Below are 57,671 nucleotides of genomic sequence, written 5' to 3' on the forward strand. Positions count from 1 at the left end.
TTGATAAGGCTTACAGTCAAGACTTCAATCAGCTGGGCGGGTTTGGGCGCTTTTTTACCGATCAAAATAGCCTAAAACAGCAAGCAATATTTTTTCATAGCTTGTTTAGTGCACTGGGCCATTTGGCAAAGTCTGATGGCAGTGTAACTGACCATGAAATCCAGGTAGCGACGGCATTAATGGATGAAATGCAATTATCTGGTGAAGCAAGAACTGAGGCGCAAAATGCGTTTAGAGAAGGAAAGGCGAGAGACTTTCCGTTAGAAGAGAGCCTCAAAAGCTTCTACGACGCGACTCATGGGAGACGCGATATATTGCAAGTATTTCTTGAGATACTGATTCAAGCTGCATTTGCTGATGGCAAGCTCTCGCAAGAAGAGTACCGGGTTTTGGAGAAAGTGGCCAAACCGCTAGGATTTAGACGAAGAGATCTGGAGTTCTTAATTTCTGCTTATGAAGCTGAATTGCGTTTTCGACAGCGAAATGGGCAGCGCTATCAAAATTATAGTCAGCATCAGCGCAGCCGAAACGAACAAACCTCTTATTCGGAGCAGGCAAGCGTTGACGATGCTTACCGCATTCTTGGCGTGAGTGCAAAAGACGATGAAAAAACCATAAAGCGGGCATACCGTAAACGAATGTCAGAGCATCACCCTGATAAACTGATATCTAAAGGTCTTCCTGAGCAGGCGATGGAAATTGCCAAAAAGAAATCACAGGATATTCAGGCCGCTTACGAACTTATTAAACAAAAGCGTGGTTTTTAGTGGCTAAACAAGCGCGACAACTCACCTATGTACCCGCTGCAAGCCAGTCACATATTGATGGCTTCATTGAGATGTTGTGGTTAGAAAAGGGGTTGTCGGAGCACACTCAGCAGAGTTACCGAACAGATTTGACTAAGCTAGCGCTTTTTTGCAATAACCAAGGCATTAAAGATATTAGCGTGCTAGCGACTGAACAGTTACAAGATTATTTGGCTTTTAGGTTTGAGCAGGGCCTGTCAACAAGAAGCACGCAGCGTGCGTTGAGCGCTATTCGCGCTTTCTTTGTTTATCTCATTAACCGGCAAGTTAGGGTGGATAGCCCTGTATCAGCGCTGTCTAATCCGAAAACGCCTAAAGCGTTGCCCACATCGCTTAGCGAAAAACAAGTAGAAGAACTTCTTGCAGCACCGAATTCTGAAGACCCCATCGAATGTCGAGATAAAAGCATGCTTGAAGTGCTTTATGCAACGGGCCTTCGGGTAAGTGAATTGATCAGTTTAACGATGGATCAAATCAGTCTGCAGCAAGGTGTGGTAAGGGTGGTTGGAAAAGGCAATAAAGAACGGCTTGTGCCATTAGGTGAAGAGGCCATTGAGTGGTTGCTTACCTATATTAAAACAGCTCGACCAGTGCTTTCATCAAAGCAGTCAGAGTTTGTATTTTTGAGTAGGCGTGGGCAAAAGATGACACGGCAAACATTTTGGCACCGCATTAAATACTATGCCGTAAAAGCCGGTATTGAACAGCATCTGTCACCTCACACATTGCGTCATGCTTTTGCTACGCATTTGTTAAACCACGGTGCAGACTTACGCGTTGTACAAATGCTATTAGGGCACAGCGACCTGTCTACAACGCAGATATACACTCATGTAGCCACAGAACGATTACAAACGCTTATTCATAGTCACCATCCAAGGGGATGACGGTAATATGCACAAGGCTCAAAGAATGGTGAAAGCAGTAAAGGCTGCGATAAGTCACCGTTATTTGTATTTTAAAATTAAGTCGCTGTGTTACGATAAGCCGATAATTAATGAACAAGTTAACAGCTAAGCGTAATGAAAATATCTCATTGAAAAATGAAAGGTATACCACGTGGCAGCGGTCTATTAATTTGTGCAGTAATTTCTTTTCAACAAAGAAATAAGTGAAAGTAAAACCCGCATTAGGGATTGGAGTAGTTTTGTGAAATTTATGAAAAATGTGGTACTTGCAGGCGTACTCGCTGTTTCATCGTTAGCAGCGTTGAGTACCAATGCAGCGGATGAGGCTGCTATTAAAGAAAAGCTTAGCAGTACATTAGGCCTTGAAGTTGACGCTATTGCTGACTCTCCTGTCTCTGGTCTTGTGCAAGTCTCTACTAATAGAGGCTTATTCTACGTTAGCGAAGACGGCGGATACTTGCTACAAGCTCGTGTTTTTAATATTGACGAAAATATGCGAAATGAGACCGAAATAGCACTATCTTCTATGCGCCAGGAAAGCGTGCGTGCAATGGAAGAAGCGTCTATCTCATTTAAAGCGAAAGACGAAAAGTACGTGATAAATGTGTTCACCGACATATCCTGCGGATATTGCCGAAAGCTGCACAATGAGATTGGTCAGCTTAACGATGCAGGGATTACCGTTAATTATCTGGCATTTCCACGTGCAGGCTTAAACAGTCAAAACTACGATGACATGGTGTCAGTATGGTGTGCCGAAAATCCGCAAAAAGCGATTACTGAGGCTAAAGCAGGCGAAAACGTAGCGAGTGCAAGCTGCACGAACAAAGTGGCGGAGCAGTATATGTTAGGGCAAAAACTGGGTGTCAATGGCACGCCGAATATTATACTGCCTGATGGTACGCTTATTCCTGGATATCAGCCAGCAGCGCTAATTGTGAAAGCGTTAGAAGAAGCCGGTTAATAGCCCTACACAAAACAGAGTAATGTTAAAAGCGCACAAGTGTTCTCACTTTGTGCGTTTTTTAATTTTTGTTGCACTGTTTTTTAGTCTATGGCGCCCTCAAACCAATCCGCTTAGAAAATTAGCCTGGCTAGACGGGCAAATTTAAAATGTCTTTATTCTTCTTTGTTTCACCTTGATGTAGAACGAATACACCTGCGATATCACGCAGCAATTACGAACATTTTAAGTCTCGCTGAGTGGGTGATTATCTATGCGGACTGGTATAACATGCGCCCTAATTCTTTTGAAAAAAGTTAATAGCAGTTTCTATGATTTTACCTGTAGTGCGCCGAGTTGTGACCGGCGAAAGTTTAAGTGAAGACTTACACCCCGTTATTGACAGAATTTATCGGGGGCGTGAGGTACGGTCACTCAATGAGCTTGAGAATGGACTGAAAGGCTTAACGCACTTTAATGAACTAAAGGGAATGGCAGAAGCAGTTAGCTTGTTAGCGCAGGCGGTCAAGCGCAACAAACGCATTATTATTGTTGGAGATTTTGATGCTGATGGTGCAACCAGTACGTCAGTATGCATTTTGGCATTGCGCGAAATGGGATTTTCCAACGTCGACTATCTGATACCAAATCGTTTCGATTTTGGCTATGGTTTAAGTGTTCCCATCGTTGATGTGGCTGTTCAACAAGGCGCTGACGTTATTGTAACCGTGGATAACGGTATTTCGTGCATTGACGGCGTAAAACACGCGAAGGCGCAAGGACTTGATGTCATAGTGACCGACCACCACTTACCCGGTGACACACTGCCGCCCGCTGACGCTATAGTCAATCCTAATCAGCCTGCGTGTACCTTTCCATCAAAAAACCTCGCCGGTGTTGGCGTTGCGTTTTACGTCATGTTGGCATTAAAGGCTGCACTTCAAAAAGAAGGGTATTTTGAACAGCGCCGACTTGTGCCGCCAAATTTAGCCACATTACTTGATATCGTGGCAGTCGGAACCGTCGCGGATGTGGTGCCATTAGATAAAAATAATCGGATTTTGGTTCACCAAGGCTTACAGCGTATTCGTGCAGGTAAATGCAGGCCGGGCATAAAAGCATTAGTTGAGGTGGCGAACCGCGAATGCGGATATTTAACGTCAACAGATCTTGGGTTTGTCGTGGGGCCTAGACTCAATGCTGCAGGTCGACTGGATGACATGTCGCAGGGCATTGCCTGCCTATTGGAAGACGATGTAATTCAAGCGCGCATGATGGCCAGTGAGCTTGATGCGTTAAATAAAGAGCGCCGAGAAATAGAGGCTGGAATGAAAGCGCAAGCCGAGCAGGCGCTAGAAAAAATGTCGTTGAATGAAGGCGATATGCCTAGCGCACTGGTGGTATATCGCGAGGATTTCCATCAAGGGGTAATTGGTATTGTTGCAGGAAGATTGAAGGAACAGTATCTGAAACCCGTTATCGCGTTTGCCCATCAAGATGACGAGGTAGTTAAGGGGTCGGCCCGCTCCATTCCTGGCGTTCATATTCGAGATGTACTTGACGAAGTAAATACGCGCTATCCGGGAATAATCGATAAATTCGGTGGGCATGCCATGGCGGCGGGATTGAGCCTTGCTGTGACGAACTTACCGGCATTTGAAAAGGCATTTATTGAAATAGCCGGTGCGTATGTGGCTAAACTTGAGGGAAGTCACGTATTGATGTCCGACGGCGATCTAAATGCCAGTGAACTTTCTCTCTCCTTTGCCCGTTTGCTTCGACAAGCAGGTCCTTTTGGACAAGGTTTTGAATCTCCAATGTTCGACGGTGAATTTTCGTTGGTTGATCAGCGACTTGTTGGGCAAAAGCATCTTAAAATGGTGTTAAAAACAAATGACGGTAGTGAAGTTGACGCTATTGCATTTAATGTGGACTTAGCACAATGGCCAAACGCTTCGATAACGCATATTCACATAGCATACCGACTTGATATCAACGTATTTAGAGGTCAAGAGAATGTACAGCTTATCGTTGAACAGTTAGAAGCGCGGTAGTAACAACAGTGAAAAGTGAACGACAAAAACTCGTTGAAAAACACAAGCAATTGAATCAAACCGACAATGTGAAGGTAGTTTCTCACGTTCAAAGAGAGGAAAAGGACGGCGACTGGATCCGTCATACGTTAATGCTAGAGAACATTGATGTTCCTTTTATCTACCGTAGAAAGCAACAATATCAAAGTTTGAAAGGTGCACGCGTTAACGTGACGTACTATCGTCATATGGAAGAGGTGGCGGGCGTCGCGTTTGAAACGATGAAGGTAGTGCGCATAAAGCGCAGCTAAAAGACCTGAAATATGAACACTGAATGGCTTAATGCTTACGTATTGCACCGACGCCCTTACCGGGAAACCAGTTATATTGTTGACTTTTTTACACTGGAAGAAGGTAAGGTTAGCGCCGTAGCCAAAGGGGTAAAAAACAGTAAGTCAGACAAAAAAAGTCTATTACAGCCATTCCAACAATTGCGCTTGCAGCTTAGCGGCAAATCAGACTTGAAGAACCTTCGCCATGTTGAAAGTGTAAGGCCATCAGTTTCGCTTACTGGTAACGCGCTTTTTTGTGCGATGTACTTAAATGAGCTTACTAATCGAGTTATGCCAGCAGAACTTGCCAGTGATGGTGTATTTTATGCCTACACCGATGCATTGACAGCATTGCGCGATGTTAGTGACGTTGAAGCGACCCTTCGACAGTTCGAATTTGCCCTGCTTGACGAAATGGGGTTGCTCCCTGATTTCACGTTTGACGTAGAGTATGAATTACCCATAGTGGCCAATGAACGCTACAATTTTCAACCTGATGCGGGGTTTATCAAGTTACCCCGAGATTATACCGTCATAAAAGGGATCCCCGGAGAGGCGCTTTTGGCTTTGTCTGAGGGGGCGTTTACGCCCTTGAGTAAAAAAGTAGCGAAGGTGCTGTGTAGGGAACTTTTAAAGCCGCTCATCGGTGATAAACCGCTTAAAAGCCGAGAACTATTTACGCAAAAATAAGCGGCGTAAATTATTTTACTTTAACCCAAGGCAGTACCACGCTTTTCGGCCATAAACTTTGCTACAATTGCGCCAAGATTAGATACTGGCAGTCGATTTAATACTCTGAGGGTTACTATGAGCACAATATTATTAGGCGTTAACATTGATCACATCGCTACCCTGCGTAACGCGAGGGGAACGCACTATCCGGATCCTGTTCATGCTGCCGTTATTGCCGAACGAGCGGGCGCCGATGGCATAACCGTTCATCTACGTGAAGATCGTCGCCATATTAAAGATCGCGACGTGCGTATCTTGGCGCAAACTATTAATACTCGTCTCAATCTAGAAATGGCAGTAACCGAAGAAATGTTGGCTATTGCCGAAGAAGTAAAGCCTGTCTTTTGCTGCTTAGTACCAGAAAAGCGCGAAGAGCTAACTACCGAAGGTGGTCTTGATGTGGCAGGGAATTTTGACAACATCAAAGCGGCGTGTGAGCGACTTGCTAATGCGAACATTTTGGTGTCGCTATTTATTGATGCAGACAAAGCGCAAATTGACGCGGCCGCAGCATGTAACGCTCCTTACATCGAAATTCACACCGGACAATACGCAGAAGCCACCAGCGAAGAAGAACAGAACAAAGAGCTAGCTCGCTTAGTTGAAGGTATTGAATACGCAGATAGCTTAGGACTTAAAGTGAATGCAGGTCATGGCTTGCACTATCACAATGTTAAACCCATTGCGGCCATTCCTCAGCTAATCGAGCTTAATATTGGGCATGCTATTATCGCTCGCGCAGCGTTTGACGGCCTTCATACGGCCGTGGCTGATATGCGCAAGCTTATGCTTGAAGCGCGAGCGGGCATTTAACGTCAGATTCAATAGGGTGTAGATAACGTGGCGATTGCGGGGCTAGGTACTGACATTGTAGAGATAGCGCGACTTGGTAAAGGTGACGGTGCTAATGCGCGTTTAGCCAAGCGGGTACTTACACCTGCCGAGTGGCAGCAGTTTAACGAGCACGGTACGCCAGTTCGCTTCTTGGCCAAGCGTTTTGCCGCCAAGGAAGCGGCGGTAAAAGCCCTTGGCACTGGAATTGGAAACGGGATCAGCTGGCAGCATATAGAAGTGCGCAATAACGATTTAGGTGCGCCAGAGCTTTATTTTTCTGGCGAGTTTGCTGCAATGTGCAAAAGCCGAGGTATCACGCGAAGCGTGGTCAGTATTTCAGATGAGCAGCATTATGCTGTTGCAACCGTTATACTAGAGTCTGAATAGATCAACTGCCTTAGACCCACGTAGGCGACTTCTATGTGGTGAGCACACGAAAAAACCTCTACTCACATCAAACCATGTAAAGCAAGTAATCGGAGTCACACTTGGCAAACCTTTTTAAACAATCTCGCAGCAAGCAAAAAGGCAAAACGTCGCTTACTGAACGTGCAACTTCAAAAAAAGGGAATGCTAGAGCCAACGCACAGGTCGCTGGACTTCGATTTGGGAAAAGCAAAAATGCAGCGGATACCAGTGAAACTCAAAAGCCTAACACGGTCACCATTGAAGATTTAGACTGGATGGGCAATGGCGTAGTGCGCGGCAATCCGATGGTATTTGTTGAAGGTGCCCTTGTAGGAGAAACCTGCGACATAGAGGTGCTATCTAGCAAAAAGAAAGTCATTAACGCTAGGGCGACAAACATTCTTTCGCCAAGTGATGAAAGACAAGCGCCTTTTTGCCCTGTGTTTGATGTATGTGGTGGGTGTCAGCTACAGCACATAAAGCCCGAAGCTGCGCTTGAGCAACGTGACCGTGCTCTTAAAGTGATGATGGAACGTCACCTTGCAATGAAGCCACACGTTTGGCAAGCACCTCTAGTGGGGCCGCGCCCTCAATATCGCAGAAAAGCAAGGTTGGCTATAGATGCCCGCAACCCAAACCACATAAAGTTGGGCTTTCGCGAAGCAAATAGTAACAACGTTATCAATGTAGAAACCTGCCCAATATTGGTCGACCCGCTATCTGCACTTATCGGCCCTTTACGTGATGCGCTTACGGGGTTTGAGTCAGCACGCCATATTGGACATATTAGCCTTATTGCGGGCGACAACATCTCGCACCTTGTTATTAAACACACCAAAGCCCTCGAGGCTGAGCTTATTGATGCAGTGAGCGAATTAGTGAACAACAGTTCATCGATAAATGGCGATGTTATCGAATTAAAGCTTGAAAATAAGCAGGGGCAAATTCGCAGTGTGGGTCGTGGTACTGATATGGTTATGAACACGGTAAATGGCTGCTCAATTTCCCCAAGTGCTAACGACTTTATTCAAATAAATAAAGTGGTTAACGAAAAAATGGTTAATCAGGCAATAGGATGGCTAAACCCAAAGCCCAACGAGCGTATCGCTGATTGGTTTAGCGGGCTGGGCAATTTTACTTTACCTATTGCTAAGTTAGGTGCAAAGGTGCAGGCGGTAGAAGGCGTGGCAGAGATGGTGCGCCGCGCCAAAGACAATGCACAGCAACAGGGCATTGAAAATGTTGAGTGGCTGCATTTAGATTTGGCCGATAAGACCAACGTTGAGGCTTCATTACAGCAAGGCTTTGATAAAGTATTACTCGACCCTTCAAGAGAAGGGGCGTTGACCGTTTGTCATGCGCTTGTAAAAGCACTACCAAAAACGATAGTGTATGTTTCTTGCAACCCAAGTACGTTTTCTAGAGACGCGAAGGTGTTGATAGACGGAGGTTATGAAATGGAAAAAGCGGGCGTAGCAGAAATGTTCCCCTTCACCCATCACATGGAAATGATGGCCTTGTTTACGCGAAAGCAGCAGTAACGAGTAAAGGATATGGTATCAACAAGAAAGGTCCACGAAGCAGACCGGCCCCCCTTTGAAGCCTGGCTAGACAGTCTTGAGCTAAGTGCAGAAACAAAAGATAAGCTAAGTGCAGTGTCAACTATCCCTGAGCGACTGTTGGTTGGGCAGGAAATGGTTGAGATTTTGTGTCAGCTTAATATGGATGATGCAACGCTTCAGGCTGCCCTTGTTTTTCCTTATTGCGAACAGCACGCTTTAAGTGAAGAAGATATACATGAAGAGTTTGGCGGAGAAATACGCGACCTAATCGTTGGCGTGCGCCGAATGGATGCCATCAAGTCGTTACATGCCCGTAAAGTGAATGGCTCTGGCTTTGCCGAAAGGTCAGACGAACAGCATATAGACAGTATTCGCCGCATGCTGTTAGCGATGGTGGAAGACGTGCGTGCCGTTGTGATCAAAATGGCAGAACGTATTTGTGCATTGCAACAGGTTAAGAAAGCCGATGAAGAAACCCGTGTTATGGTGGCCCGAGAGTGTGCCAGCATCTATGCGCCTTTGGCAAACCGCTTGGGCATTGGGCAGTTAAAGTGGGAACTTGAAGATCTCGCGTTTCGTTACTTACACCCTGTTACCTACAAACAAATTGCCAAGCAGTTAGACGGCAAGCGCAGAGAGCGCGCCGAGTACATAGAGACCATAGTAGGCGACTTGCAAGGCTTACTTGATAGCGAAGAAATTCGCGCTGAAGTTTATGGTCGCCCAAAGCACATTTTCAGCATCTGGAAAAAAATGCAGAAAAAGCGCCTTACGTTTGAGCAGCTTTTTGATATTCGTGCGGTGCGTATTATTGCTGAGCGACTTCAAGACTGTTACGCCGCGCTTGGTACGGTTCACGCCAGCTATAAGCACCTACCGAACGAATTCGACGACTACATTGCAACCCCTAAACCTAACGGTTACCAGTCTATTCACACGGTTATCGTGGGGCCTGAAGGGAAGTCGGTAGAGATTCAAATTCGCACGCAGAAAATGCATCAGGATGCAGAGCTGGGTGTGGCTGCTCACTGGAAATATAAAGAGGGTAGCACGGGCAAGCAGTCAGGCTATGACGAACGCATAAACTGGCTTCGCCGCATATTAGCGTGGCAAGAGGAAGTGGCCGAATCTGGCGATTTAGTTGAAGAACTTCGCAGCCAGGTGTTTGACGATAGGGTGTATGTGTTCACACCAAAAGGCGATGTTATTGACCTTCCCCAAGGCGCTACGCCGCTTGATTTTGCTTACTATATTCACAGTAATGTGGGACATCGCTGTATTGGCGCAAAAGTGAATGGGCGAATAGTCCCTTTCACTTATTTACTGCAAAGTGGCGATCAGATAGAAGTACTCACCGGAAAAGAGCCAAATCCAAGTCGCGACTGGATGCACCCAGGCCTTGGCTACGTGCATTCATCGCGGGCCCGTGCAACTATCCATTCCTTCTTTAAAAAGCAGGACAGAGACAAAAACCTTGCTGCCGGTAAAGAGCTGCTAGAACGTGAACTTCAGCGTGCCCACTTGCCTGCCAAAGTACCTAATGAAGCATTTGAGAAGTTTAACTTACAAACCCTCGATGACTTGTACACTGCGGTAGGTGCCGGTGATGTACGCGTTATGCAGGTGATTAACTTTATTCATCACTTGCAGGAGCCCCCAGCCCTAGAACCCGAAATTAGTCCTAAGGTTAAAACGCGCAAAACTGCGGCCGGGACGGGCAAAAAAGATGCAGTGGTGGTGCAGGGCGTGGGTCACTTAATGAGCCAGCTGGCGAACTGCTGTAAGCCGGTTCCCGGCGAAGCGATTTTAGGCTATATCACACAAGGCCGTGGTGTAAGCGTTCATAAAGAAAGCTGCGACCAGCTGCAACACTTGTTGTCACAGCACCCTGAGCGTCAGATAGAAGTGAATTGGTCACAAGAGCTTAAAGTAGGTTTTGAGACGGGTATTGATATATTTTGTCACGATAGAACTGGCCTGTTGCGCGACATTACTACGGTATTGGCGAATGAAAACGTACCGCTTTTAGGCGTGAACAGCCTAAGTGACAAAAATAGACAGACGGCGCTTATCACTATTTCTATAGAGGTTCAGGACCTCGATACGGTGTCTAAAGTGTTAACCCGATTGCGACAGCTTAAAGGCGTGACCGATGCAAAACGCAAACAAAACTAAGCTTAGCGAAATGCAGCGGCTGCTAGACATTATGGCGCAGCTGCGCGACCCGCAATCTGGGTGCCCGTGGGATGTAAAACAAACCATGGAAAGCCTAACTCGCTACATCATAGAAGAAGCCTACGAAGTGGCCGATGCTATTGCCAATGGTGATATGCACGACATCAAAGACGAGTTAGGTGATTTGCTGTTTCAAGTGGTGTTCTACGCACAAATCGCTAGTGAATCGAAGGCATTTTCTTTTGACGATGTGGCGCAAAGCATTAGCGATAAGCTTGTGCGCCGGCACCCTCATGTGTTTGCTAATTCGCATGCTCCTGAGGGCGTTGGTGACACAAATGAAAACGTCATGGTCGAACGTACCCTATTGAGTGACAGTGCTTTAAACGCGCAGTGGGATGCTATTAAAGCCCAGGAAAAGCAGCTTAAAAAGCAGCGTTTAAAGCAAGACAACGAAGCAATAGAAAACAGTATTCTAGATAATGTGCCTAAAGGTATGCCAGCACTTATGTACGCGCAAAAGCTGCAGAAAGCTTGTGCAAAGGTAGGCTTTGATTGGCCTGATGCCGCACCTGTCATAGATAAAGTGCGTGAAGAAGTGGAAGAGATTCAGCAAGAGCTTGATTTCAAACAGCGAGCACGAGGGGCACTGAAGACTGGTGTTGCACCTTTAAACAGCGGCGTGCCCGACAACCAACAAGCTATTGAAGAAGAAATTGGCGATGCACTTTTTGCCATGGTTAATTTGGCAAGGCATTGCACGGTAGATGCGGATGCCGCACTTAGAAACGCCAGTAACAAGTTTGCTAACCGTTTTAAAGGCGTAGAGCGCTTAGCGGCTGAACAGGGCGACAAGCTCGACGCATTGACGCTTGATGAGATGGAAGCGCTGTGGCAGCAGGTTAAGCAGTCGTCTAGTGCTAAGTAAATTGCTCTAGCAGTGCTCTAAAAACACTGTCTCCAATTAGTCCACGACTAATTTGTCTCAAAGGTATTGGGCTACGTTTGTATCAATACACTACTGGTAAACGCAAAAAAATTAGACCAATGTAGATGGAAACTTTACCATTTTGACATATGGTTAATGAGTAGGGTTGATTTACAACAAGGGCATCAAGATCCATTTTGTCTATAATCTGTTTATATAACTAGCACGTTGGAATGGTGCTTAGCCGGTGTTAATTGAGAACACTGACCAAGGAGTTGGACTGAATCGGGCGTAACCATTTTATGAAAAAAGTAGTGTATTTAATACTTGGGCTGTTTTTAACGCTACTTGGCATTGTAGGCGCGTTTTTACCAGTAATGCCAACCACGGTATTTTTGATAGGCGCGCTTTTTTGTTTTACGAAATCCTCACCACGCCTTGAAAACTGGTTACTTCAACACCCTATATATGGCCCCAGTCTTATTGCATGGCGCAAGCATGGAGCAATATCGAAAAAGGTGAAATGCATAGCCTGTTGCAGCATGTTGGTGAGCTTTATTTTGGTTTGCCTGTTCGCATCAATGCCTATTCCAGCTTACATAGGCATAGGTGTATTTATGGGAGTAGGCGCATACTTTGTGGTCACGCGCCCCAATATTCCTGCTGTCTAATAGATTGACTGTTGAGCGCCTTTAACGGTTTCTACCAAGTCGCTCGTGACTGCTCACCCATTCATCTGCTACCACAGCAGAGCCCAGAGACAGATCGCCACATAGCACGGTTGCCGCAACAATTTCCGCAAACTTGTTAACGCTGCCTCTTTCTGTGCAGCCAAGTACACTCAAACATTCGTTTTGTGTAGCCAGACCCGTTCCACCTCCATAGGTAGCAACGATGAGCGATGGAATAGTAACAGAGAAGTAATAGTCACCATTTGGCATAATTTCAGCGTAGGTAAACCCCGCCGACGACTCAGCCACATTAGCGACATCTTGCCCGCAAGCGATGAACATGGCGGTAATCCCGTTAGCGAAATGCGCACCATTGTTAACGCTGCCTGCCATCAATGCGCCCATATTTGAATATTGGCGCTGTTTAAACAAAGCCTCTGGCGGGCAATGCATAATCTCCGTCATAAGTTGTTTTGGCAGGGTGATTTCTGCTACAACGCGCTTTCCGCGGGTATGCAGCGAGTTTAAGTGTGAGTGCTTTTTATCGGTATCAAGGTTTGCTGCCAGTACAAAGTGTTCAATAGGGCCCGAATAGTTTGCCTGTATCCAATCGCAGCCTGCCTTCGTGGCTTTACTTACCATGTTTTGCCCAGCTGCATCACCGCAGGTGAAGTTGAACCTAAGCCAACGAAGCTTAGAGGCAGCATACTGCTCAATATCCTTGAGCTTGCCCACGCTGGTGGTACTATCACAGGCTTGTTTAATGGCTTCAAAGTTTTGCTCGACCCACCTGCCAAATGCGAGTGCTTCACGTGCATCGGAAAACGCAAACATGGGCGCTCGCTGCATAGCATCGTCAATAACGGTGGTCGTTATACCGCCTGCTTCTCTTGTTAGACGCATGCCCCTGCTGTAGCTAGCTGTTAGCGTACCCTCTGTTGTGGCCATTGGAACGTAGAACTCGCCTTTGGCGTGTTCGCCGTTCACTAGCATCGGGCCTGCAAAGCCGATAGGAACCTGTGCAACGCCTGCGAAATTTTCTATGTTTCCCGACAATGTTTCGGGCGGTATAGAATAGTGTCCTAAGTGATTTAGCTGAGTGCCGGTTTCGCGCGCAATAAATTCGCGGCGTGTTCGGCTCATGTCATGGGTATAGTCGTTGTCTGAAGAACGTGGGATTTTAGGCATTGGGCCACTCCTTTTTTCTTTTATAATAGGAGTGCTGATACCGAATGAGAACTGTTTACAATTTATACATGAGGATAAGTGCCACCTATGTATGCGCATTTTATGTAGAAAGGCGTTAAATTCACCTTTCTACACGCAAAAAGCGGGGATATTGCTTATTTCGAACTCATTAGCGACGCGCGATAGCCCCGCATAAAGCAAATGATACTATGCTTTTTTATCTAATTTTTCCTGAAGTATAGCAATCTCTTCTCTGCGTTTTTTATCGGCTAGAGGGCGGTTGGCTTTTTCAGGCGCGTTTTGAGCGCGAGTTAAAAAGGCTTGCGCTTCTTTGTATTCACCTTCATCGAAAAGGTACTCAGCATAAAAGAAGTTTTGATCCATACCTTCTGGGTTAATTTCCAATGCACGCTTAAATAATTGTTTTGCCTTCTTATCGCTTCCAAAGCTAACAGGCCAGCCTGGTACTTTGTGATAAAGGGCAGCTAAAACGGTTAATGCCGTGCCGTCTAGCACCGTTTCTTCTTTATCAATGGCGCGTTCCAAATTTTCCTTCGCACTTTCAGCAAAGTCCAGGGCACCTAAACCGCCTTTGGCACTTGCAGTACTTGATTGAGAGATAGCTAGCCAGGTCAGTGCTTCAGCGCTATTTTCTGATTGCTCGACTAACACTTTCGCCTGCGCAATCAGTGCAGAAAATGCCTCTAATTGGGCTTCACCTTCAAGCTCATAGTTCGTTTTTGCCCACGCGTGTTGTAACGGTAGTAAATCAGGGGTGGTTGCATGAACCGTAGATATCGACAACGTAGTATTAAGGATGAATAGAAAAGGAAAGAAGAAATTCTTTTTCTGCATGAAAAGTCGCCTTTATAAGATAGAGGTAGTTAGGAATAAACGAGATAACTTGACGAAATTGTTAGTAATTTCATAAATTATCGTTGAATCGGCGGCTAATCTAACGGTATTTGCAGCGAAAATCTAATACTTGTTGAAAATAGAAAGGCAATAAGAGCATTGCCTTTCCCTGTATACCTTTGGGGTGACTAACTTTTTCTCGCTATTTTTGCTTCCAATAAAGCGATTTCTTTTTTGCGACCTAAGTCTGCAATAGGGCGATCTGCACGACTTGGAGCGACCTGTGCCTTTTTGGCGAATTTAAGGGCTTCGTCATATTTACCGTTATCGAATAAATACTCCGCGTAGAAATAGTTAGGATCTATTCCGTCAGGGTTTATTTCAAGCGCATGCTTTAGCAATTTTTCAGCTTTTTTGTCGCTACCGAAACTAATAGGCCAGCCCGGAAGCTTATGGTACAGCACGCCTAGACTGGTCATTGCAGAGCCAGAGAGTGCGTTTTCGTCCAATCGCATTGCTTGTTCAAAACTCTTACGAGCATCCTTTGCGTAGTCCAAAGCACCAAGGCCGCCCTTGGCACCAGCTGTACTGGATTGAATTATGCCTTGCCAAATCAATAGCTCAGGGTTGTTGGGTTCTGCCTTTACGAAAGATTTAGCGGTATTAATAAGGGCGACGAATGCTTTTTCCTTTTCTGCATCATCAAGTTCATAGTTAATATGTGCCCATTGATGCTGAAGTTTCTTTAAAGGGCTGGTTGCTGTTTCGCTTAAGGCTGATGTCGGCGCTGTACTTTCTGTGACTTCGTTAGCTTGAGCCATAGCAGTGTGACTTAATGCCAGACCGAGTCCCAGAATTACCGTGGTGCTAAGCATGGTTAATTTCTTCATAATAATGTCCTTGTGTTAAACCAGCTTGTTACCCAGGCGGGTATCGTTTTGAGCGCTGGTCGGTTTGTCTTGTGATTGCGTTTTTTGAAAGGCATAGCGTTTAATTGTTGGAAGTTTCTTTGCCAACGCATTGTCAACAACACTGGGAACTAGCGCGTTAAGCTTGGCAAAAAAGCGTTCAGCACGTCCGAGCGCGACCCTTGGCAAATTGTTTTCTAACTGTTTAATGAATGCTTGCGCTACTGCATCAGGCTCGTCTGTCTGGTTTCCCAATGCCTCATTTAGCGCATTAGCGCGATCGTCATTTATATCGGTACGCGTTGCGCGTGGCGCTAGATAGTGAAATTTGATTTTGCTATCGCTGAATTCTCTGTGCATGGCTTCCGTCCAGCCTTTCAACGCGAATTTAGTAGCGCAGTAGGCTCCGTGCGCAGCAAAACCGATACCTCCAAAAGCAGAGCCTACATTCACAATGTGCGCAGACGGTCTACGTTCTAGTAACGGCAGCAGGCGTTGGGTTAGTAGCATGGGTGCCAGCATATTTGTCGACACAATCGACTCGATAGGGGTGCCCTCAAACTCGCCAACATAGGTAATACCGGCATTGTTAACCAGAATACTTAAAGGAATTCGTTGGCAGGCACTTACTACTCTATCTCTACCTTCATCTGACGTAATGTCAGCCATAACGGCGGTATGATGAAGGGTTAAATTTTGTTGCAGCTGTTCGAGCTTCGCCTTACTTCTGCCAGTTAGGATAATGTGCGCGCCTTTTTCATCAAGCGCCTTGGCTATTGCTTTACCAATACCGCCAGTAGCACCTGTAAGAAGCACCACTTGATTACGCCACTCAATATTCATTGTATTTACCTTAACGTGTTAGCCGTTTACCTCAGGAGATAAGCACCAGAGGTACACCCTTGAATTTAAGCAACCTGTTCCAAGCCGTGTTCAGGTGTTAATTCGCGAAAGATATCTCCGTATAAGCGATAAAACATGTTCGCGCTGTGAATGATCATTTGCTGCTCTTTAGGGTCAGTAATTTTGTTCATAAGCCCTTCAAAGAAAACAATGTGCTCTTGGTCTAGCGCACCGTGAGAGGTAAGGTATTTAAACGCTGATTTAGGCAGAGATAACTTGTCTTTGATTTGTTTTGCAGCGGCGTCGGCAAGCGCGATACTTGTGCCCTCTAAAACGAATACCATGCCGAAGAAATACAGTGGGCTTTTGCGTGCTATTGCATCAAAAGCATAGGCAACCATTAATTCGGTGGCGGGTGCGGGCTGACTTTTCCTCGCCTGTTCTTTATCAACGCCACAGGCTGCAAGGTCGTTAAGGATCCACTCTTGGTGACCCATTTCTTCTTCAATGTATTCACCAATTGCTTCTCTTAGCCATTCCTTATCTTCGTTGAGTTTGGCACCTGTAGCCATAAGCAGGGGAACAGTAAACTTAACGTGATGATAAGCCTGTTGAAGAAAGGCAATATAGTCGTTCAGGTTAAAATCACCGTTAAAGCAGCGTTGTATAATCGGCGCCTGTAAGAATGACTGTCTGGCATGTTCGGTGTTGCTTTGAAGTTGCTGATAGAAATTCATAAATTATTCCTTGATAACAAATTGAAAAGAAAATGGTGTTGTACTTTGAACGCTGTATTGGTGTTGGTCTTGGCCCTGGTAGAGCATGTCTAAGTCAGTCGCGTAGCGGGCAATTATTGCGTCACGCTTCAGTTTTCCCGTTGGGGTAAGCAGTTGGTTTTCTGGCGTACAAAGACCGATGGTGGCGAAATTAACAACTTGCGCATAGTCAGGTAACTGCTTATTGATAAGCGCCACGGTGCTTTGAATCTGTGTATAAGAAATAGTATTGGAAGCGGGTACGAGGAGCGCGACACAGTAGGGTTTAGCTTCGCAATACACCAGAGCCTGCCTAAACAGTCCTGTTCCCAGCAATAAAGATTCAATCCACTCTGGCGATACATTTCTGCCAAAGCTGTTCACCATTATGTTTTTTATACGCCCATTCAGCGTAAGTGTGTTGTCAGAAAAAAAGCCTAAATCGCCGGTTCTGACCTGGGTCGGATAAAATGAGGAAGGTTGATTCAGATAGCCCAGAAAGTGGTTGCCTGTAACTACAATTTCACCCTCTTCGATGTGCAGTTGATTATGACCAAGCGTTTTTCCGGCACTGCCCATCGTATTGCAATTGGGCGTGTTCAATGTTGATACTGATACCGCTTCAGATAAGCCATAACCTTCAAATACTGGTAGTCCCTTCGCTTGAGCTTGCGCCAGCAAAGTGGGCGCTACATGTGCACCGCCAACAGCAATGAACATTAGTGATGAAGGTGGTGTCCAGCCCTGATTACATGCCTGTACTAGCACCATTAGCAAGTCGGGAACCAAGATCACAGACGAAGGTTGAACGCGGTCTATCAGTGACAGCAGTGCGTTTGGATTGACGAGTTTGCTGCCTTGAAATCCTCGCTCAGATGCCGTGGCTAAATAAACCGTGCCGCCGTGGTGCAGAGGGGCGTAAACACCTGCAATATTTTCAAGCAGGGTAGACAATGGCAGTAAACACAGATGGTTCACTATTTCTGGTTGAACAGCACGCTCAATAGAATGGGCAACTTTCCATTGCGATTCAGATGACAGACACACGCCTTTCGGTGTGCCCGTAGAGCCAGAAGTAAAGGTTATTTTGTTAGTACCTACAGGTGTGTATACACGAGAGTCATGTTTGAGTGAATGAGCGACAATGCCATTTTTGCTATCAATAATAGTCGGTGACTCACTCCATTCACTTAGTTCACCACCGCGATTGGTCAATAAAAAGTGACACTGGCTCTCATTTAATACATGTTCTTGTTGGGAAGCGCTAAAAAATAGCGGAACGGGGACGCAGCAAACGTTAGCCTGTTGGCAGGCTAAATCAGCAATCACCCATGCAAAGCTATTGTCAAAGGCAATGCCGACCCTCTCGGCATTGTGGTTTGTTATCCAGCTTGCGAGGTTCTCGACGGCGCTCAAAAGGGCGCGGTAAGTCATTGAACCGTCTTTGCATTTAAGCGCAACGTCATCGTCATGCCCGTTTATATACTGATTAAGCAACATACGCTGTTTCCTTTTTTGTGCAGATATTTTGCGTTAACGCATCCACATTTGCGGAAATAAGCTCAATTGCACGTTGGTAATGAGCATTAAGTTCAGGGCAGCCAATTATGTGTTGGGTTACGTGATGTAGTGACAGGGCAGTAACCTGAGGAGCGGTGTCATAATAGGTGCCCCAATCATCGCTATTCCCTTTAAGTTTTGATACCTCGGCTTTAACAAGGGGGAGGAGTTGAATACCTGCGCCCATGAGTAAAGAGGTAAGCTGTGAGGTCGCACTGAAAACCAGATATTTGCTACCACATCGTTTTAAAACGAAGAACAGGGCAAATAACAAGGGGAGGGTATAGCGCGATGCACTGCTAAAAAGGTTACCAACTTCAGCAATATGTGCTCTGTTTACGGTTATCCCTTGTAAGGTGAGGGCAGTTTCTACCGAAGTGTTAAGGTATTGCTCTATAAAAAGAGAATTATACTGCCCATCATAGGCGGCAAATCTTGCGCCTGCGGCGGCTTTAACTCCCTTAGCTTCAAGAGCAAACAGCATAGGCATAAAGGAAGTCACTCGTGCGTTGTAGCGAGCTTTAAAACCACTCGCTATAAACGCTTCAATACGGCGGCGGGCATTATGTCCATGTTTTGCCGCGATAAAGGTTATAGCGGGCTTTTCCTTAGAGACAATCGCAGATTGCTGACTAGCAATCTGGGTTGGAACTGAAGCTAAAACGTGACTCATAAACATGCTCATTGGTTTTGCGATGTTATGAGTATTTACGCGAGACCTTAAGAGAACCTTAAGTGGGAAAAACTTTTATAAATGTCAGTCCAAAATGTTAAGAACGCCCAAGCTAATTAATCGCTGAGCCGTCATAGCTATTAAAAACTGGGCCGTTAGCCGGTAAATCACAGGTAGCGTTTGCAGCAGTGGCAGGAAGCAATAACCATTCGTCACGGTGGGCTGCGCCCATTGAAGTGGCTTGTGATAAGTCTACACATTGAAATTTGTAGTCACTTGGAACTAACAAAAAGCGTTGACGCATTGGCGGTCTAACCCGCCGGCCTGAAATCTTTGTCTGCTCGCGGGAAGGCTCGGAAGTATCGGTCAACCAAGCCCACGCTGTACCGTTTTCTACTTCTTGAGGGGTATGGTAACCAAAATGAGCCATTTCAAAGGGTGAATAAAGAAAATACTGTTCTTTAAAGCTGACTATCCCTACCTCGAAGGCAGTTGAATCCTTCGTCAACATATTACTTATTTGGCTTTCTGCATTTTGAAGGACTATACGGGGAGTACGGTAGTCATTTAGCAGCCATGCACCGAATGTGGAAGGAATTACAGTTAAAATGAAAAGCCATGCCAGTAATTGGCGGGCGAGTAATTTTCCATCCCCTGCGTTGCGCTTTTTATTGTAAACATAGTAGACAATATGAGTACAAAGCCCAGCGATACCGAGTACAAGTAATACTATGCTTAAACGAACAAGGGTTTCGCTGTCGCTGTCAAAGCGCGTCATCAGCTTAACAGCGGTGGGCTCGTGAAATAGCAGTGCTAAGCCAGCAATCAATAAAACGGCAGAGATTAACGAAGTAACTGCGCGCGCAAAAAGCACCAAGCCTCTTGATAAAGTTGAATTAGCAAGTACCAGACCTGCAACCATACTCAACGCAGGCAGTGCCGGTAAAACATAAACACCACGTTTACCTGGGCTGATGCTAAAGAAAATGACAACCAATATTACCCATATCAACAAGGATGAGTAAGCGGGCTTGTGAATAAGTACATCTTTTAACGACTTAGCTTTTGATACAAGTATGGCAATTGGCGTTATCCAAAATACAGGAATAACTTCAACAATATAATAATACCAAGGCTCTATGTGGTGCCAGGCATTGGCATATCGCTCAGCCGTTTGTTTAAACAAAATATTCGACAAGTATTGTTGTATTTGAGGCTCTTGTTTTATCAAACCAAGATAAAACAGAGGTGCAAGCCACATCGCCACAACTGATAGCATGACTAAGGGGCCAAACAACATGCGCAATGACCACTTGCCGCGATGTGAGCCGCTGGTAAATGCGAAAAATGCAATGGGGATAAATAAAAGAACAGGTAAAAAGCCAACGCCTTTGGTTATGATCCCAAGCCCCATAAAGAACCATGCTGCAAAGTACCACCGCCAATTAACATGCAAGTAAAAGTGCTGAATGAGTCCGTAGACACCAATCCAGATAAAGCAGGCGACAAGGGCATCTATTTGAGCAAATTTGGCTTGAATAAGAAACTGCGGGCTCAGTAGAAGTACGAGCATACTCAACATTGCCGCTTTTTCACTGGCAAGTCTTAGCGATAGCCTGTAGGTTATCCCCAAAGTGACAAGGCTTGCGATAGCGTTAGGCAGGAGCATAGCCACCTTCAGGCTACCTGTAATAAGGTAAAATAAGGCAATACACCACATAAACACAGGGGGCTTGTCTGGATAAATTTCGCCACCGCGCATGGGCACAAGCCACTGTCCGCTGTTCACCATCTCTTTTGCGACCAATGCGAATCGAGGCTCATCGGGGGGCCAAGCATCTCTGAAACCCAGACCGACAAATATCAGAGCACAGGCAAAAAAGAACAGGGTAGATGCATGGCTATTTGAATTAAGCACAAGCCTCACGACGGCTCACTCCTACGAGAAATACCTGATAAGGATAGAAGTAGAAGAAGGCTAATGATTAAACCACCAATTTGTAAAGGCTGTTCGAGGGAGCTGACAAATCGAGAACCGCTTCCAAGCAAGGTAAACAAAAAAGTTTGAGGCGCAAAGCCGATTGCACTTGCAACAATAAACGGGGCAAACGGAACGCTTAGCACACCTGCGACGGCGTTTGTTATTAAGTTAGAGCCAACAGGGAATAAACGAACAATTAGCACATTGCGAAAACTTCGCTTGGCCAGTTTGTTTTCAACAGGCTTTAATTTTGTACCTAAAAGACGGACGGCAAGTGAGCGCAGAGGGCCATTTGCTAATGCGTAGGCTATGCATGCAGACAATACCGTTAGCAACAAGGCAATTAATCCTCCCTGCAATGCACCAAAGCCCACTCCGCAAAAAAAACTGACAGCCTGACGGGGAAAACCCATGGTTAAAAGTACAACACAACCACTCAGTATCATGCACAGCGATTGCCAATTTAAATTTGAAATATAGGCATTCAACCAATCTGTATCATCACCGTGCTTCCATACTTCACCAGTGACCTCAAACGACACATAGCAGATAAGGGCAATGCTTGCTGCCCCGATGAAAAACCGTATGAAGCTTTTGAGGCGGCGAATATTAGTCTTCATGACCCATTCCGCTGGCAATGTGATTAAGCTTATTTCTGTACATTAGCCATCTAACGCCAAGCATATCGATGATCCCTGCCCAGCCACGATTCCACGCTGTGTAATTTGATTTACCTTCTAAACGCGCGCGATGATTGACCGATACACATACCACTTCTCCCCCAAGCCTTTTAGTTAAAGCGGGAATATACCGGTGCATATGGTCGAAGTAGGGTAAAAGTAAAAAGGTACTTCTTGGGAGGAGTTTCAAGCCACAGCCCGTGTCTGGTGTGTCATCTTGTAGGATCCACTGGCGAACACGATTGGCAACTTTAGACTGAAATCGCTTCCACGGGGTATCTTTTCGCTTTTTACGATGTCCGATAACGCAGAAGTGCCCTGCATTAGTCTCTTTAGCTGCGCGAATCAGTCGCGGTATATCAGCAGGATCGTTTTGCCCATCAGCATCAAGGGTGATGATCCACTTTCCTTTTGCCTGTAAAACGCCGTGAAAAACCGAAGTGCTTTGACCGCAGCTAATAGGGTGGACGATGACACGACAACTTACCGGCAAGGTGCTTGAAAGGTTATGCAGCAAGGCTAGGGAGTCGTCGCTGCTACCGTCATCAACAACAATAATTTCTGTTGTTGTACTTGGAACCACTTCTGCAATTTCTCGTAACAAAGCAGAAAGGTTTTTGGCTTCATTTTTAGCAGGTAAAACAACACTGACGTCAAACTGGTGCATAAGAATATTTGGTAAATCATCGAATGACGTGCACTTTAAATGTTGAACCTTAAGGAAAGCTTAAGTTAGGCGCTAAAGTGCAAACTTGCATTAAAATTCGTATTCCAACGACATGCGAAGTGTGTGATCTTTACTGTCACCATTTAGTCCGGCAATAAAGCCCAGTTCCCATTTTAACTGTTTCTGTCGGTCAAAGCGTTTTATGCCCATGAATGCTGGACCAACCCCGATAAAGTCCTCTGCTACATACACTTCTAATCCAGGTTGTACTTCAGGGATCCAGCGATACCTAAACTTGGCTTTAAATTCGCTTTCCCATTCATTCTCAACAGTTTGACCCCACTCGTACACCAAGCTAATGTTAGTTGTTAAACTGAATTGGCCAAATTCTTTTTCTGTTAATAACCCCGCTTTAACTTCCCAGTCATCGGTATTGTGCTGCTTTTCCAGCTCAAACAGCGTTGCCCAGTCAGCCCAGTATCGCCCTTGTTCAGTCATCATCCAGCGTAATTCTACTTCGTAGCTTTCTAAGCCAAAATCTTCATTTTCATCTCGCGCACCGACAAGGTATGTCTCGAGGATCATAAATTCTGAAAGTGCATGGCCGAACGAGAAGCGTTGCATTAAAACATTGCCATCGTCATTTTGTCTTGAGGTAAGTCGCCACTCAAACTCACGTTCAAAGGGTAATACATAAGGGTGATAAACCTTATCTACGGTAAAATTATCTGCATAACCGTTACTTGAAAACACGGCGTATAATGCGATAGCAGTAAGGAGAAAACGTCTCACTGTGCGACCTCCTGAATTTCATCAGAGAATCTCTTTTTTGAAGAAAAGAAAGCAATTAAATTAGGCACGATAAGTGCGAAGAAAAACACCAATAAATAGCTCGTCGAGGGCGTAGCCTCATAGCCAACGAGAGAATTCAGAAGATGACCATATTCGCTATTGTCGCTAATTATTGTGCTGCTATCCCATAGTTGCCTTGGCGATGGGAAGGTGTCAGTTTGTTCCAATAGTAATGCGATATTAGCGGTTTGAGCTGCCACAAATGTGGTTGCAAAAAAGCATGTTGCTCGCTTGCTAACAAAGTGGGTGAGCAAAATATTAAGTAGAATAGCGATGCTAATACTTATACCCAGACCAATGATAGTGCCCAAGAGTAATAACGTACTATCACTATTACGTGATAACTCGGAAACAAAATAAACTAAAAAGTGCAGCGAATTGGGTAAGCCAATACCTATTACTAGTAGGGTGAGGCCTAGACTGAACCAATTTGAGATACGTGACGGCAAAAGTACAACAAGGCACATGCCCAACCACGCAATAAAAAACAGTATTGATTTGAGATACTCAAATCCGGCACCTTCTGATAGCTGCGATACCAGTCCTAGCTGGGGGTAGGTAAATACAGCGAGCAATACCAGCAGCGACACCCGCCACGCAACGGCAAGCGTAGACACACGCGGCAGCGCCAGCAATACACTAATGAGCAGGAATATGGGCAAGGTGTCACGCAAGAAGAGAACGACAGTATTAATTAGCATCCAGCGTGTCCTCTTTGTTTTTAACTATTACCTTTCCTACCGCGCTATTAGGATGAAACTCGCCAAAAAAAGGATACTCACCGGCTTTTAATGGGCCAATAAAGATGGTCCCTCGGCTTTTCGCAAATATCACTTTTTCTCTGTTCAGCGAAAAGCTATCTATTTCTTCGGGGGTATCATCGAAATTAACAAAGGTTAGCTTTACTTTTTGCCCTGCAGGAACAATCACTTCCTGGGGAAAGAATAAATGCTCTTTTATTTCCACCACTACTTCAGGTAAGGCGAACACAAGGGGCGTATAAAAAGCCCAAAGGGCTGAAAAAAAGAATAAAGAAATTTTAGAGTATGCAGTCATTGGAAAATGCCACCCTAACTTCTAATCCCCCGAGCGAACTTTCATGTAAAGAGAGTTCAGCCCCGTGTAATACAACGATTTGCTCTACAATAGCTAGTCCCAAGCCGCTTCCAGAATGAGGGGAGCTGTTAGATGCTCTTTTGAATCGGTTTAGCACGACAGCGCGCTGGTCAGCAGGAATGCCTGGCCCAGAATCGCAGACGCTCAAAATAAGCTCGTCTTTCCGTCGTTCAATATTAATTATTATTTGTGCACCGCTAGGAGAGTATTTACTCGCATTGCTTACTAAGTTTTGAAGCAAGGTGTAAAGGACAAATTGGGAACTGAGCAACCAGGCTTCATCTCCTTCCAGTGCAATTTCTTGGTGCTTATTTTCAATGGCTCCGTATAAGTCACTAATTACCTCTTGCGCGACCACATACACATTTACAGGTTCTCGCTGATCTGCAAACGTTTCTGGACTGGTGCGAGTCAGTAAAAGGAATTGATTTACCGCGTGGATCATTCTGTCGGTGTCTGCTTTGAGGGGAGCCAACACGTGGCCTTTCTCACCTAACTCGCTCGCAATATTGTGAATGTTTATCTTCATCACGCTAAGCGGAGTTCTAAGCTCATGCGCCGCATTTGATGCGAATTGCTGCTCTCGTTCGAATGCTGAATTCAGTCGCGTGAACATGGTGTTTAACGTAGTGACCACGGGACTAAGTTCACTGGGCTCACGGGATAACGCAATGGTAGAAAAATCATTTCCCTGCCGACTGGCAAGGAGTTTTGAAAGGTGTTTTAACGGCGATAGTCCCCAAGTAATGCCAAAAAAGAGAATGAGCGCAAGAATAGGCACACTAATTATAAAAGGGGTGATGGCGGCTACAGTTAGCGAGTCAGTTAAAGTGAAGCGACTACTTACGGGTTGAGCCACCATATACCAGCTATCATTATTCGGGTTAAACCGGGTATGTACCCGCCAACGTGTGCCCAGTGCGTTTACTTCAGAAAAGCCCTCGGAAAAGCTGGTTAACGGCGTACTTAGCGCGTCAGTAGATGAGCTGGCCAGCTTACCTTGTTTCCATACCTGGAAGAAAAGTGTCTGTTGCTGTGTGCGGGTGCCGCTATCTACGTAAGAGATTGCGCGGGATAGCTCAACTAACTCGTTATCTAACAAGGTATTCGATATACCCAGCGTAGCGCGGTAGCCTTTAAGTGCTGCACTAAATATCACTAAAACAAGCGCGCTGATCAGCGTAAGAATTAGAAAGCGGCGAATTGAAGACAATTCACTCCCCCGATTTTGAAATGCAATAACCGACGCCTCGAATAGTCTTAATAAACTCAGGAGGCATTTTTTTACGCAAATTACTCACGTGTACTTCTATTGTGTTGCTTGCCACTTCCTCTCCCCACTCATAAAGTTTACTTTCCAGCTGATCTTTACTCAGTATGCGCCCTGCGTTTTCAATAAGCGCTTTTAGTAGCATGAGTTCACGTCGAGGTAAGTGAATGTTTTGATTGTCGATAGTAAGCGTATGATGGGCAGTATCAAGTCTAACATTCTTAACACAAACAATGGTGTGAGATGCTGTGCTCAGACGACGCTCAAGTACTCTAATCCTAGCTAACAGTTCTTCTATTTCAAACGGTTTAGGTAAGTAGTCGTCGGCGCCGGCATCTAGGCCAGAGATTTTGTCTAGCGTTTTATCCCGTGCAGTTAAGATCAACACAGGAAGCGTTGCGTTTTTCTTTCGAATAGATTTTAGTACGTCGAGGCCATCAGTATCGGGTAAACCCAAATCAAGAATGACAATGTCACTTTGGCCCGCTCTAAGTGTTGCAAGAGCATCTGCGCCTGAATAAACACAGTCTACTGTGAAGTTGGCGTTCTTTAGTGAAATGGCGAGGGCGTCAGACAACGGCCTATCGTCCTCTACAAGCAGTACACGCATAAAAAACTCTTTGATAAAAAACAAATCAAAACACTAAACAAGAAATCTTAAGAAAACCTTAAGCGCTTAGTATTTTACTCTAACATCTCTTTTTGAGCGCGCGTATTGCAAATTCTTTGTATTTATTCTACCGCGCGTAATCTAGTTTGTGAGGTATTGCTGGGTTGCCGAGATTGTGTACTTTTCTATTTTTAGCATCGGCAAGTATTTCTGCTTTTCTGTGCTCTTCGAAATTATTGAAGATGCGTTCGAGTTCTCCATTTTCTAGTATCCTGATAAGACCTAATGTCAACTTATTCGCTAGGGTCGGGTTATCTGGGCTAACAAAGAAGTATTCGTAGTTGGGGTATTTTAATAAATGAAACTGCTCTAAAGTGACATACTTATCTTTGTGGCGCTCCAGATCGCGTTGTACTTCGATGACATTGCAGGGAAAGGCGTCGCCGAGATTGCGAGAGACCATTGAGTACATTGAGTCAAACCACAAACTCCAATCTTCCCCTTCAACGCTGTACCCATTTGCCGTTAATACGTCAATATCGGGCCAATCGCTGCCTTGAACCATCGTAAGGCTTTTTAAGGTTCGGCTATCTGCGCCTTTGGTGAGCTCCTCTCGCCGTGATGGATTAATGACAAGTACTCTGAATCCAGAAAAACCTTTGAGTAAAGGGAGCTTAATAGGAATAAGTTTTTGCTCTCGAGCTTGGTTTGTTACGCTCCACATTATGTCTGCTTCTCCCTTTGATAAGGATAGCATCTGTCGACTTTGCGTCATTGGCTGAGGATGAGGGACAAGGGTTACATCGCCATATTCCTTTGTTGCGTTCAATACGGCATGGAGCACCGCTACATGATAAATGCCATAATCATCATCAGCAAACGCACGTGTGTATACGAATTCCTTAGCATTTACATCTGCGGCAAGCAACGTGTGTAGCATCATCATTGAAGCTACGAAGCAGGGCATTTTCATTTTTTATTAAGAATTCTGAATAAGTCTTTTCGACGTTACCCTAAATCGTTTTTTTATGTCATCGGCAGATGATGGAATTTTATCCATATTTTTTGTTATTGGGGGTTCGCATTTTTATCAATTCCTGTATAATTCGCGCCCTGCCCAGTTACGCCCACCTTTGGGAAGGTGGAAGAATCAGCCGGCTCGAAGGGGTCATTGTGTTGATTTTAAGGTGATTTCTGGTGTTCAGAAATCAGTAACGACGATATTATTCGGGTGAATTTGAAAATGAAAACTTTTGTTGCTAAGCCAGAAACGGTACAACGTGACTGGTATGTGGTAGACGCCACAGACAAAACTCTAGGCCGTTTGGCTTCTGAAATCGCACTACGCCTTCGTGGTAAGCACAAGCCAGAGTACACGCCTCATGTGGACACTGGTGATTACATCGTTGTAATCAATGCTGAGAAAGTTGCGGTAACAGGCCGTAAAGCGCAAGACAAAATGTACTATGCGCACTCTGGTTACCCAGGTGGTCTTAAAGAGACAAACTTTGAAAAACTAATTGCTCACAAGCCAGAAATGGTTATTGAAAAAGCAGTTAAAGGCATGTTGCCAAAAGGCCCTCTAGGTCGCGCAATGTTCCGTAAAATGAAAGTTTACGCAGGTGCAGAGCACAAGCACACCGCACAGCAACCACAAGTTTTGGACATTTAAGGAGCTATTAACATGGCAGATACTCAATACTACGGCACAGGCCGCCGCAAAAGTTCTACTGCTCGTGTGTTCCTACGTCCAGGCACAGGTAGCATAAAAGTAAACCAACGCGCTCTTGACGAGTACTTTGGTCGTGAAACAGAGTGCATGGTTGTTCGTCAGCCACTTGAACTTGTTGAAATGACTGAAAAGTTTGACGTATACATCACTGTTAAAGGTGGTGGTTCTAACGGTCAAGCAGGTGCAATCCGTCACGGTCTTACTCGCGCTCTTATGGAGTACGATGAGGCACTACGTCCAGCACTTCGTAAAGCTGGCTTCGTTACTCGTGACGCACGTCGCGTTGAACGTAAGAAAGTTGGTCTACACAAAGCGCGTAAGCGTCCACAATTCTCAAAGCGTTAATTTTTACGCTTTTTGTATTGCAAAAACCCGGCTTGTGCCGGGTTTTTTATTATCTAAATGTTAATCCAGCCCCGCGTTTACTGGCGCTCGACATTACCTACATGGTGAGGTATTTCATAACAAAGGTTTAATTTGTAGGGGTTATCTTACCAAATATTCTTCAAAACCTTGATTTTAGGCCTTTCCCTCACTAAACCTTAACACACTATTTGAATTAAATTATCGCTTAAATATCAGTAAAACCTTGTGTTTATAAGGGCTTTTCTTTTATCATTTGCGGTCGAAAATTTTGAAAACTTTCGTGACCTCGTAAACCAGTAAATTTTTACTGCTACGATGGTGTCATGACAAGCCATATGATGCATGACACAAGCGTGATAAAACCAGTATAAGCTTGGGTTACACATCATAATTATCCAAACCTGGAGAAATGTGGATGAGCAATGTATCTGTAGATGCAACAGAGTCTGCACAAAACAATAACCAGCCAGAAAACAACAATCGTCGTCGGTTCTTGACCGTTGCCACGTCGGTAGTTGGCGGTGTAGGTGTTGTTGGTGCTGCTGTGCCTTTTATTGCGTCCTGGAATCCAAGCGCCAAAGCGAAAGCCGCCGGTGCTGACGTTGAAGTTGATATCAGCGGGATTGAGCCTGGACAGTTAGTACGTGTAATGTGGCGAAGCAAGCCTGTATGGATTGTACGTCGTACGCCTGAAATTCTTGAAGAACTTGGCACGCACGAAGATAAGCTGAAAGATCCTAACTCTGAAGCTGAGCAGCAACCAACTTTTGCTCAAAACCGTTTCCGTTCAATGAAGGAAGAATACCTAATTCTTGTAGGTATCTGTACTCACCTTGGCTGTTCTCCTCAGCACCTGAAAGACGGTGCCTTTGAAGAGATTGTTGAGGGTGTACCAGACGGTTTCTTCTGCCCTTGTCACGGTTCCAAGTTTGATATGGCAGGACGTGTATTTGAAAACGTACCGGCACCATTGAACCTGGTTGTGCCGCCTTATCAGTTCGTTGATGACACAACGGTTATCATCGGCTCAGAAGCGGAGGTTGCTTAACATGAATGCTTTCCTCGGTTGGATTGAAGAACGCATCCCACTGATGCGCGTTGCAAATATGCACGCTCTTCAATACCCGGCTCCAAAGAACATGAACTTTTGGTATGTGTTCGGATTCCTAGCTACTATCGTTCTGGTAAACCAAATTGTTACTGGTATTTGGTTAACCATGAACTTCGTTCCATCTGCAGAAGGTGCCTTTGCCTCTGTAGAATACATCATGCGTGAAATCGACTACGGTTGGATAATTCGTTATATGCACAGCACTGGCGCTTCGGCGTTCTTTATTGTTGTGTACATGCATATGTTCCGCGGCATGATTTACGGTTCTTATCAGAAGCCTCGTGAGCTTCTATGGGTGTTTGGTATGTTCATTTACCTTGCACTTATGGCAGAAGCATTCATGGGTTATGTATTGCCTTGGGGCCAAATGTCTTATTGGGGTGCACAGGTAATCGTATCGCTATTTGGTGCTATACCTGTTGTAGGTCCAGACCTTGTTGTATGGCTACAAGGTGACTATGTAATCTCTGGAGCAACGCTAAACCGTTTCTTTGCACTGCACGTTATTGCATTGCCATTGGTTATCGTAATTCTTGTGTTCCTGCACATTATTGCGCTTCACGAAGTGGGTTCTAACAACCCAGATGGTATTGCTATTAAGCACAAAAAAGGTTCATTACCTGAGTCTGAAAAGACAAAATATGAAATTCACGAATACTACACAAGCAAATACGACATTGCTGATGACGTGTTGCCGTTCTTCCCACACATTGTTCTTAAAGACCTTGTGGCGTTTTGTGTATTCTTAGCACTGTTTACTTATGTGCTGTTCTTTGCGCCTGAAATGGGCGGTAAATTCCTAGAGCACCCTAACTTTGAAATTGCTAACCCGCTGAAAACACCTGAGCATATCTTCCCAGTGTGGTACTTCACGCCGTTCTATGCGATTTTGAAAGCAGTACCTGATAAGTTATTCGGTGTACTCGCAATGTTTGGTGCAATTGCAGCGCTATTTGCCTTGCCTTGGGTTGACCGCGGTCGCGTTAAATCGTGGCGCTATCGTTGTGGTTTGCACAAAGTAAACCTTATTGTGTTTGCCATTGTGTTTATCTTCCTAGGTTACCTAGGTGGTACACCACAAGAAAACTGGAAAATTATCGCGTCGCAAGTAGCAACGGTAATGTACTTCGGTTTCTTCATTGCACTGTTCTTGTACAGCAAAAATGAAAACACTAAACCTGTGCCAGAGAGGATTTCTAAATGAAAAAAATGATGTGCTTTTTAGCCTTCTTCCTACCTGGCGTAGCGCTTGCGGCAGGCGGAAACGTACACCTTGATAAAGCGCCTATCGATTTAACCGATAAGGCGTCTTTACAGCGCGGTGCACAGTTGTTCATGAACTACTGCTTAGGCTGCCACTCAATGAAGTATCAGCGCTATCAGCGTTCATTCCAAGACTTGGGTATTCCTGACGAACTAGGTCAAGAATACCTGCAGTTTACGGGTGAAAAAGTGTCTGACTACATCACGCGTGCAATGCCTGAAGAAGCCGCTGCTGGCTGGTTTGGTGCTGCTCCACCAGATTTAACGCTAGTGGCGCGTGTTCGTGGTGAAGACTGGATTTACACTTACCTGCGCTCTTTCTATGTTGATGAAAGCCGCCCATTTGGTGTGAACAACACAGTATTCCCAGAAGTAGGTATGCCACACGTACTTCAACCACTTCAAGGTACGCCAACACGTACGTATGAAGAGCAAATGGTTGATGGCGAAATGGTTAAGCGTTATGTAGGCATTAAGTCAGATGGTACTGGCGCAATGTCTCCTGACGAGTACGACCAAGCTGTTGCCGATATCGTGAACTTCCTAGAGTACACAGGTGAGCCTTCAAAGCTTGAATCTCACAAAATCGGTAAGTGGGTACTTATCTTTATCGCAGTATTGTTTGTATTTGTTTACTTACTGAAGAAAGAATACTGGCGAGAAGTGCACTAATCGCACAGATTTATGTATAATATGAAAAGGGGGCTTCTCGCCCCCTTTTTTTGGTATTTACTCGTGCTATCTGAAAATCCTTAAAATAGGGTCTTCAGATAGCACGAGTTAACGTAATAAGCTTACTGTTATGTAAGCGTAAACTTGTTTCTCGACGGAGGAAATTGAATGGCCGTAGCCGCGAATAAACGTTCTATTATGACGTTGTTCTCTGACACAATTGATATTTATAGCCACCAGGTGCGCATTGTGTTGGCAGAAAAAGGTGTGGGTGTTGAAATCAGCTACACAGATCCTAGCAACTTGTCTGAAGATCTGTTGGAGCTAAACCCTTACGGTACTGTTCCAACTCTAGTTGATCGCGAACTTGTACTTTACAAGTCGCACATCATCATGGAATACCTTGATGAGCGCTTCCCTCATCCACCACTTATGCCGGTATACCCAGTATCACGTGGTCAAAGTCGTCTTATGATGCACCGCATCGAGCAAGACTGGTACTCGCTTGCTGCCCGTATTTTTCGTGGTGAAGGTGACGTTGAAGCGTCTCGTAATGAACTGCGCGAAGCGTTGCTATCGCTTGCACCAGTATTTGGTGAAATGCCGTACTTCATGAGCGAAGAATTTAGCTTAGTTGATTGCTACCTTGCTCCGCTATTATGGCGTTTACCTGCATTAGGTATTGAGCTAAATGGTGCTGGCAGCAAAGAAATTAACGCTTACATGAATCGCATTTTCTCTCGCAGTTCATTTAAAGCGTCTTTGACTGACCAAGAGCGTGAGATCCACAACCCACTATGACATCTATGACGTCAAACCAGCCCTATTTGCTTAGGGCTTTTTATGAGTGGATTGTTGATAACGACTTAACGCCGTATATTGTGGTTGATGCCACTAACGAGTTGGTTGAAGTGCCGCAGGAATTCGTTAAAGACGGTCAGATCGTTTTAAACGTCTCGCCAAGCGCGTGTGTTAACTTCTCTCTCGATATTGATGGGTTGTCTTTTCAAGCACGATTTGGTGGTCAACCTCGTCGATTGAGTATGCCCTGCGAGGCTGTAATAGCAATTTATGCTCGCGAGAATGGTGCGGGTACGGTGTTCGCTACCGAAGAAGATGTCGCTAGAGCGCAGCAAGAGCGCAGTGATGATGCCCAAGATGATACATCACCCAGCGGCCCAACGTCTTTGGAAGACGCGGATACTAACGATGTACAAGATGCGCCTGTTCCGCCTAGAAAGGGCAAGCCTACTTTGAAAGTAATTAAATAATCCATTGGGTTAAAGAAATAAAAACGCTGGTTTAGTTGCACTAAGCCAGCGTTTTTTTGTTTTATCTTGTCCTTGTAATTATTATTCGACTTGTTGGGAAGTCAAAGCGATGTTCTTCACCGAGGATAGATGAAGCCAATCCTTCTCTGCTGGGGTCGTTAGCATTAGCATTGGTCACAACACCTTGATGCAGTCTTACCATATCAGACAAGTCATTTCTTACTGGATCATAACCTGCACTTGCGCCTCCGCCTCCTGCGGCTGCAGCGGCCGGTCCAGGTAATGTAGCAGCTGTTTCGCTGTTAGCTTCGGTACCTGCATCCCACGTTACCGTCATAAACGTTCTGTGTTCACCGATTGCCATGTCGCTTACATTTGCTGCATTTAGCCCAGTAAATGCGTCATTTGTGTTTACTAACATCGTCGTTACCGTCAAACGAAGGTCGTCACTGTCCAATTCGGGAACGACCAGGGTAACGCTCTCACCGGTAGTTTTAGGAGGCAAGATGCCCCCAGAGTTCTGAGCATCAAGAAATGTGGTAGATGCCATTGCTTCATCAATTACCATTGAAGGGTCGCCACCCTCAGCCATTATTTCTATACCTGTCGTCGCGGGCTCCCCTTCGTTAAACGCTAGGTAACCTGACTCGTGAAGGATAATTGCTGCAGGTGCAAAAGGTTGAGCAAACGTCAGGTTGGTTATCTGTACTGTGTAGACTGCAGAATTTCCATTGGAGCCGTTTTGTCCGTCGGTACCATTTTGACCGTTAGCGCCGGGCTCTCCAGGAGGACCTGGTGGTCCAGCGGGGCCTTGTGGGCCAGTGTCACCATCATCACCACATGCAGATAGCAATGCAGAGAGTATTAACAGAGCACTTAGCTTTAATTTTGGTGTAGTCATTTTGCGCTCCTTATGGTGCAGGATCAGTAATGACAACACGAGCGACTGGGTTCAACCAACGATGTACAGTTGAATCTAGATCACTTGCTCCGGCTGTATTGTCGGTATCACCCAGCGTATTTCGGTGGATGTGAACAGGGCCATCTTCTCCGTCTTCAACCTCACCATTTGTTACTTGTGCACCAACGCCTGTGCCTCCGGTACCTAAGTCAACAATTCTTGTTGGCGCGCCACCACCTGCCACGCCAGGAACACCATAACCGCCTAAAGCGTTTCCGGTACCGGCTTCAACAATGTCTGTTCTTGCACTATTTAATTCGTCGTTTAACTCTGTACCGGCGTCGTACGCGTTTAAGTAGTAGGTATAGGTACCTGGTACAACAGGAATTTCAATGCTATCCATGCCAACAAAGGCATCATTGGTTGGAATAAGCATAGAGAGTAGCGAGAGCAAAGGCTTGTCCATGGTATCAAATGTGTAACTCAATGACGCTTTCGGGGCCAGTAAGCCGCCGAATCGGTGCCATGTATTAGTGCCGTTATCGGTATCTGCTGGGCCGAGTAACGCTTCAAAGTTTGCTCCCGCAGAATCAGGGTTTTGCTCATCGTCAATAACGCCTGCTTCAGCTAACCAAGCCAGTGCTGATGAAGCGGGTTGGCCTACTTCGAAAGCATCGACACTTGCCTCGTGTGCAATAACCAAACGGGGTGTGAAACTTTGTGCCTGCGTTAAGTTAGTGATTTCTATGTCGAGTGTGATGGCCTGACTGGCAGACATTGTCGCTAGCGATAATAAAGTAGCGCTAGTAAGTGAAGCGAATTTCATTGTTCTTGATCCTTTTTCAATTGTAAGGGCAACGCTTGTAATGCACTTAAAAATTTAGGGCAGTGGAAATGACAATTCATCACAGAAGTATCACAAAATGAGCACAGATTTTTGTCGAAAAATAACGGAAGTAATAAATAAGAAGGTGAACATTAGAGTGTTTTTCTCTCCTTGTTGCGCGTTTATTGTTTAAGCGCTGATTGCAAAAACAACGCACCGGGAGAGTATTTTCGGTCGAAAGATAAACGTAGGTGAAAGAAATTTTTTACGAAAATGGAATAATAAATCAACTTTTCCGGTCATGTTCTTATCGGCGCATAAGGAGAGGACCATGATCTTAGTAATCTACAGAGCGAACGCGTTTCAACAAACCATCACTCAGTGTTTGAGCGAGCAAGCATTTTTGTATGATGCCGTATCAAGTTTTAATACGGCGGCTTCTTTGCTCAGCATAAAGCACTATGCGCTGATCATTGTTGAAGTAGGGGCTTGCGCAGACTGCCTTGCTAGGATTGAGCTACTGGTTAAGCAAAATCCAGATAGCTGGATCATTGCCCTCGAAAGCCAAGATACTCTTTCCTTAGAAGTAAAAGCTGATGAAGTTGATTATTTTGATGCTGGTGTAGATGACTTCCTAAAAGGGGCATTCAACGAGCGTGTGTTTTTAGCACGCGTTCGCTCGCATATGCGGCGTAGCATACCTATTACGGATGCTAAAAATCAATCCAGTAACGTTGTTGACCATATTGAGGTGGGACCGCTACAGATAGACCAGCGCTACCATAGCGTTATGCTAAATGGCCAGACCTTGTCACTCACGGCACGTGAATTTGCTTTGCTCGACTATTTTTGCCGTCATCCAAACCAAGTATTTTCTCGAAACCAGTTGTTGAGCGCCGTGTGGGGGTATAATCACGAAGGTTACGAGCACACTGTTAACACTCATATTAACCGTTTACGAAGTAAGTTAGATAAAGTCACTAGCATGCAAAATGCAGGACAACTTGTACAAACTGTTTGGGGAGTAGGCTATAAGCTCAATGTCTCTGGCTACGTGGCTAAAGCGCTTAGTGCATAAACGTGTCGCGACTAGATCAAAAACAACGTTGCTGTCCCTAGAAAAGCGAAGATACCAACCACATCAGTGATTGTGGTAAGTATAACGCTTCCAGCTAGCGCAGGGTCTATTTTGAGTCGCTTCATGATCATGGGAAGAGTAGCGCCTGCAAGTGCCGCAGCTATCATGTTAACCATCATTGCAAAGGCTATGATTACGCCAAGCATATAGTCTTGTTTCCACAGTGCAATTACAGAAGCAATGAGTACAGCCCATATAGCGCCATTTAAAAATCCGATGGATATCTCTTTACTTATTAGCCACCGCGAGTTACTGGCGTTCACGTGCCCAAGTGCCATACCACGAATGACAAGAGTTAACGTTTGGTTGCCCGCAACGCCACCCATACTAGGCACAATAGTATTGAGAATGGCCAAAACGGCTAGCTGGCTTAGCGTCGCCTCAAATAAATCACTCACCATTGCAGCCATAAGCGCGGTAACTAAATTAACAGCGAGCCAAACGGAACGGCGTTTAGTACTTTGCATTACCGGAGCAAAGGTATCTTCATCATCCTCAAGACCAGCCATACTCATCATAGAGTGCTCTGCATCTTCGCGAATAATATCGACGACGTCGTCGATTGTTATTCTTCCAACCAGCCTATGGTTTTCGTCAACGACAGGGGCAGATAACCAATTATAGCGCTCAAACAGGCTTGCAACTTCGTCGTCTGGCATATTAACGGGTATTGCTTCAGACTCTGTGTCCATTACATCAGATACTTTGTCGTCAGTATCTGCGGTTAATAATCGTGTAACTGGTACTATACCAACTAAGTTGTCGGTACGATTTACTACGTAAAACGTGTCAGTGTTCTCTGGTAAATCACCTTTTAACCGAATATAGCGCAACACTACGTCAACAGTAACGTCAGGTCTAAGCGTTATTGTATCGGTATTCATGATGAAACCGGCAGTTTCTTCACCATACGATAACGCCTGCTCTGCACGCATTCGATCTTGCGCATCCATCGAATCTAATATGTCTGCAAGCACGGTTTCAGGAAGACTGCTGAGTGTCTCCGCTAAGTCATCGGTATCCATTTCCTCTAGTGCATCAACCACATTGGCCGGTAGCATTTTCGAGATAATACCGTTACGCACATCGTCCGACAGTTCTTCTAAAATATCGCCGTGAAAGTCACCATCTATGAGTTCCCACAGTTCATCTCGGGTGCGGCTTGGACTAGATTCTAATATGTGTGCTACATCAGAGGGAGGAAGTTCAAGTAACAGCTTACGTACAGACACGAATTGCCCATTAATCAACGCGGCATTGATTGAACGTAATTGGGTTTGTACGTATTTAGAAACGAGCGCTTCTGCCATAAAGGGATATTTCCGCTAAGTCATCGATATATAGAAATAGGCAATGGGGCCTAAGAACGCGTGCTGTCCACAGTTAGAATATCGCACTTATGATAAAACTGTTATGACAAATCGGCTTATTTTAAGACATCATCCTCCGACTGCTGAATTATTAATCGGCTTTTTGTGCTTCACCTATTCGTCTTCGTTGAACCTGCCTTCTATTAAAGACTCTATGGCTGACATTGCGGCTTCAGCATCGTTGCCGTTAACAATTACGTCAACTTGCTCGCCTTGATGGCTTTCAAGCATCATAAGGCCTAAAACGCTGTTGGCATCGGCTTCTTTTTCACCTTTTTTAAGCACAATTTTCGCATCGAACTGATTGGCCAACTGCACAAGCAGAGTAGCAGCTCTCGCATGTAACCCTAACTTGTTAACGATTGTAAGTGTTTTTTGAATAGTCATTACTGGTTAAGTTCTCGATGGCGAATTTGGACGTCGGGGTGAAGTTCGCCAAATGTTTTAGATAAGCTTTGAGCGATGTAGACAGAACGGTGTTGGCCGCCTGTGCAGCCAATTGCTACCGTTACATAACTGCGATTGTTGCGCTCTAAGTGCGGTAGCCAAGTAGTGATAAGGTTTTGTATCTGCCAAACAAACTTGGTCACAACAGGCTGAGAGCCAAGAAAAACTTCGACGGGCGCATCCAAGCCCGTTAAATGTTTTAAATCGGGTTCCCAGTGTGGGTTAGGTAAGAAGCGCGCATCAAACACATAGTCTGCGTCTTTCGGGATCCCGTGTTTAAAACCGAACGATTCAAACACCAATACGAGCCTAGAACTTTTCTTTCCTAATATTCGTTCACGTATAAGCTCTGCCAATTGATGGATGGTTAGTTTGTCGGTATCGAGGTATAGGTCGGCTCGTTCAACAATAGGCGCCAGTAACGCTGATTCTGCTTTTATCGCCTCAGATAAGGACTTATTGAGTTTCGCCAGGGGGTGTAAACGCCGTGTCTCGCTAAAACGCTTTACAAGCACATCGTCGCTTGCATCTATATATACTATCGTCATTGACCAAGAAGACGGTAAATAATCCAATATCTCAACAAGATCGTTTGGGTTTTTAGGTAGATTGCGCACATCAATACTGACAGCGACTTGGTCGTATTCATCAACAACAGTGTGCGTTAGCGTAGGTAGAAGATTAACCGGAATATTGTCTACGCAGTAGTAACCTAAATCCTCTAACGCACGCAAAGCGACAGATTTGCCAGAGCCTGAGCGGCCACTGATAATTATCAGCTTCAACTGAATTCTCCCTTTAAACGCTACCTTTCCCGAGTTAGCGATTAGAATAGTGGCAAACTGTCTTTGCCCTTCACATTAATTTAAGGCTTTAACAATATCGTCGCTGGTCGTGGCGCGGCGTATGGCTTTAATCGTTTCTTTATCGCTGAGTTTACCTGCCACCGTTGCTAGAGTTTGTAAGTGGCCCTCAGTTTGATCTTCTGGAACTAACAAAGCGAAGAAAATATCAACAGGCTTTTCATCTAGGGCGTCAAAATCAATTGCTGGTGTACTTGTTACTACAATAGCAATCACTCTATCTAGACCGGCAAGACGACCATGTGGAAGGGCTATCCCGTTGCCAATTCCGGTGCTGCCCATACGCTCTCGTGCCAATAAGCTGGTGAGCACGGTAGCTTGTTCAATGTTTTGGTTATTTTTTGCTGCAATTTCAGCGATTATTTCTAAAATTCGCTTTTTACTATTACATTGAACCGCACACTCGGTGCGGTCCAAACTTACGATGGCTTGTATGTCCATACTTGATTAACTACTAGTGTTTTTTAAGTTTTTCCTTATGCTTGATTACCTGCCGGTCGAGTTTATCAACCATGCTGTCAATCGCCGCATACATGTCGGTATTTTCTGAGGATGCAAATACTTCAGCGCCACTTAAATGAACGGTCGCTTCCGCTTTTTGGTTTAATTTTTCAACGTTCAGGATGACATGCACATTAGAAATGTGATCAAAGTGACGTTCAAGTTTGCTGAACTTCGTATCGACATAATTACGCAAAGAGTCGGTGATTTCGACATGATGACCAGTTAGGTTTATTTGCATATTTCGTCTTCCTTATATTATTAAGCCAATTAAATAAGGCTTTTGCGTTGGTTCGACGGCGGGATCGACAAAGACTCCCGATATTTTGCTATTGTTCGCCGGGCAACTTTAATGCCTTGTTCGGCCAACAATGAAGCAATCTTGCTATCACTCAGTGGTTTCGCCGGCTTTTCTGCCGCCACTAGCTTTTTAATTAGTGCACGGATTGCCGTGGAGGAACACTCTCCACCTGATTCTGTTGCTACGTGGCTTGAGAAAAAATACTTTAACTCGAAGATACCGCGTGGCGTATGCATATACTTTTGTGTTGTCACACGTGAAATCGTTGATTCGTGCATGTCTACCATTTCTGCGACATCGTTAAGCACCATTGGTTTCATCATTTCCGGACCGTGCTCAAAAAAGCCCATTTGTTGCTGCACAATGCAGTTCGCAACCTTCATCAATGTTTCATTACGTGACTCAAGGCTCTTGATGAACCATTTGGCCTCTTGCATGTGTGAGCGGATAAATTGCGAGTCGCTACTGTTTTTGGCACGGCGGCTCATGGCTGCGTATTGCTGGTTTACGCTTAGCTTTGGCAGACTGTCGGGGTTCAGCTCAACCACCCAACGGCCATTTTTCTTTGTTACTGAGACATCAGGGATCACGTACTCTGGTTCTTTAGTAACTAAAGCACTACCTGGTCGAGGATTCAAGGTTTGAAGTAAACGCATTGCTTCACGTAGCTGGTCTTCTTTTAAACGACTCTTACGCATTAGCGTGCGATAGTCTTTGCTGCTCAGTAAGTCAGAGTACTCTTCAATCAGTTGTTTCGCTTCAGCTAGCCAGGGCGTGTCTTCAGAAAACTGACGTAACTGCACCATAAGGCATTCTTGAGGTGAGCGAGAACCTGATCCAATAGGGTCGAACATTTGAATGCGTTTAAGTACACACTCTATTTCGTCCATTTCAATTGGCTCTTCCATGTCATCGTCGTTAACCGCTTCTAAGATCTCGTCAAGCGTAACGGTTAAATAACCTGATTCGTCAATAGAGTCGATAATTGCCGTAGCGATAGCGCGGTCTGTATCTGAAAAATGAGTGAGGCGCATTTGCCAAAGAAGATGTTCTTGAATGTCTTCGGTGGTCTCGCCTTGGAAGATTTGTTCGTCGTCGTTAGACGGGCCTGGCGCCGGCGCAGAAGATGCAGAGTAATATTCATCCCACGTGCTGTCGATTGGCAGCTCATCGGGAAGGTCGTTCTTCTCAAGCGCATCGCCTGCTTCTAGGGTATCACTTGAGGCAGAGGCGGTGGCTTCAGGCGTACTATCGTCGTTGTCGATATTGTTTTTTTCTAGCTGAGGCTCGTCTGGGCTTTCTTCCACTTCTAATAGTGGATTAGAGTCGAGCGCTTCTTGTATCTCTTGCTGGAGATCAAGCGTAGAAAGCTGCAGCAGTTTAATCGCCTGCTGTAGCTGAGGTGTCATTGTGAGTTGTTGGCTAAATTTTAGCTGTAAAGATGGTTTCATCTACGTCTTATTTAAATGCTCTAAATTGAATATACCAGAGCTAAACTGAAAAATGACAATTCGGTTACACTAACTATAGCCTGAATTGTTCGCCTAGGTATACATCCCTTACTTTCTGATTACTTAAAACCTGTTCCGCCGTTCCTTGCGCAATAAGCTCGCCATGACTAACAATGTACGCTTTCTCACAAACATCCAATGTTTCGCGTACGTTATGGTCCGTGATAAGAATACCAATACCCCTATCGCGAAGATGTTGTATTATCTTCTTTATATCATTAACTGATATAGGATCAACACCAGCAAATGGTTCATCAAGCAAAATAAATTGAGGTTTCGCTGCAAGTGCTCTCGCTATCTCAACGCGACGACGCTCCCCGCCCGACAAACTCATCCCTGTACTATTACGTATATGGTTAATATTAAATTCATCAAGTAGTGCGTCGGCTTCTTCTTCTTGCTGTTGTGAATTCAAATCTTTACGGGTTTGAAGAATGGCCATGATATTTTCATGTACAGTAAGCTTTCTAAAAATAGAGGCTTCTTGTGGAAGGTAGCCTATACCGCGGCGTGCACGTTCGTGCATAGGTTGATGGGTAAGTTCATTGTCATCAATCTCTATCTTACCTTTATCCAAATTAACCAGACCAACAATCATATAAAATGTAGTGGTCTTACCAGCTCCGTTAGGGCCAAGTAGCCCGACAATCTGCCCGGTAGAAACGGAAAGGCTCACGTCGCGAACGACCTGTCGAGATTTATAAGCTTTAGCAAGGTTTTTAGCGCTCAAAGTTGCCATTGCTATTCATTGTCCTCGTTGTCTTTCTTAGACGATGTTTTACGAATGGTGTCAGGGGTAAATACTGTAGTTACACGACCTTCACCATCCTTACCAGCGCCACCCGTTGCAAGCAATTGTTCAGTAACCATATCGAACGTAATTTTATCGCCTTGCACCTTACTGGTATCTTGCTGTAGCTCAGCATTACCCGCCAGAGAAATAGTGCGATTAATTACTTCATAGCGAATTTCATTGGCTTTCGCTGATACTGGTGTACCATCTTCTAGTGATTGAGAATAGCTTGCAGGGTTGCCACGGGCGATAAATATTTCACGGCCGCTGCCATCTGTAGCTATTACTTCTACTTCATCAGCTTCTATTAGGAGTGAACCTTGAGTAATGAGCACGTCTTCCTTGTACAAAGCCGTTTTGTTTTTACCATCAATAAACTGGGTATTTGACCCTATTTTTATGGGTTGTGAAAAATCTTCTTCACTGGCTTGTACCGCACCGCTAGCGATGGCAAGTAGAAGGCTAGTTGCTAGGGGAATAAGTGGTTTGTACATGATCTAAAAGCTCGTATTCTTGTTTGCGTAAGTCTGCATTGAATCCATTACTTAAAATAACATACTGCGTGCCCAGTATTTTAACCGGTTGATCAGATGTCATTTGCTTGTTCTCTAAGTTTATTTGAATATATTCGGTAGTGATATTTTTAACAAAGTCATTGTCAGTTTTGTTTTCAATCGTTACCGCTTTTTCGAGTTGAATCAACTCGTTGTTATACAGCGTACCTTCCTTAGCGGTAACAACCCACGGAGCATTCGCATTATCCGTATAAAGTGTATATCGGGGTTGTTGAAAGAAAACAAAGCCTAACTGGTCGTAGTGCTCCATAGATTCTGCAAACACTTTGTGGTTAAGCATACCGTCTTGGTTGTACAAGGTTGTTGCTAAATTTTTCGCTTTGTAGGATGGTTTTAACGCATCGCTTTGTTGCTGACGCACATCTTTCTCTGGCTCTTCCATCCACGTAGGGAGATACATGAGCACGGCTAAACTGAATAAGGCAGAGATACTCACGCCCAAGCGGTTAAAGCCGAACCGGCTCATACGCTTGCTCCAAATATGGCGTTTTCTATGTTTTTGGCTTGTAAAATCGTATCTGAAATTTCGCGCACAGCACCAAAGCCACCGGGCAACGTTGTTATCCAGTTTGCTTGTTGCGCCACTAAAGGATGAGCATCGTGCACGGCTATTTTCACTGTCGCATGCTGAAACATTCCAGTATCAGGCATGTCGTCGCCTACGGTGGCAACGTGATCCGCAGTTAGATTCAAGTGTTTTAACAAATTACACAGAGCGTCCGCTTTGTTCTCTTCGCCCTGAATAATGTGTTCTACATTTAATGACTTCATTCGATTTTCGACAATAGTAGAACGTCGTCCCGTAATAACGGCAACACTTACACCGTGCTTAACCAATGCTTTCACGCCGTAGCCATCTCGAGTATGAAATGCTTTCAACTCTTCGCCATCGTTACCAAGGTAAATGCGGCCATCTGAGAACACACCATCCACATCACATACAAGCAACTTGATATTCTCTAGTTTAGAAAATAATGCATCATCGAGTTCAGTATAGAGTGTTTGTACCACTTAAAGGACTCCTGCTTTCAACAACATATGCATGTTAAATGCACCTACGGGTTTTTGTTCACTATCGATGACCATTAACGCGTTAATCTTATGGGCTTCCATGAGATTTAACGCCTCAACAGCCAATTGGTCTTGTTGTGTTGTTTTTCCGCCTTGGGTCATTACATCGTCTACGCGTGCTGAGTGTAGATCAATACGAGCGTCTAAAATGCGCCGCAAATCACCGTCGGTAAAAACGCCGCAAAGGGTTCCTTGTTCGTTGACGATGCCTGTCATGCCCAGCCCTTTTTTGCTAATCTCAAGGAGCGCGGCGGCTACCGTATCACCAGATTTAACTAGCGGTATATCTTCGCCAACTAACATAATATCATGTACTTTAAGCAGCAGCTTTCTGCCTAAGCTTCCACCTGGATGGGAGAGGGCAAAATCATCTGATGTAAACCCTTTATGGTCGAGCAAAGCTATCGCTAATGCGTCACCCATAACCAGTGTTGCTGTCGTGCTCGATGTAGGAGCAAGGCCCAGAGAACACGCCTCTTTGTCAACACTGATATCAATGAAGACATCTGCATGCTGACCCAGTGCACTATTGGCGCTATTGGTCATGGCAACAACTTTAATCCCTAGTCTTTTTACGACGGGGAGAAGGTTTATTAGCTCAGCGGTTTCACCAGAGTTTGAAATAGCAAGCAGAACGTCGCCTTTACCCAGCATGCCTAAGTCTCCGTGATTCGCCTCGCCAGGGTGCATGAAAAAAGCAGGTGTTCCGGTGCTTGCTAGCGTTGCTGCTATCTTGTTACCAATATGGCCTGATTTTCCCATACCACACACAACCACTTTGCCCTCACAAGATAGTAGGATGTTGCATGCTTTAACAAAATTATCATCAAGACGGTCTGCTAAATTTGCTATCGCTTGTGTTTCAATGTCGATCACACGTCTAGCCGACGAAATATAATGTATTTCTTGGTTTTTATTTATCATTATCCAAATAACCAGAACTGATAGCCGATGAAACAGCTTAAAAGTATAAGCCCATTAGCACGAGAAATAGTACGCTTGCCAATTAAATCAAAGCTAAACAAAAACAGCAGCAGCGTTAGCCCTAACATTACGTACATATCACGATTATAAACGTCTGGGTCGAGCAGACCTGGGGCAATTAGTCCGGGCATGCCCAAAACTGCTAACAAGTTAAAAATGTTAGACCCTATAATATTCCCCAGCGCAAGGTCGTCTTCGCCTTTTAGCACACCTGCTACGCTCGCTGCTAGTTCGGGAAGACTGGTACCAAGGGCAATAACGGTGAGACCAATAATGAGGTCAGAAATTCCCATGTAGCGCGCAATTTCTACCGCAGAGTTTACCAAAAAGTGGGCGCTTAGCGGCAGGATAACAAGCCCAACCCCAATCCATATAAGCGCTGCAGTGTTAGATACGCCTTTGGGGATTTCGTCAGCAGTTTCAGCAACGAGAGGGTCTTCTTTATCTACTTGTAAAGAAAGCCAAGCCATCATTGCTAACACGAAGATAAAAAGCCCTAACAGAATAATACCCTCGTACGATTTCAACTCACCATCAAATAGAAACCCAATGGCAATTAATGAAATAATAAGGAGTGCGGGAAGTTCGCGCTTCAATGTTGTAGACGAAACGATTAATGGCTTTACCAGTGCGGTTATTCCAAGAACTAAGGCCACATTAGTGATGTTTGAACCCAATGCATTACCAACAGCAGTGTTCATGTTGCCATTGACCGAAGCGATTGCAGAGACCACTATTTCGGGCGCAGAAGAACCCATAGCAACGATGGTTAAACCAATCATCATGGGGGAAATACCAATGTTCTTCGCTAATGCAGAGGCGCCGTATACGAATCGGTCCGCGCTCCAACTTAGCACGACAAGGCCGACAATGAAGATAACGATGTTTAGAAGCACAACAACCTTTGATAAACAAAATTTTGCAAGATTGTCGCAAAAACAGTGCCATTTGCCTATGGGGCTAACGCTTTATTTTGTATTAAACACTATTTTCTATGCTCAAACCTTTTATTCAGGTTCGATTAATAAAGCACGCTGTACATTTTAAATTAATCACACGCCTTATAGAACGTACTTTTGTGGTTACTTTTGAGAGCAGCGCTGCATTTAATGAAAGTTCATTCGTTTAATTCGAACATACCTTGTAACTTTTTGCTTTTGGCTGCGCCCTTGAAAACGCGTAGAATGACAATAAATTACACACCCCAGTAAACTTTTCGTATTTTGTTTTCACTAAAAAGTATACTGTTTAGTGTACTTTTTGTATTATGTTCGCCAGTATACGATACAGGCACGAAAGTTGAATATTGAACTTCAATAATTGTGCTTAGTGTCCAATGAAAGCACGCACATTTGCTTAAATGAACGAGGTTTTTGCGCTCATTTGTTAGCGAGTAAGAACGTCAGAGGTCGACAATTTATAAGTTATGGATCATTTAGTCGAGATAGATAACCTTACCTTCAAACGCGCCGAGCGCGTTATTTACGATGGTATTTCGCTGAAAGTGCCTAAAGGGAAAATTACGGCAGTAATGGGGCCTAGCGGTATTGGTAAAACGACCTTGCTACGTCTTATTGGTGGGCAGTTGATGCCAAATGAAGGCGACGTGAAATTCGATGGCAATTCAATCGTGTCTATGTCGAGGAAGTCCCTTTATCAAACACGCCGAAGAATGAGCATGCTGTTTCAAAGCGGCGCATTGTTTACGGATATGAGTGTATTCGACAACGTTGCGTTTCCATTAAGAGAGCATACATCACTTAGTGAAGACCTTATCGCAACGATTGTCGCATTAAAGCTACAGGCTGTTGGTTTACGTGGAGCAGCACATCTTATGCCCAGCGAACTGTCTGGCGGCATGGCCAGAAGGGCGGCGTTGGCAAGAGCGATAGCCTTAGATCCTGATTTGATTATGTATGACGAGCCCTTTGCCGGGCAAGACCCTATCTCGATGGGCGTGCTGGTAAAGCTTATACGTGAGTTAAATGATGCATTAGGATTAACAAGTATTGTGGTAACACACGATGTAACCGAAGTACTTACCATCGCTGATTACATCTACATACTGGCCGATAAACGCATTATCGGCGAGGGTACGGCTCAGCAAATTAAAGAGAGCGAATCGGAGCTCGTTCAACAGTTTTTAAAAGGGAAAGCTGATGGACCTGTGCCGTTTCACTATCCTGCCTCTAGTTTGGAAGAGAGTTTTTTAGGAGCAGGTAAATGAAACTACTGCAAACTATCGGCGCTAAGACCATTTCGCGAGTTACCGCTATCGGCAGAGCGGCGTTAATGTTATTTGGGGCATTAATTGCTGTGCCTCGCTTAAAGAACATTCCTTTAGTCATCAAGCAGCTTTATGTTGTGGGTGTACAATCGCTGCTTATCATTATGGTTTCTGGTTTATTTATTGGCATGGTAATGGCGCTCCAAGGCTATACTATTTTGGTCGATTATGGCGCTGAAGGTAGCCTGGGACCAATGGTTGCGCTATCGCTGCTGAGAGAGTTAGGGCCCGTGGTAACGGCGCTTCTTTTCGCTGGTCGGGCGGGGTCGGCACTGACTGCTGAAATTGGACTTATGAAAGCCACTGAACAGCTTAGCAGCTTAGAAATGATGGCGGTTGACCCGCTGAGAAGAATTGTTGCGCCTCGTTTTTGGGCTGGCATGCTAGCGATGCCTATGCTTGCAGTTATATTTAGCGCGATAGGTATCTTAGGAGGACACTTAGTTGGTGTAGACTGGCTAGGAGTAGACGCAGGTAGCTATTGGTCAATCATGCAATCGACGGTCGATTGGAATCAAGACGTGGTAAATGGCGTAATAAAAAGCCTGGTTTTTGCCTTGGTTGTGACCTGGATTGCCATATTTAAGGGTTATGATTCAATTCCTACATCGGAAGGGATCAGCAAAGCGACTACTGAGACAGTGGTCTATTCATCATTAGCAGTATTGGGGCTGGATTTTGTACTGACCGCCCTCATGTTTGGCATCGAGTAGGGGTGGCAATGAATAAGTATAAAACGGAAGTAATGGTTGGTGTGTTTGTCTTGCTCACGTTTGGCGCCTTGTTGCTGTTAGCGCTCAAAGTGGCAAACCAAACAGTGGCGACTGAAGGTGACACTTACACATTGTATGCAAAATTTGACAATATTGGCGGCTTGAAACCGCGCTCTGCTGTAAAGGTTGGTGGCGTGACCGTTGGGCGAGTATCTTCGATATCGCTCGATCAGGAAGATTTTACTCCTGTAGTCACGTTGTCTATTTCAAAGGAATATAAAGACTTTCCTGAGACGAGTTCTGTGTCGATATTAACATCAGGTTTGCTAGGCGAGCAGTACGTAGGTTTTCAACCCGGCTTTTCTTTTGATGGTGTCGCTAATCTGAAAGATGGTGATTATTTACAAGACACTAAATCTGCGTTGGTGTTGGAAGACTTGATAGGGCAGTTCCTCTTTAACCGTGGTAACGACGACGATTAGGTAACGAAATTTCAGCGACCTGTGAAACTTAATAGGGTTTTAACGGGTCTGCTTTGTGTTGATGTTTTTTAGGAGAGTAACATTGAAAAAGTTTATGGTAGCAGTTGGGCTGTTCATGATGTCTGTGGTAGGCGTTGCCGAGGCACAAGACGTTAATGAGCAAAACCCTTATGAATTGGTACAAGATGTAGCAAACAGAACGTTTGACCGTATTAAAGCTAACCAAGATGCGATCAAAGCAGACCCTGAAATGTTACGAACCATTATGGAAGAAGAGCTCGTTCCGCATATTGACTATAAGTTTGCTGCTTTTATGGTGCTGGGAAAGCACTTTAAATCGGTGCCACAGGAAAAAATGGGCGAGTACATCAGCGTCTTTCGTCAGTACTTAGTGACAACCTACGCTGTTGCAATGGGATATTACGACAATCAAGAAGTGGTTTTTGAGCCCGAGTCGAGTTTTGACGATAAGAAGTCGGTGACCGTACGCGCGGTAGTTCAGGATCCAAACAGACCTGAAATAAAGATTGCATTTAAGGTTCGTAAAGACAGCAAGACAAATGAGTGGAAAGCGTATGATATGGTGGCTGAAGGTATCAGCATGCTAAACAGTAAACGCAGCGAGTTTGAGTCTATTCTTCGTCAAGATGGTATTGATGCGGTTATTGCGTTAATGCGCGATAAAATTGGTAAGCCTGTAGAGCTAAAACAAGGCGAGCCAATTGAAATTAACGGAGAGGCTGAGTGAGCCTTTTTGAAGTAACTGAACAAGGAAATGTCGTTGTTCACGGTCACCTTGATCGTGACACACTGTCTTCGAATTTTTGGACAGAACTGTCTTCACAGCAACGGGAAAAGCTACGCAGCCGTAAGGCTTCAACAATTGATCTCAGTGATGTGGAGCGAGCAGACAGTGCTGGTTTAGCATGGTTAATCAATGCCGTTAGGGACTCAAGGCAAAACGGTGTTAGCATTACACTGTATAAAATGCCTGAAAAGCTTCATAAGCTTGCCAAAATTAGCGATGCTGATAGCTTTTTACCCTTAGAATAAGTAGATGACACTGAGTTAAGAAGTGAATTATGGAATTGTCTGAAATCGAGAGAATATTGAAAGAAGCGCTTGACCTTCACGAGGTACACGTGAAAGGCGAAGGTTCGCACTTCAACATCATTGCTGTGAGCGATGCATTCAACGAGATGAGCCGCGTGAAGCGCCAACAAGCGGTTTATGCGCCCCTTGCCGACAAAATTGCAGACGGCAGTATGCATGCCATTACAATTAAAACATTTTCGGTGAAAGACTGGGAGCGCGAGCGCCAGTTCAATATCCCACAATAAAGGTTTTTCGTGGACAAACTAGTAATTAAAAAGAGCCCTGCGCTCTCTGGCACCGTAAGGATTTCTGGTGCAAAAAACGCAGCGTTACCGCTGCTAATGACAAGCCTTCTTACTGACGAGACTTGTCGTTACACTAATGTCCCGCGCCTGCGTGATATCAATACCACAGTGGCTCTGCTTCGTGAATTGGGTGTAGAGGTTGCGCTTCCCGCCGCTAACGATGTTGTTATTGATGCAAGTACGCTAGCAAGCGTAACCGCTTCCTACGAACTGGTGAGGACAATGCGCGCGTCAATTCTGGTTCTTGGCCCTTTGTTAGCCAAACAAGGCAAGGCGAATGTGTCTTTGCCTGGTGGCTGCGCGATTGGCGCTCGACCGGTGAATCTTCATTTAACTGGCCTGGAAAAAATGGGCGCTAAAATTGAAGTAGATGAAGGGTATATTCGCGCAGAAGTTGACGGCCGTCTTAAAGGTGCCCGCATTTTCATGGATATGGTAAGCGTTGGTGCAACTGAAAACTTGTTAATGGCAGCAGCGCTTGCCGATGGTGTTACGGTACTGGAGAACGCCGCTCGAGAACCTGAAATTGTTGATCTTGCAAACTGCCTCACGCAAATGGGCGCTAAAATTTCAGGTGCCGGTAGCGACAAAATCACCATTGAAGGGGTTGAAAAGCTAGGTGGCTGTGATTACAGCGTGCTGCCCGATCGCATTGAAACAGGCACATTCTTAGTGGCCGCAGCAGTCACTGGTGGTAAAGTACGATGCACGCATGCGGCGCCTGATACTCTAGATGCCGTGCTGGATAAACTAGAGCAAGCGGGAGCTAAGATCACTACCGGTGAAGACTGGGTTGAACTTGATATGGAGGGGAAAAAGCCGCAAGCTGTGAGAGTAAAAACAGCGCCGCATCCTGCTTTTCCAACCGATATGCAGGCTCAATTCGTGACACTTAATTGCGTTGCACAAGGTACGGGCGTTATTACAGAAACTATTTTCGAAAACCGCTTTATGCATGTGCCTGAGCTCCAGAGAATGGGCGCGGAAATCGCTTTAGAGGCTAATTCTGCCGTGTCTAAAGGTAGCTCAAAATTAAAGGGCGCGCCTGTAATGGCGACCGACTTAAGGGCTTCGGCGAGTTTAGTTATTGCAGGTCTAATTGCAGACGGTGAAACTCATGTAAATCGTATTTATCACCTTGATAGAGGGTATGAATCGATTGAAGAAAAATTGAGTGGGCTTGGCGCTGTAATTAGTCGCGTAAAAGAATAGTTCAGCGAGCAAACGCGGTTGGGATAAGCGTTAACGTCAGACTTTGTTACTGAATCAATAAAGAGCTACTATTTTCTAAATGGTAGCTCTTTTTTTGTCCTGAACTTTATATTGTTCAAACATATAACCGTCAAGTCGCCTGTAAAAGCAGCGGCCTTAGTTTTTGTTGTAGAGAGCTGCTGCTATACAAAGCGGCGTGAATTGAATCTGAACGTTTCTCAAACCTAATTGGTACGTAGTTCAGTAACGGTTGCTGAAAGTGAAAGTGGAGTACCGTCTCGGCTAACGTCGATTGTAATCGTGGTTCCGGGTTCAGTTTCAGCAATCATATCTTGTGTTTTAGAAGCGTTTTCTACACTAACACCATCAATTGCTAGAATTATGTCACCAGGGCGAATACCTGCTTTATCGGCTGGCCCCCCCTTGGCAATGGCCGAAACGTAGATGCCTATTTGATTACGGTTTACTCCCCCAGTAAATCCGAGCTGGCCACGGACTACTCTTCCGTTGCTGATAATCTCATCCATAACGCGCTTGGCGAGCTCATAAGGTACTGCGAAGTTTATGCCGTCTATATTGTGAACGCGATTTTTTGAATCTCTCACTTGAAAGTTAGCGTTAGTGATCCCGAGTAAGATCCCGTTACTATCAACAAGTGCGCCACCGGAGTTACCTTGATTCAATACCGCGTCGGTCTGGATGAAATCAAAATACTGCGATAAACCGTTTCTACCTGCACGACTAACAATCCCTTGAGTAATAGTCTGGCCTAAGTCAAAGGGGTTGCCGATAGCCATAACAACATCGCCCACATGCGTGTTGGGCTCGGGTACTTGAGGAATAATATGCAAGTTATCGGCAGTAACTTTCAATACCGCTAAATCAGTAAGGGGGTCTGTGCCCACTATCTGCGCCTCTAATACACGACCGTCTTGAACGGCAACCCAGATACTATCAGCATCCTTAACGACATGATGACAGGTAAGTATATACCCGTTTTCAGTCATAATTACCCCGGAACCAAGATTCGTTCTCTCTCTGACTTGGTTTCTGAAAAAGCCGGCATCGTTTTCTATACTAAAACTATAAATATTGACAACAGCGGGCGCTGAACGACTTAAAGCCGTAAAATAGCTTTCTCTACTGGCGCTTACGGAAGGTTCTGAAAAAAAGCCCTCTGTGAAGCGATTTCCCTGGCGTAGGTCGGGTAAGAAAAACAACAGCAGTGCAGCAACCGCGAGCCCTAAAAATACGGATTTTAGTAAAAAGCTAAGCATTGAACGACCAGTCACAAATTACACTTCACAGTTAGGTATCACGTACATCAATGGCTGATACAACAGTACTGCTTGTTTGTATCGCCTTAACGCATGTAGATAGTTAATGATGCTTTGTTTAAAGTAATGTTAAATTCTACCTAAAGCATATCACTTTATTCAATAAACTACCGTAGAGAAAAGCATTTTTTGTGATTGCGTTTAGTGCGTCAGTAAACGTGTTGATTAGGTTATGAAAATTGAGTTAAAAAAACAGCGCCGCGAAGGCGCTGTTTCTAATATTACTTTTATCACTACGTTCTCGTAATGTTTTCAGGGGAAGGCTACTGTCTTATCACCAGATAAAGCGTTGAATTATTGCGTTTCACGTTCAATGCAATAACACCTTTTGCCTCATCAAGTGCATTTCTAAACTCTGCTACGCTTGACGTGCGAACGCGGTTAACGCCTATAATCACGTCGTCAGCTTGCAGACCAATTCGCGCAGCCGGTGCACCTCGCTCAATGTCTGATACCACAACGCCTGCGTTACCCGCGTTGTCGGTACCGTTGACGAGCGTAGCCCCTTCAAGTGCAGGGTGAATTTGGGCTGCGGTAACGGTGGTGTCAGCAGCATCATCAAGAACAACATCAACATTCATTTTCTTGCCTTTTCGCATGATGCTAATTTCAACTTCAGCACCGGCGCCCATGCTAGCGATACGTGCGCGCAGTTCTTGGAAGCTATTCAACTGCCTTCCATTAATGGCCGTGATGATATCACCTGCTTGAAGGCCGCCTTTTTCTGCTGCAGAGTCAGGTTGAACTTCGCTGACAAATGCACCTGTATTGACTTCTGCGTTCATTGCTTCGGCGAGTCCCGCATCAATATCACTACCCAGTATACCTAATAGCCCGCGACGCACTTCACCGAATTCAGCTATTTGGTCAACAAGGTTTTTCATCATATTAGCGGGAATGGCGAAGCCTATGCCCACATTACCTCCGTTTGGCCCGAATATAGCGGTGTTGATACCCACTAATTCACCGTGAAGGTTCACCAACGCGCCACCAGAGTTTCCTCGGTTAATTGCAGCATCTGTTTGAATGAAGTCTTCATACCCGCCTATGTTCAAACCAGAACGGCCCAGCGCACTGACAATGCCGGATGTTACCGTCTGAGATAATCCAAATGGATTTCCGATAGCGACAACAAAGTCGCCAACACGCAGTGCGTCTGAATCGGCAAGGGGCAACGCTTTCAAGTCATCAGGTTCAATTTTAAGCAAAGCAATATCGCTTTGTTCATCTGAACCCAATTTTTTTGCTTTGAACTCTCGGCCGTCAGTTAGTTTAACCGTAATTTCATCGGCATTATCTACAACGTGGTTGTTGGTGACGACGTACCCTTTGTCGGCATCGATAATTACACCTGAACCCAAACCTCTAAAGGGTCGTTCCTGAACTTGTTCTTGTGGTGCGCCAAAGAAATAACGAAACATTTCTGGGACGCGCTGACGAGACGTTTGCGTACCTTCAACAGCAATGCTTACTACCGCAGGGGTCGCTTCTTCAAGCATTGGCGCTAAAGAGGGCACCTCATCTTTTTTATCGGAAAAGAAAGGCAACGCCGCCTGAGTACTCGCAGTAAAGCCCAATGAACTTATAACAACGGCAGACGCCAATAAACAGTGGCGGAAAGACATTTTCATGTTCGCTTACACTCCTTCATGTTAAATGCGACATAGCATGGTTTCACTAAAGAGTCTCAGACAAAAATAAAGTTCCTTATATTACTGTTTTTCTGCGTTATTCTGACCAGAACCGCCGACGAACAACCCAGAGCCTGAGTTTGCAAAGTCTTTTGGTTGTGTGTCTGAAACGCGCTTAACTTTAGCTTTGTCAGACCCTTTTAAGTTATTACGTAAATAGGTCGTGGCTTGATCCCCATAAAAAGGAACCTTGCTTTGTTCTTCTTCAGCGCCTTGTTCGAGAAGGTTTTCGTATTCCTCGACGTGTTGCTTTAATACTTCACATTGATTTTCAATAGCCTCTAGACTTTGTCTAGTTTGATGAATGTGATGTTGGGCTTGCTGAGCAAGGATTTCTTTCACTTGCTTTTCAGTCTGTGCTGCGTTCCCAGCGCCCTGCTTTTGTTGAAAGAAACGACCTACAAAAAAGCCGATAATTAAACCAACAGCCAACAAAGCAAGAGATACTAACAATTCCATTAAATTCTCCGAATCAATCTATATCTAACAGCCAACCGCATAGATACGGTTTTTAAACTGCTTTCGACCATAATCTGAATATAGCAAGGTCGACCTTGAAAAGCGCATACCAGATAGTATTTATTCAGTGTATGTCGAATTTCAATGTGAGATTCTACCGTGATTTCCATTAAAATTAAGGTCATAATTGAGAAATTCAAGCAGGTCGGTGCAGCAAGCGCCGCTATTGACTTTTGTACGGAGTAGTTAAGGCGATGACGCCATGGGAAAAATATCAGTTAGATCTTCAGTCGTCTGACTTCCATTACGATGCGGCGCAGGAAAATGCAGTAAAAGAATTGCAGCGTTTATTCGACGAGCTAACCCAGCCTAAAAAGAAAATGACTTGGCGAGTAAAGCTTAAGGCGGCGTTTGGCAAAGGCCATGCGAAGCCGGGCATTCAGGGTATTTATTTTTACGGCGGCGTAGGGCGCGGTAAAACTTATCTTGTCGATACATTCTATGAGTGCTTACCTTTTGACAGAAAAATGCGCGTGCATTTTCATCGATTTATGTACCGAGTACATGACGAGTTAAAGCAACTGAAAAACGCGCAAGACCCACTTAAACTGGTAGCTACTAAGCTGGCTCAAGAAGCGCGAGTAATATGCTTTGACGAGTTTTTTGTATCTGACATTACCGATGCCATGATTTTAGGTACATTGATGGAAGAACTCTTTAGCCATGGCATTGTGCTGGTGGCTACCTCTAACATAGTACCTGACGATTTGTACAAAAATGGCTTGCAGCGTGCGAGATTCTTACCAGCTATCGACTTACTCAATCAGAATACTCGTGTGGTGAATGTAGATAGTGGTATTGACTATCGTCTTCGTACTTTAGAGCAAGCGGAAATTTATCACTATCCACTAGATAATGAAGCTTTAGAAAATTTGCATGGCTATTTTGCTCAGTTAGCGCCAGAAGAAGGCTCGCAAAACGAAGAAATTGAGGTTAACAACCGAAAGATAAGTACGCTTAGAAATGCCGATGGGGTATTGATGATCGACTTTCAATCACTGTGTGGCGGACCGCGTAGCCAGAGTGACTATATCGAATTAAGTCGCTGTTATCATTCGGTGCTTTTAGCCAATGTTAGGGAAATGGGGCAACACAATGACGACGTGGCACGCCGTTTTATTGCTATGGTGGATGAGTTTTATGAGCGCAACGTTAAGCTTATTATCTCTGCCGAGGTAGCCTTAGAAAATTTGTATAGCGAAGGATTACTTAATTTTGAATTTAGGCGTTGTTTAAGTCGGTTAAAGGAGATGCAGTCGCACGATTATTTAGCGACAGAGCATTTGCCTTAAACCTAATCGCGCGTTATTGCTAGCGCAATAGCAACTAAAACGCCATAAGGGCTGTATTGTTGGGGGGGAAATAGGGTAGAATTTTGCCACTTTTTTCTGTGTACCTGCGACAATGTCGTTATCCGTTGTGATAAACGGGTTTCTACAAGTATGTAGAAAAGCTTAGGTGATAGCACAGTAGCCTTATAAAACCCAACGCAGCGTTTCTAATTGCGAGAAAGAGAATTTTAAGATGGGAAGAGCATTCGAAGTACGTAAAAACGCCATGGCAAAAACTGCCGGCCAAAAGACTAAAGTTTATTCTAAGTACGGTAAAGAGATTTACGTGTGCGCAAAAAATGGTGGTACCGACCCAGACACTAACCTTTCACTTCGCCGCCTCATGGAGAAAGCAAAGAAAGATCAGGTGCCAAGCCACGTTATTGAAAAAGCTATTGATAAAGCGGCCGGTGGCGCTGGCGAAGACTTTCAACCAATGCGTTATGAGGGCTTTGGACCAGGTAACTGCATGGTAATTGTTGACTGCTTGTCTGACAATGCCAATCGCACCATTACCGAAGTACGTAACTGCTTTACTAAAACCAACGCGAAACTTGGTGCACAGGGTGCGGTATCGCATATGTTTGACCACCAAGCCGTTTTCCAGTTCGAAGGTGACGACGAAGATGCCATCTTAGAAGTACTAATGGAGGCAGACGTTGACGTGACTGACGTTGAAGTAGAAGACGGTAAAGTGACGGTGTATGCACCACACACAGAATTCTATCAAGTAAAGACAGCGCTAACTGAAGCCTACCCAGACATTAGCTTTATTGCCGAAGAAATGAGCTGGATGCCGCAGACTGAGACAGAAATTAGCGAAGAAGACATGCCTATGTTTGAAAAATTCATGGACATGCTTAACGACTGTGACGATGTACAAGACGTTTATCACAACGCGATTACGCCTAGTTAAAATAAGAATACAGCTCGATTTTTTAATGTGAAAGCCCCTCAATAGAGGGGCTTTTCGTTATAAACAGGATGTTATCTTAGTTTTGCTTTTATCCAGCTAGGCGCTTAAGTAAATCATCCCAAAACAACGGTCTCGATAAAAAATACCCTTGTGCCCAGTCACAGCCATGTCTTTTCAAATAATTTAACTGCTCTTCAGTTTCAACCCCTTCCGCGATAACGCGTAAACCGTAAAGCTCGGCAAGGTTTTGTATGATTAACACCATTTTGCTTCGGGGCTCTTTTTCAGAAAATAAATCACTAACAAAAGAGCGATCAATTTTAAGGCAGTGGGCAGGGTAGTGGATAAGTTGGCTAAATGCGGTATAGCCCGTTCCAAAGTCGTCGAGTGCTAAGGAAACGCCTAATTCATTTAACGCATTAAGCGTTTCTAAGCAGGCTTTATCTCCAGCAACCAATGCGGTTTCAGTCACTTCTAATTCTACGCTGCACGGATTTACCTTGTGCGTCTCAAGTAAACGTTTAACCAAAGGTGGAAAATTTTCGTTGTGTAACTCAACGCCAGATATATTGATGCACATTTTTCCTGTAAAGTTGTGTTGCTGCTGCAGTACTACAAGTCTTTCTAAAGCGTGTTCTAATACCCACAAATCAATCGCTTTGATAAGTCCCGTTGATTCGGCAACCGGAATAAATTGATCAGGCCCTACACCCTCTAACTCTGGGGCTTTACATCTAAGCAGTGCTTCTATGGCAACAATATCATCGTTGTCACAGTTGAAAATGGGCATGAATGCCAGTGTGAATTGGTCGTTTTCCAACGACGTCCTCAATCCATTCTCTATTTTTTGGCGCTGTTTTATGGTTTCCGCAATTTCTTGGGTAAAAAATCTATAACAATTTCTACCGTTTTGTTTCGCGTCATACATTGCTGTATCAGCGTAATGAAGTAGTTCACTAGGCTCAACTGTGTCATCGGGGAAAACCGCAATACCAATACTGGCGTAAGTTAAGTGAGTAATGCCATCCACCTCGAAGCCACCATCGAAAATGTTCAGAATACGTGCTGCCACACTACCCGCATCGAACGTATTTTTAATATTTGGTAGCAGTACTACGAATTCGTCACCCGCGAGCCTGGCAATACTTTCTTCTTGAGGTTTCAGTAGTTGGTCTGATGGACGGATTTCTCTCCATAATTGTTCACTAAACTTGAGCAAGAGTTTGTCACCCATCTCATGACCATATTGATCATTGACCTGTTTGAAGTTATCGAGGTCTATATAAAGTAGCCCTACCTTCTGTTTATCTTTGGTTGCTCTATTGATAACTCGTTGCAGGTTTGTTTTGAAATTCCATCTGTTCGGAAGACCGGTCAACGTGTCGTAAAACGCCATTTGCCTGATGTCATCATCGTGCAGTTTAATGATCGTTTCGTAAGACTGTTCTTCAGAACGTAGTGCGGCTAGACATATGAGGTTTAGAGCCAACGTTGTGAGAATAAAACGTATGGCTTCGACAAGGGTGTAGCTCGTCATCAATAAGCTAGAAAGTGGCGTGAATAAAATAACGATGCTGGTAATACTAAAAATGCAGAAAACGACAACCGCAGGCCAAAACCGATTAATAAATAAGTTAATTGCCGCAATGGGATATATCCACAGCATTCCGGTGTTGTCTTTTCCCCCTGTAATAAGCAAGCTCATACATAAAACAAACAAGATGCCGCTTAATACTATGGCGGCTCTCTCAACATTGCCGGTGCGCTTTAAAAGATAAAGGTTGGCTAAACCAACTA

Annotated in this window: 63 protein-coding genes (2 of these 63 cut by a window edge); 29 read left to right on the forward strand and 34 right to left on the reverse strand. The window is 44.8% G+C overall.

Annotated features, from left to right (window positions below; genetic code table 11):
- From djlA to BK026_RS18115, 12 genes are all read left to right on the forward strand, one after another.
- On the forward strand, positions 1-767 hold the 3' portion of the coding sequence (gene djlA, locus BK026_RS18060; protein ID WP_083575121.1) for a co-chaperone DjlA. It extends 94 nt beyond the left edge of the window; only the last 767 of its 861 coding nucleotides appear in the window; its start codon lies beyond the left edge, outside the window; the stop codon is at positions 765-767.
- Positions 767-1,693, forward strand: a complete 927-nt coding sequence (gene xerD / locus BK026_RS18065) for a site-specific tyrosine recombinase XerD (protein ID WP_071817141.1) — start codon at positions 767-769, stop codon at positions 1,691-1,693. Before djlA ends, xerD begins: the two co-directional genes overlap by 1 nt.
- Positions 1,694-1,964: 271 nt before the next feature.
- Positions 1,965-2,678: a bifunctional protein-disulfide isomerase/oxidoreductase DsbC gene (gene dsbC / locus BK026_RS18070; RefSeq protein WP_083575122.1), complete on the forward strand. Its 714-nt coding sequence runs from the start codon at positions 1,965-1,967 to the stop codon at positions 2,676-2,678.
- Positions 2,679-2,989: 311 nt separating this feature from the next.
- Positions 2,990-4,711: a single-stranded-DNA-specific exonuclease RecJ gene (recJ, locus tag BK026_RS18075; protein WP_071817145.1), complete on the forward strand. Its 1,722-nt coding sequence runs from the start codon at positions 2,990-2,992 to the stop codon at positions 4,709-4,711.
- An 8-nt stretch (positions 4,712-4,719) separates the two neighbouring features.
- Positions 4,720-5,001: a hypothetical protein gene (locus BK026_RS18080; protein WP_071817147.1), complete on the forward strand. Its 282-nt coding sequence runs from the start codon at positions 4,720-4,722 to the stop codon at positions 4,999-5,001.
- 12 nt (positions 5,002-5,013) lie between these two features.
- Positions 5,014-5,712, forward strand: a complete 699-nt coding sequence (recO, locus tag BK026_RS18085) for a DNA repair protein RecO (RefSeq protein WP_071817149.1) — start codon at positions 5,014-5,016, stop codon at positions 5,710-5,712.
- Between the two features lie 117 nt (positions 5,713-5,829).
- Positions 5,830-6,567, forward strand: a complete 738-nt coding sequence (gene pdxJ, locus BK026_RS18090; protein WP_071817150.1) for a pyridoxine 5'-phosphate synthase — start codon at positions 5,830-5,832, stop codon at positions 6,565-6,567.
- A gap of 27 nt (positions 6,568-6,594) precedes the next feature.
- Complete coding sequence (gene acpS / locus BK026_RS18095; protein ID WP_071817152.1) at positions 6,595-6,975, forward strand: holo-ACP synthase; 381 nt, start codon at positions 6,595-6,597, stop codon at positions 6,973-6,975.
- Positions 6,976-7,076: 101 nt separating this feature from the next.
- Positions 7,077-8,537: a 23S rRNA (uracil(1939)-C(5))-methyltransferase RlmD gene (rlmD, locus tag BK026_RS18100; protein WP_071817154.1), complete on the forward strand. Its 1,461-nt coding sequence runs from the start codon at positions 7,077-7,079 to the stop codon at positions 8,535-8,537.
- 12 nt (positions 8,538-8,549) lie between these two features.
- Positions 8,550-10,733: a GTP diphosphokinase gene (gene relA / locus BK026_RS18105; RefSeq protein ID WP_071817156.1), complete on the forward strand. Its 2,184-nt coding sequence runs from the start codon at positions 8,550-8,552 to the stop codon at positions 10,731-10,733.
- Complete coding sequence (gene mazG, locus BK026_RS18110) at positions 10,711-11,661, forward strand: nucleoside triphosphate pyrophosphohydrolase (RefSeq protein ID WP_071817158.1); 951 nt, start codon at positions 10,711-10,713, stop codon at positions 11,659-11,661. The genes relA and mazG overlap by 23 nt, the downstream gene beginning before the upstream one ends.
- A gap of 302 nt (positions 11,662-11,963) precedes the next feature.
- Positions 11,964-12,332, forward strand: a complete 369-nt coding sequence (locus tag BK026_RS18115; RefSeq protein WP_071817160.1) for a YbaN family protein — start codon at positions 11,964-11,966, stop codon at positions 12,330-12,332.
- Between the two features lie 21 nt (positions 12,333-12,353).
- On the opposite strand, the gene BK026_RS18120 is transcribed toward BK026_RS18115, so the two are convergent.
- The 16 genes from BK026_RS18120 to BK026_RS18195 all read right to left on the reverse strand — a co-directional run bounded on the left by BK026_RS18120 (position 12,354) and on the right by BK026_RS18195 (position 27,236).
- Positions 12,354-13,520: a hydroxymethylglutaryl-CoA reductase gene (locus BK026_RS18120; RefSeq protein WP_071817162.1), complete on the reverse strand. Its 1,167-nt coding sequence runs from the start codon at positions 13,518-13,520 to the stop codon at positions 12,354-12,356.
- Positions 13,521-13,727: 207 nt separating this feature from the next.
- A complete protein-coding gene (locus BK026_RS18125; RefSeq protein WP_071817164.1) occupies positions 13,728-14,375 on the reverse strand; it encodes a hypothetical protein in 648 nt (215 codons plus the stop codon).
- A gap of 188 nt (positions 14,376-14,563) precedes the next feature.
- On the reverse strand, positions 14,564-15,265 hold the full coding sequence (locus tag BK026_RS18130) for a hypothetical protein (protein WP_071817165.1): 702 nt from the start codon (positions 15,263-15,265) through the stop codon (positions 14,564-14,566).
- A gap of 15 nt (positions 15,266-15,280) precedes the next feature.
- Entirely contained in the window at positions 15,281-16,126 is an 846-nt protein-coding gene (locus BK026_RS18135) for an SDR family oxidoreductase (protein WP_071817168.1), read from the reverse strand.
- 65 nt (positions 16,127-16,191) lie between these two features.
- On the reverse strand, positions 16,192-16,863 hold the full coding sequence (locus BK026_RS18140; protein WP_039219691.1) for a TenA family transcriptional regulator: 672 nt from the start codon (positions 16,861-16,863) through the stop codon (positions 16,192-16,194).
- A gap of 3 nt (positions 16,864-16,866) precedes the next feature.
- Positions 16,867-18,381: an AMP-binding protein gene (locus BK026_RS18145; protein WP_071817170.1), complete on the reverse strand. Its 1,515-nt coding sequence runs from the start codon at positions 18,379-18,381 to the stop codon at positions 16,867-16,869.
- A complete protein-coding gene (locus tag BK026_RS18150) occupies positions 18,371-19,114 on the reverse strand; it encodes a thermostable hemolysin (protein ID WP_071817768.1) in 744 nt (247 codons plus the stop codon). Before BK026_RS18150 ends, BK026_RS18145 begins: the two co-directional genes overlap by 11 nt.
- A gap of 112 nt (positions 19,115-19,226) precedes the next feature.
- A complete protein-coding gene (locus tag BK026_RS18155; RefSeq protein WP_071817172.1) occupies positions 19,227-21,041 on the reverse strand; it encodes a glycosyltransferase family 39 protein in 1,815 nt (604 codons plus the stop codon).
- Positions 21,038-21,715 (reverse strand): TVP38/TMEM64 family protein, encoded by a 678-nt coding sequence (locus BK026_RS18160; RefSeq protein ID WP_071817174.1) that lies wholly within the window; start codon positions 21,713-21,715, stop codon positions 21,038-21,040. The genes BK026_RS18155 and BK026_RS18160 overlap by 4 nt, the downstream gene beginning before the upstream one ends.
- Positions 21,705-22,442 (reverse strand): glycosyltransferase family 2 protein, encoded by a 738-nt coding sequence (locus BK026_RS18165; RefSeq protein ID WP_071817176.1) that lies wholly within the window; start codon positions 22,440-22,442, stop codon positions 21,705-21,707. Before BK026_RS18165 ends, BK026_RS18160 begins: the two co-directional genes overlap by 11 nt.
- Positions 22,443-22,532: 90 nt before the next feature.
- On the reverse strand, positions 22,533-23,234 hold the full coding sequence (locus tag BK026_RS18170; protein ID WP_071817178.1) for a hypothetical protein: 702 nt from the start codon (positions 23,232-23,234) through the stop codon (positions 22,533-22,535).
- A complete protein-coding gene (locus BK026_RS18175) occupies positions 23,231-23,995 on the reverse strand; it encodes an FTR1 family iron permease (RefSeq protein ID WP_071817180.1) in 765 nt (254 codons plus the stop codon). Before BK026_RS18175 ends, BK026_RS18170 begins: the two co-directional genes overlap by 4 nt.
- A complete protein-coding gene (locus tag BK026_RS18180; protein WP_071817182.1) occupies positions 23,985-24,350 on the reverse strand; it encodes a cupredoxin domain-containing protein in 366 nt (121 codons plus the stop codon). Before BK026_RS18180 ends, BK026_RS18175 begins: the two co-directional genes overlap by 11 nt.
- Positions 24,334-25,623 carry a HAMP domain-containing sensor histidine kinase gene (locus BK026_RS18185; protein ID WP_071817184.1) on the reverse strand — a complete coding sequence of 430 codons (1,290 nt, stop codon included), beginning with the start codon at positions 25,621-25,623 and terminating at the stop codon, positions 24,334-24,336. Before BK026_RS18185 ends, BK026_RS18180 begins: the two co-directional genes overlap by 17 nt.
- 1 nt (position 25,624) lies before the next feature.
- Positions 25,625-26,290 (reverse strand): response regulator transcription factor, encoded by a 666-nt coding sequence (locus BK026_RS18190; RefSeq protein WP_071817769.1) that lies wholly within the window; start codon positions 26,288-26,290, stop codon positions 25,625-25,627.
- A 127-nt stretch (positions 26,291-26,417) separates the two neighbouring features.
- Positions 26,418-27,236, reverse strand: a complete 819-nt coding sequence (locus BK026_RS18195) for a transporter substrate-binding domain-containing protein (protein WP_256253901.1) — start codon at positions 27,234-27,236, stop codon at positions 26,418-26,420.
- 297 nt (positions 27,237-27,533) lie between these two features.
- Between BK026_RS18195 and rplM the strand changes: the two genes are divergently transcribed.
- The 7 genes from rplM to BK026_RS18230 all read left to right on the forward strand — a co-directional run bounded on the left by rplM (position 27,534) and on the right by BK026_RS18230 (position 32,705).
- Entirely contained in the window at positions 27,534-27,962 is a 429-nt protein-coding gene (gene rplM / locus BK026_RS18200; protein ID WP_014948329.1) for a 50S ribosomal protein L13, read from the forward strand.
- Positions 27,963-27,974: 12 nt separating this feature from the next.
- Entirely contained in the window at positions 27,975-28,367 is a 393-nt protein-coding gene (gene rpsI / locus BK026_RS18205) for a 30S ribosomal protein S9 (protein ID WP_014948330.1), read from the forward strand.
- A 436-nt stretch (positions 28,368-28,803) separates the two neighbouring features.
- Positions 28,804-29,436: a ubiquinol-cytochrome c reductase iron-sulfur subunit gene (petA, locus tag BK026_RS18210; protein ID WP_071817188.1), complete on the forward strand. Its 633-nt coding sequence runs from the start codon at positions 28,804-28,806 to the stop codon at positions 29,434-29,436.
- Between the two features lies 1 nt (position 29,437).
- Complete coding sequence (locus tag BK026_RS18215; RefSeq protein ID WP_071817190.1) at positions 29,438-30,703, forward strand: cytochrome bc complex cytochrome b subunit; 1,266 nt, start codon at positions 29,438-29,440, stop codon at positions 30,701-30,703.
- Positions 30,700-31,434 carry a cytochrome c1 gene (locus BK026_RS18220; RefSeq protein ID WP_014948333.1) on the forward strand — a complete coding sequence of 245 codons (735 nt, stop codon included), beginning with the start codon at positions 30,700-30,702 and terminating at the stop codon, positions 31,432-31,434. The genes BK026_RS18215 and BK026_RS18220 overlap by 4 nt, the downstream gene beginning before the upstream one ends.
- A gap of 168 nt (positions 31,435-31,602) precedes the next feature.
- Positions 31,603-32,235 carry a stringent starvation protein SspA gene (sspA, locus tag BK026_RS18225; protein ID WP_071817192.1) on the forward strand — a complete coding sequence of 211 codons (633 nt, stop codon included), beginning with the start codon at positions 31,603-31,605 and terminating at the stop codon, positions 32,233-32,235.
- Positions 32,232-32,705, forward strand: a complete 474-nt coding sequence (locus tag BK026_RS18230; RefSeq protein ID WP_083575123.1) for a ClpXP protease specificity-enhancing factor — start codon at positions 32,232-32,234, stop codon at positions 32,703-32,705. The genes sspA and BK026_RS18230 overlap by 4 nt, the downstream gene beginning before the upstream one ends.
- Positions 32,706-32,766: 61 nt before the next feature.
- On the opposite strand, the gene BK026_RS18235 is transcribed toward BK026_RS18230, so the two are convergent.
- Complete coding sequence (locus tag BK026_RS18235; protein WP_071817194.1) at positions 32,767-33,606, reverse strand: spondin domain-containing protein; 840 nt, start codon at positions 33,604-33,606, stop codon at positions 32,767-32,769.
- A gap of 10 nt (positions 33,607-33,616) precedes the next feature.
- On the reverse strand, positions 33,617-34,432 hold the full coding sequence (locus BK026_RS18240) for a spondin domain-containing protein (protein WP_071817196.1): 816 nt from the start codon (positions 34,430-34,432) through the stop codon (positions 33,617-33,619).
- Between the two features lie 331 nt (positions 34,433-34,763).
- Here BK026_RS18240 and BK026_RS18245 point away from each other — a divergent pair, with 331 nt between their 5' ends.
- A complete protein-coding gene (locus tag BK026_RS18245; RefSeq protein ID WP_071817198.1) occupies positions 34,764-35,510 on the forward strand; it encodes a response regulator transcription factor in 747 nt (248 codons plus the stop codon).
- An 11-nt stretch (positions 35,511-35,521) separates the two neighbouring features.
- On the opposite strand, the gene mgtE is transcribed toward BK026_RS18245, so the two are convergent.
- The 12 genes from mgtE to BK026_RS18305 all read right to left on the reverse strand — a co-directional run bounded on the left by mgtE (position 35,522) and on the right by BK026_RS18305 (position 44,882).
- Complete coding sequence (gene mgtE / locus BK026_RS18250; protein ID WP_071817199.1) at positions 35,522-36,880, reverse strand: magnesium transporter; 1,359 nt, start codon at positions 36,878-36,880, stop codon at positions 35,522-35,524.
- Between the two features lie 174 nt (positions 36,881-37,054).
- Positions 37,055-37,327, reverse strand: a complete 273-nt coding sequence (locus BK026_RS18255) for an HPr family phosphocarrier protein (protein ID WP_071817201.1) — start codon at positions 37,325-37,327, stop codon at positions 37,055-37,057.
- Positions 37,327-38,172, reverse strand: a complete 846-nt coding sequence (gene rapZ, locus BK026_RS18260; protein WP_071817203.1) for an RNase adapter RapZ — start codon at positions 38,170-38,172, stop codon at positions 37,327-37,329. Before rapZ ends, BK026_RS18255 begins: the two co-directional genes overlap by 1 nt.
- Before the next feature lie 75 nt (positions 38,173-38,247).
- Positions 38,248-38,691 carry a PTS IIA-like nitrogen regulatory protein PtsN gene (ptsN, locus tag BK026_RS18265; protein WP_071817204.1) on the reverse strand — a complete coding sequence of 148 codons (444 nt, stop codon included), beginning with the start codon at positions 38,689-38,691 and terminating at the stop codon, positions 38,248-38,250.
- A 13-nt stretch (positions 38,692-38,704) separates the two neighbouring features.
- A complete protein-coding gene (gene hpf, locus BK026_RS18270; RefSeq protein WP_012517338.1) occupies positions 38,705-38,992 on the reverse strand; it encodes a ribosome hibernation promoting factor in 288 nt (95 codons plus the stop codon).
- A 29-nt stretch (positions 38,993-39,021) separates the two neighbouring features.
- On the reverse strand, positions 39,022-40,503 hold the full coding sequence (locus BK026_RS18275) for an RNA polymerase factor sigma-54 (protein ID WP_071817206.1): 1,482 nt from the start codon (positions 40,501-40,503) through the stop codon (positions 39,022-39,024).
- Between the two features lie 73 nt (positions 40,504-40,576).
- The gene (lptB, locus tag BK026_RS18280) at positions 40,577-41,302 is read right to left on the reverse strand and encodes an LPS export ABC transporter ATP-binding protein (RefSeq protein ID WP_014948343.1); all 726 of its coding nucleotides are present in this window, start codon (positions 41,300-41,302) and stop codon (positions 40,577-40,579) included.
- Positions 41,303-41,304: 2 nt separating this feature from the next.
- Positions 41,305-41,850 (reverse strand): lipopolysaccharide transport periplasmic protein LptA, encoded by a 546-nt coding sequence (lptA, locus tag BK026_RS18285; protein ID WP_071817208.1) that lies wholly within the window; start codon positions 41,848-41,850, stop codon positions 41,305-41,307.
- A complete protein-coding gene (lptC, locus tag BK026_RS18290; protein WP_071817210.1) occupies positions 41,819-42,397 on the reverse strand; it encodes an LPS export ABC transporter periplasmic protein LptC in 579 nt (192 codons plus the stop codon). The genes lptA and lptC overlap by 32 nt, the downstream gene beginning before the upstream one ends.
- Positions 42,394-42,942, reverse strand: coding sequence for a 3-deoxy-manno-octulosonate-8-phosphatase KdsC (kdsC, locus tag BK026_RS18295; RefSeq protein ID WP_071817212.1), 549 nt, complete (start codon positions 42,940-42,942; stop codon positions 42,394-42,396). The genes lptC and kdsC overlap by 4 nt, the downstream gene beginning before the upstream one ends.
- Positions 42,943-43,926 carry an SIS domain-containing protein gene (locus tag BK026_RS18300; protein ID WP_071817215.1) on the reverse strand — a complete coding sequence of 328 codons (984 nt, stop codon included), beginning with the start codon at positions 43,924-43,926 and terminating at the stop codon, positions 42,943-42,945.
- Positions 43,926-44,882 carry a calcium/sodium antiporter gene (locus BK026_RS18305; protein WP_071817216.1) on the reverse strand — a complete coding sequence of 319 codons (957 nt, stop codon included), beginning with the start codon at positions 44,880-44,882 and terminating at the stop codon, positions 43,926-43,928. Before BK026_RS18305 ends, BK026_RS18300 begins: the two co-directional genes overlap by 1 nt.
- 530 nt (positions 44,883-45,412) lie before the next feature.
- Between BK026_RS18305 and mlaF the strand changes: the two genes are divergently transcribed.
- The 7 genes from mlaF (at position 45,413) to murA (ending at position 50,080) form a co-directional block, all read left to right on the forward strand.
- Positions 45,413-46,213 (forward strand): phospholipid ABC transporter ATP-binding protein MlaF, encoded by an 801-nt coding sequence (gene mlaF, locus BK026_RS18310; RefSeq protein WP_071817219.1) that lies wholly within the window; start codon positions 45,413-45,415, stop codon positions 46,211-46,213.
- A complete protein-coding gene (mlaE, locus tag BK026_RS18315; protein WP_071817220.1) occupies positions 46,210-46,986 on the forward strand; it encodes a lipid asymmetry maintenance ABC transporter permease subunit MlaE in 777 nt (258 codons plus the stop codon). The genes mlaF and mlaE overlap by 4 nt, the downstream gene beginning before the upstream one ends.
- Positions 46,987-46,994: 8 nt before the next feature.
- Positions 46,995-47,468 carry an outer membrane lipid asymmetry maintenance protein MlaD gene (mlaD, locus tag BK026_RS18320; RefSeq protein ID WP_071817222.1) on the forward strand — a complete coding sequence of 158 codons (474 nt, stop codon included), beginning with the start codon at positions 46,995-46,997 and terminating at the stop codon, positions 47,466-47,468.
- 82 nt (positions 47,469-47,550) lie between these two features.
- A complete protein-coding gene (locus tag BK026_RS18325; protein ID WP_083575193.1) occupies positions 47,551-48,216 on the forward strand; it encodes a phospholipid-binding protein MlaC in 666 nt (221 codons plus the stop codon).
- On the forward strand, positions 48,213-48,521 hold the full coding sequence (locus BK026_RS18330; RefSeq protein WP_071817224.1) for a lipid asymmetry maintenance protein MlaB: 309 nt from the start codon (positions 48,213-48,215) through the stop codon (positions 48,519-48,521). The genes BK026_RS18325 and BK026_RS18330 overlap by 4 nt, the downstream gene beginning before the upstream one ends.
- Before the next feature lie 29 nt (positions 48,522-48,550).
- Complete coding sequence (locus tag BK026_RS18335) at positions 48,551-48,808, forward strand: BolA family protein (protein ID WP_071817225.1); 258 nt, start codon at positions 48,551-48,553, stop codon at positions 48,806-48,808.
- 9 nt (positions 48,809-48,817) lie between these two features.
- Positions 48,818-50,080 (forward strand): UDP-N-acetylglucosamine 1-carboxyvinyltransferase, encoded by a 1,263-nt coding sequence (gene murA, locus BK026_RS18340; protein ID WP_071817226.1) that lies wholly within the window; start codon positions 48,818-48,820, stop codon positions 50,078-50,080.
- 224 nt (positions 50,081-50,304) lie between these two features.
- Here murA and BK026_RS18345 read toward each other — a convergent pair whose 3' ends face one another.
- The 3 genes from BK026_RS18345 to BK026_RS18355 form a co-directional block, all read right to left on the reverse strand.
- On the reverse strand, positions 50,305-51,372 hold the full coding sequence (locus BK026_RS18345; RefSeq protein WP_083575124.1) for a trypsin-like peptidase domain-containing protein: 1,068 nt from the start codon (positions 51,370-51,372) through the stop codon (positions 50,305-50,307).
- A 308-nt stretch (positions 51,373-51,680) separates the two neighbouring features.
- Entirely contained in the window at positions 51,681-53,042 is a 1,362-nt protein-coding gene (locus BK026_RS18350) for a DegQ family serine endoprotease (protein ID WP_071817227.1), read from the reverse strand.
- 87 nt (positions 53,043-53,129) lie between these two features.
- Positions 53,130-53,567 carry a ZapG family protein gene (locus tag BK026_RS18355; RefSeq protein ID WP_071817228.1) on the reverse strand — a complete coding sequence of 146 codons (438 nt, stop codon included), beginning with the start codon at positions 53,565-53,567 and terminating at the stop codon, positions 53,130-53,132.
- 254 nt (positions 53,568-53,821) lie between these two features.
- Between BK026_RS18355 and zapE the strand changes: the two genes are divergently transcribed.
- Positions 53,822-54,919, forward strand: a complete 1,098-nt coding sequence (zapE, locus tag BK026_RS18360; RefSeq protein ID WP_071817229.1) for a cell division protein ZapE — start codon at positions 53,822-53,824, stop codon at positions 54,917-54,919.
- A 232-nt stretch (positions 54,920-55,151) separates the two neighbouring features.
- A complete protein-coding gene (locus BK026_RS18365; protein ID WP_071817230.1) occupies positions 55,152-55,874 on the forward strand; it encodes a YebC/PmpR family DNA-binding transcriptional regulator in 723 nt (240 codons plus the stop codon).
- Positions 55,875-55,962: 88 nt separating this feature from the next.
- On the opposite strand, the gene BK026_RS18370 is transcribed toward BK026_RS18365, so the two are convergent.
- Positions 55,963-57,671: the 3' portion of a bifunctional diguanylate cyclase/phosphodiesterase gene (locus BK026_RS18370; protein ID WP_071817231.1), read on the reverse strand. The gene runs 181 nt beyond the window's last position; only the last 1,709 of its 1,890 coding nucleotides appear in the window; its start codon lies off the right edge, out of view; it ends in the stop codon at positions 55,963-55,965.

Source organism: Alteromonas sp. V450, from assembly GCF_001885075.1.
Lineage (GTDB): Bacteria > Pseudomonadota > Gammaproteobacteria > Enterobacterales > Alteromonadaceae > Alteromonas.

Bases quoted from the DNA above. Each gene is read 5' to 3' on its own strand.
- dsbC (WP_083575122.1), top strand. From the start codon at position 1,965: ATGAAAAATGTGGTACTTGCAGGCGTACTCGCTGTTTCATCGTTAGCA.
- recJ (WP_071817145.1), top strand. From the start codon at position 2,990: ATGATTTTACCTGTAGTGCGCCGAGTTGTGACCGGCGAAAGTTTAAGT.
- recO (WP_071817149.1), top strand. From the start codon at position 5,014: ATGAACACTGAATGGCTTAATGCTTACGTATTGCACCGACGCCCTTAC.
- pdxJ (WP_071817150.1), top strand. From the start codon at position 5,830: ATGAGCACAATATTATTAGGCGTTAACATTGATCACATCGCTACCCTG.
- relA (WP_071817156.1), top strand. From the start codon at position 8,550: ATGGTATCAACAAGAAAGGTCCACGAAGCAGACCGGCCCCCCTTTGAA.
- mazG (WP_071817158.1), top strand. From the start codon at position 10,711: ATGCAAAACGCAAACAAAACTAAGCTTAGCGAAATGCAGCGGCTGCTA.
- BK026_RS18115 (WP_071817160.1), top strand. From the start codon at position 11,964: ATGAAAAAAGTAGTGTATTTAATACTTGGGCTGTTTTTAACGCTACTT.
- BK026_RS18120 (WP_071817162.1), bottom strand. From the start codon at position 13,520: ATGCCTAAAATCCCACGTTCTTCAGACAACGACTATACCCATGACATG.
- BK026_RS18125 (WP_071817164.1), bottom strand. From the start codon at position 14,375: ATGCAGAAAAAGAATTTCTTCTTTCCTTTTCTATTCATCCTTAATACT.
- BK026_RS18130 (WP_071817165.1), bottom strand. From the start codon at position 15,265: ATGAAGAAATTAACCATGCTTAGCACCACGGTAATTCTGGGACTCGGT.
- BK026_RS18135 (WP_071817168.1), bottom strand. From the start codon at position 16,126: ATGAATATTGAGTGGCGTAATCAAGTGGTGCTTCTTACAGGTGCTACT.
- BK026_RS18140 (WP_039219691.1), bottom strand. From the start codon at position 16,863: ATGAATTTCTATCAGCAACTTCAAAGCAACACCGAACATGCCAGACAG.
- BK026_RS18145 (WP_071817170.1), bottom strand. From the start codon at position 18,381: ATGTTGCTTAATCAGTATATAAACGGGCATGACGATGACGTTGCGCTT.
- BK026_RS18150 (WP_071817768.1), bottom strand. From the start codon at position 19,114: ATGAGTCACGTTTTAGCTTCAGTTCCAACCCAGATTGCTAGTCAGCAA.
- BK026_RS18160 (WP_071817174.1), bottom strand. From the start codon at position 21,715: ATGAAGACTAATATTCGCCGCCTCAAAAGCTTCATACGGTTTTTCATC.
- BK026_RS18165 (WP_071817176.1), bottom strand. From the start codon at position 22,442: ATGCACCAGTTTGACGTCAGTGTTGTTTTACCTGCTAAAAATGAAGCC.
- BK026_RS18175 (WP_071817180.1), bottom strand. From the start codon at position 23,995: ATGCTAATTAATACTGTCGTTCTCTTCTTGCGTGACACCTTGCCCATA.
- BK026_RS18180 (WP_071817182.1), bottom strand. From the start codon at position 24,350: ATGACTGCATACTCTAAAATTTCTTTATTCTTTTTTTCAGCCCTTTGG.
- BK026_RS18190 (WP_071817769.1), bottom strand. From the start codon at position 26,290: ATGCGTGTACTGCTTGTAGAGGACGATAGGCCGTTGTCTGACGCCCTC.
- BK026_RS18195 (WP_256253901.1), bottom strand. From the start codon at position 27,236: ATGATGATGCTACACACGTTGCTTGCCGCAGATGTAAATGCTAAGGAA.
- rplM (WP_014948329.1), top strand. From the start codon at position 27,534: ATGAAAACTTTTGTTGCTAAGCCAGAAACGGTACAACGTGACTGGTAT.
- rpsI (WP_014948330.1), top strand. From the start codon at position 27,975: ATGGCAGATACTCAATACTACGGCACAGGCCGCCGCAAAAGTTCTACT.
- petA (WP_071817188.1), top strand. From the start codon at position 28,804: ATGAGCAATGTATCTGTAGATGCAACAGAGTCTGCACAAAACAATAAC.
- BK026_RS18215 (WP_071817190.1), top strand. From the start codon at position 29,438: ATGAATGCTTTCCTCGGTTGGATTGAAGAACGCATCCCACTGATGCGC.
- BK026_RS18220 (WP_014948333.1), top strand. From the start codon at position 30,700: ATGAAAAAAATGATGTGCTTTTTAGCCTTCTTCCTACCTGGCGTAGCG.
- sspA (WP_071817192.1), top strand. From the start codon at position 31,603: ATGGCCGTAGCCGCGAATAAACGTTCTATTATGACGTTGTTCTCTGAC.
- BK026_RS18230 (WP_083575123.1), top strand. From the start codon at position 32,232: ATGACATCTATGACGTCAAACCAGCCCTATTTGCTTAGGGCTTTTTAT.
- BK026_RS18235 (WP_071817194.1), bottom strand. From the start codon at position 33,606: ATGACTACACCAAAATTAAAGCTAAGTGCTCTGTTAATACTCTCTGCA.
- BK026_RS18240 (WP_071817196.1), bottom strand. From the start codon at position 34,432: ATGAAATTCGCTTCACTTACTAGCGCTACTTTATTATCGCTAGCGACA.
- BK026_RS18245 (WP_071817198.1), top strand. From the start codon at position 34,764: ATGATCTTAGTAATCTACAGAGCGAACGCGTTTCAACAAACCATCACT.
- mgtE (WP_071817199.1), bottom strand. From the start codon at position 36,880: ATGGCAGAAGCGCTCGTTTCTAAATACGTACAAACCCAATTACGTTCA.
- BK026_RS18255 (WP_071817201.1), bottom strand. From the start codon at position 37,327: ATGACTATTCAAAAAACACTTACAATCGTTAACAAGTTAGGGTTACAT.
- ptsN (WP_071817204.1), bottom strand. From the start codon at position 38,691: ATGGACATACAAGCCATCGTAAGTTTGGACCGCACCGAGTGTGCGGTT.
- hpf (WP_012517338.1), bottom strand. From the start codon at position 38,992: ATGCAAATAAACCTAACTGGTCATCATGTCGAAATCACCGACTCTTTG.
- BK026_RS18275 (WP_071817206.1), bottom strand. From the start codon at position 40,503: ATGAAACCATCTTTACAGCTAAAATTTAGCCAACAACTCACAATGACA.
- lptB (WP_014948343.1), bottom strand. From the start codon at position 41,302: ATGGCAACTTTGAGCGCTAAAAACCTTGCTAAAGCTTATAAATCTCGA.
- lptA (WP_071817208.1), bottom strand. From the start codon at position 41,850: ATGTACAAACCACTTATTCCCCTAGCAACTAGCCTTCTACTTGCCATC.
- lptC (WP_071817210.1), bottom strand. From the start codon at position 42,397: ATGAGCCGGTTCGGCTTTAACCGCTTGGGCGTGAGTATCTCTGCCTTA.
- BK026_RS18300 (WP_071817215.1), bottom strand. From the start codon at position 43,926: ATGATAAATAAAAACCAAGAAATACATTATATTTCGTCGGCTAGACGT.
- mlaF (WP_071817219.1), top strand. From the start codon at position 45,413: ATGGATCATTTAGTCGAGATAGATAACCTTACCTTCAAACGCGCCGAG.
- mlaE (WP_071817220.1), top strand. From the start codon at position 46,210: ATGAAACTACTGCAAACTATCGGCGCTAAGACCATTTCGCGAGTTACC.
- mlaD (WP_071817222.1), top strand. From the start codon at position 46,995: ATGAATAAGTATAAAACGGAAGTAATGGTTGGTGTGTTTGTCTTGCTC.
- BK026_RS18335 (WP_071817225.1), top strand. From the start codon at position 48,551: ATGGAATTGTCTGAAATCGAGAGAATATTGAAAGAAGCGCTTGACCTT.
- BK026_RS18350 (WP_071817227.1), bottom strand. From the start codon at position 53,042: ATGTCTTTCCGCCACTGTTTATTGGCGTCTGCCGTTGTTATAAGTTCA.
- BK026_RS18355 (WP_071817228.1), bottom strand. From the start codon at position 53,567: ATGGAATTGTTAGTATCTCTTGCTTTGTTGGCTGTTGGTTTAATTATC.
- zapE (WP_071817229.1), top strand. From the start codon at position 53,822: ATGACGCCATGGGAAAAATATCAGTTAGATCTTCAGTCGTCTGACTTC.
- BK026_RS18365 (WP_071817230.1), top strand. From the start codon at position 55,152: ATGGGAAGAGCATTCGAAGTACGTAAAAACGCCATGGCAAAAACTGCC.